The 57,671-nt window shown below is 52.2% G+C and carries 50 protein-coding genes and 3 riboswitches (2 of these 53 cut by a window edge); of the genes, 26 read left to right on the top strand and 24 right to left on the bottom strand.

From position 1 onward, the window contains the following. The 12 genes from QU597_RS01785 to QU597_RS01840 all read left to right on the top strand — a co-directional run. A protein-coding gene (locus QU597_RS01785; protein WP_206102898.1) for a TerD family protein crosses the window boundary here: on the top strand, positions 1-383 show its 3' portion. 199 nt of this gene lie to the left of the window's left edge; 383 of the gene's 582 nt are visible here — the last part of the coding sequence; its start codon lies off the left edge, out of view; the stop codon is at positions 381-383. Positions 384-476: 93 nt separating this feature from the next. Then, positions 477-1,772 carry a TerD family protein gene (locus QU597_RS01790; RefSeq protein ID WP_310831101.1) on the top strand — a complete coding sequence of 432 codons (1,296 nt, stop codon included), beginning with the start codon at positions 477-479 and terminating at the stop codon, positions 1,770-1,772. Between the two features lie 27 nt (positions 1,773-1,799). Continuing rightward, a complete protein-coding gene (locus tag QU597_RS01795; RefSeq protein ID WP_310831102.1) occupies positions 1,800-2,543 on the top strand; it encodes a TerC family protein in 744 nt (247 codons plus the stop codon). 211 nt (positions 2,544-2,754) lie between these two features. Next, positions 2,755-3,945 carry an HpcH/HpaI aldolase/citrate lyase family protein gene (locus tag QU597_RS01800; RefSeq protein ID WP_310831103.1) on the top strand — a complete coding sequence of 397 codons (1,191 nt, stop codon included), beginning with the start codon at positions 2,755-2,757 and terminating at the stop codon, positions 3,943-3,945. Between the two features lie 76 nt (positions 3,946-4,021). After that, the gene (locus tag QU597_RS01805) at positions 4,022-5,326 is read left to right on the top strand and encodes a phosphoribosyltransferase family protein (protein ID WP_310833205.1); all 1,305 of its coding nucleotides are present in this window, start codon (positions 4,022-4,024) and stop codon (positions 5,324-5,326) included. Continuing rightward, complete coding sequence (locus QU597_RS01810; RefSeq protein WP_310831104.1) at positions 5,310-6,470, top strand: cysteine protease StiP family protein; 1,161 nt, start codon at positions 5,310-5,312, stop codon at positions 6,468-6,470. The genes QU597_RS01805 and QU597_RS01810 overlap by 17 nt, the downstream gene beginning before the upstream one ends. After that, the gene (locus QU597_RS01815; RefSeq protein ID WP_310831105.1) at positions 6,467-7,300 is read left to right on the top strand and encodes an HAD family hydrolase; all 834 of its coding nucleotides are present in this window, start codon (positions 6,467-6,469) and stop codon (positions 7,298-7,300) included. The genes QU597_RS01810 and QU597_RS01815 overlap by 4 nt, the downstream gene beginning before the upstream one ends. Continuing rightward, complete coding sequence (locus QU597_RS01820; RefSeq protein ID WP_310831106.1) at positions 7,297-8,352, top strand: ATP-grasp domain-containing protein; 1,056 nt, start codon at positions 7,297-7,299, stop codon at positions 8,350-8,352. Before QU597_RS01815 ends, QU597_RS01820 begins: the two co-directional genes overlap by 4 nt. Before the next feature lie 34 nt (positions 8,353-8,386). Beyond that, positions 8,387-9,097 (top strand): hypothetical protein, encoded by a 711-nt coding sequence (locus tag QU597_RS01825; RefSeq protein ID WP_310831107.1) that lies wholly within the window; start codon positions 8,387-8,389, stop codon positions 9,095-9,097. A gap of 11 nt (positions 9,098-9,108) precedes the next feature. Then, complete coding sequence (locus tag QU597_RS01830; RefSeq protein WP_206102906.1) at positions 9,109-10,209, top strand: toxic anion resistance protein; 1,101 nt, start codon at positions 9,109-9,111, stop codon at positions 10,207-10,209. 224 nt (positions 10,210-10,433) lie between these two features. Further along, positions 10,434-12,980, top strand: a complete 2,547-nt coding sequence (locus tag QU597_RS01835; RefSeq protein ID WP_310831108.1) for an S-layer homology domain-containing protein — start codon at positions 10,434-10,436, stop codon at positions 12,978-12,980. 345 nt (positions 12,981-13,325) lie between these two features. Further along, complete coding sequence (locus QU597_RS01840) at positions 13,326-14,123, top strand: formate/nitrite transporter family protein (protein WP_206102908.1); 798 nt, start codon at positions 13,326-13,328, stop codon at positions 14,121-14,123. A 70-nt stretch (positions 14,124-14,193) separates the two neighbouring features. Here the strand turns inward: QU597_RS01840 and QU597_RS01845 are convergent, their stop codons facing one another. Then, positions 14,194-14,643 (bottom strand): rhodanese-like domain-containing protein, encoded by a 450-nt coding sequence (locus tag QU597_RS01845; RefSeq protein ID WP_310831109.1) that lies wholly within the window; start codon positions 14,641-14,643, stop codon positions 14,194-14,196. Positions 14,644-14,758: 115 nt separating this feature from the next. On the opposite strand from QU597_RS01845, the gene QU597_RS01850 reads away from it, so the two are divergent. Further along, positions 14,759-15,631 carry a LysR family transcriptional regulator gene (locus tag QU597_RS01850; RefSeq protein WP_310831110.1) on the top strand — a complete coding sequence of 291 codons (873 nt, stop codon included), beginning with the start codon at positions 14,759-14,761 and terminating at the stop codon, positions 15,629-15,631. An 82-nt stretch (positions 15,632-15,713) separates the two neighbouring features. Here QU597_RS01850 and QU597_RS01855 read toward each other — a convergent pair whose 3' ends face one another. Continuing rightward, positions 15,714-18,032, bottom strand: a complete 2,319-nt coding sequence (locus tag QU597_RS01855) for a TPM domain-containing protein (protein WP_310831111.1) — start codon at positions 18,030-18,032, stop codon at positions 15,714-15,716. A 167-nt stretch (positions 18,033-18,199) separates the two neighbouring features. Further along, the gene (locus QU597_RS01860; protein ID WP_167347639.1) at positions 18,200-18,343 is read right to left on the bottom strand and encodes a hypothetical protein; all 144 of its coding nucleotides are present in this window, start codon (positions 18,341-18,343) and stop codon (positions 18,200-18,202) included. A gap of 288 nt (positions 18,344-18,631) precedes the next feature. On the opposite strand from QU597_RS01860, the gene QU597_RS01865 reads away from it, so the two are divergent. After that, positions 18,632-21,748: an EAL domain-containing protein gene (locus QU597_RS01865; RefSeq protein WP_310831112.1), complete on the top strand. Its 3,117-nt coding sequence runs from the start codon at positions 18,632-18,634 to the stop codon at positions 21,746-21,748. 77 nt (positions 21,749-21,825) lie between these two features. Here the strand turns inward: QU597_RS01865 and QU597_RS01870 are convergent, their stop codons facing one another. Then, positions 21,826-22,920, bottom strand: a complete 1,095-nt coding sequence (locus tag QU597_RS01870; protein WP_310831113.1) for a GGDEF domain-containing protein — start codon at positions 22,918-22,920, stop codon at positions 21,826-21,828. Positions 22,921-23,134: 214 nt separating this feature from the next. Continuing rightward, positions 23,135-23,234, top strand: a riboswitch (purine riboswitch). Between the two features lie 130 nt (positions 23,235-23,364). Between QU597_RS01870 and QU597_RS01875 the strand changes: the two genes are divergently transcribed. Next, positions 23,365-24,807 carry an NAD(P)/FAD-dependent oxidoreductase gene (locus QU597_RS01875; RefSeq protein WP_310831114.1) on the top strand — a complete coding sequence of 481 codons (1,443 nt, stop codon included), beginning with the start codon at positions 23,365-23,367 and terminating at the stop codon, positions 24,805-24,807. Between the two features lie 218 nt (positions 24,808-25,025). Next, a complete protein-coding gene (locus QU597_RS01880) occupies positions 25,026-26,543 on the top strand; it encodes a methyl-accepting chemotaxis protein (RefSeq protein ID WP_310831115.1) in 1,518 nt (505 codons plus the stop codon). Here QU597_RS01880 and QU597_RS01885 read toward each other — a convergent pair. The 3 genes from QU597_RS01885 to QU597_RS01895 all read right to left on the bottom strand — a co-directional run bounded on the left by QU597_RS01885 (position 26,488) and on the right by QU597_RS01895 (position 31,531). After that, complete coding sequence (locus tag QU597_RS01885; protein ID WP_310831116.1) at positions 26,488-27,099, bottom strand: nucleotidyltransferase family protein; 612 nt, start codon at positions 27,097-27,099, stop codon at positions 26,488-26,490. The genes QU597_RS01880 and QU597_RS01885 overlap by 56 nt on opposite strands. 195 nt (positions 27,100-27,294) lie before the next feature. Then, positions 27,295-28,608, bottom strand: a complete 1,314-nt coding sequence (gene odhB / locus QU597_RS01890) for a 2-oxoglutarate dehydrogenase complex dihydrolipoyllysine-residue succinyltransferase (protein ID WP_310831117.1) — start codon at positions 28,606-28,608, stop codon at positions 27,295-27,297. Between the two features lie 55 nt (positions 28,609-28,663). Then, entirely contained in the window at positions 28,664-31,531 is a 2,868-nt protein-coding gene (locus tag QU597_RS01895) for a 2-oxoglutarate dehydrogenase E1 component (RefSeq protein ID WP_310831118.1), read from the bottom strand. 461 nt (positions 31,532-31,992) lie between these two features. Next, positions 31,993-32,078, top strand: a riboswitch (cyclic di-GMP riboswitch). Positions 32,079-32,111: 33 nt separating this feature from the next. On the opposite strand from QU597_RS01895, the gene QU597_RS01900 reads away from it, so the two are divergent. Continuing rightward, complete coding sequence (locus QU597_RS01900; protein WP_082452084.1) at positions 32,112-32,258, top strand: anti-repressor SinI family protein; 147 nt, start codon at positions 32,112-32,114, stop codon at positions 32,256-32,258. A 90-nt stretch (positions 32,259-32,348) separates the two neighbouring features. Here the strand turns inward: QU597_RS01900 and QU597_RS01905 are convergent, their stop codons facing one another. The 11 genes from QU597_RS01905 to QU597_RS01955 all read right to left on the bottom strand — a co-directional run bounded on the left by QU597_RS01905 (position 32,349) and on the right by QU597_RS01955 (position 42,742). Further along, the gene (locus tag QU597_RS01905) at positions 32,349-32,678 is read right to left on the bottom strand and encodes a helix-turn-helix domain-containing protein (protein ID WP_054943240.1); all 330 of its coding nucleotides are present in this window, start codon (positions 32,676-32,678) and stop codon (positions 32,349-32,351) included. A 175-nt stretch (positions 32,679-32,853) separates the two neighbouring features. Continuing rightward, positions 32,854-33,444 carry a TasA family protein gene (locus QU597_RS01910; RefSeq protein ID WP_310831119.1) on the bottom strand — a complete coding sequence of 197 codons (591 nt, stop codon included), beginning with the start codon at positions 33,442-33,444 and terminating at the stop codon, positions 32,854-32,856. A gap of 47 nt (positions 33,445-33,491) precedes the next feature. Continuing rightward, a complete protein-coding gene (locus tag QU597_RS01915) occupies positions 33,492-34,088 on the bottom strand; it encodes a TasA family protein (protein WP_310831120.1) in 597 nt (198 codons plus the stop codon). A 91-nt stretch (positions 34,089-34,179) separates the two neighbouring features. Beyond that, positions 34,180-34,767, bottom strand: a complete 588-nt coding sequence (gene sipW, locus QU597_RS01920; RefSeq protein ID WP_310831121.1) for a signal peptidase I SipW — start codon at positions 34,765-34,767, stop codon at positions 34,180-34,182. Then, entirely contained in the window at positions 34,767-36,035 is a 1,269-nt protein-coding gene (locus tag QU597_RS01925) for a prolipoprotein diacylglyceryl transferase (RefSeq protein ID WP_310831122.1), read from the bottom strand. The genes sipW and QU597_RS01925 overlap by 1 nt, the downstream gene beginning before the upstream one ends. A 354-nt stretch (positions 36,036-36,389) precedes the next feature. Next, positions 36,390-37,367, bottom strand: coding sequence for an aldo/keto reductase (locus QU597_RS01930; RefSeq protein WP_370656227.1), 978 nt, complete (start codon positions 37,365-37,367; stop codon positions 36,390-36,392). Positions 37,368-37,420: 53 nt separating this feature from the next. Beyond that, positions 37,421-37,651: a YczO family protein gene (locus tag QU597_RS01935; protein WP_310831123.1), complete on the bottom strand. Its 231-nt coding sequence runs from the start codon at positions 37,649-37,651 to the stop codon at positions 37,421-37,423. Positions 37,652-37,752: 101 nt separating this feature from the next. Then, entirely contained in the window at positions 37,753-38,313 is a 561-nt protein-coding gene (locus QU597_RS01940) for a PadR family transcriptional regulator (RefSeq protein WP_310831124.1), read from the bottom strand. A gap of 6 nt (positions 38,314-38,319) precedes the next feature. Next, positions 38,320-39,840: an MDR family MFS transporter gene (locus QU597_RS01945; protein ID WP_310831125.1), complete on the bottom strand. Its 1,521-nt coding sequence runs from the start codon at positions 39,838-39,840 to the stop codon at positions 38,320-38,322. A gap of 201 nt (positions 39,841-40,041) precedes the next feature. Continuing rightward, positions 40,042-41,880, bottom strand: a complete 1,839-nt coding sequence (locus QU597_RS01950; RefSeq protein ID WP_310831126.1) for a bifunctional diguanylate cyclase/phosphohydrolase — start codon at positions 41,878-41,880, stop codon at positions 40,042-40,044. A gap of 274 nt (positions 41,881-42,154) precedes the next feature. Next, positions 42,155-42,742 (bottom strand): DUF5317 domain-containing protein, encoded by a 588-nt coding sequence (locus QU597_RS01955; protein WP_310831127.1) that lies wholly within the window; start codon positions 42,740-42,742, stop codon positions 42,155-42,157. 178 nt (positions 42,743-42,920) lie between these two features. On the opposite strand from QU597_RS01955, the gene QU597_RS01960 reads away from it, so the two are divergent. The 8 genes from QU597_RS01960 to QU597_RS01995 all read left to right on the top strand — a co-directional run bounded on the left by QU597_RS01960 (position 42,921) and on the right by QU597_RS01995 (position 50,655). Next, positions 42,921-43,262, top strand: a complete 342-nt coding sequence (locus QU597_RS01960; RefSeq protein ID WP_310831128.1) for a metal-sensitive transcriptional regulator — start codon at positions 42,921-42,923, stop codon at positions 43,260-43,262. A 48-nt stretch (positions 43,263-43,310) separates the two neighbouring features. Further along, positions 43,311-43,511 carry a copper ion binding protein gene (locus QU597_RS01965; protein WP_310831129.1) on the top strand — a complete coding sequence of 67 codons (201 nt, stop codon included), beginning with the start codon at positions 43,311-43,313 and terminating at the stop codon, positions 43,509-43,511. Between the two features lie 116 nt (positions 43,512-43,627). Next, positions 43,628-46,081, top strand: a complete 2,454-nt coding sequence (locus tag QU597_RS01970; protein WP_310831130.1) for a heavy metal translocating P-type ATPase — start codon at positions 43,628-43,630, stop codon at positions 46,079-46,081. Between the two features lie 29 nt (positions 46,082-46,110). After that, on the top strand, positions 46,111-46,890 hold the full coding sequence (nfsA, locus tag QU597_RS01975) for an oxygen-insensitive NADPH nitroreductase (protein ID WP_310831131.1): 780 nt from the start codon (positions 46,111-46,113) through the stop codon (positions 46,888-46,890). A 353-nt stretch (positions 46,891-47,243) separates the two neighbouring features. Then, positions 47,244-48,155, top strand: a complete 912-nt coding sequence (locus QU597_RS01980; RefSeq protein WP_310831132.1) for an ABC transporter ATP-binding protein — start codon at positions 47,244-47,246, stop codon at positions 48,153-48,155. A gap of 2 nt (positions 48,156-48,157) precedes the next feature. Continuing rightward, entirely contained in the window at positions 48,158-48,895 is a 738-nt protein-coding gene (locus QU597_RS01985) for an ABC transporter permease (RefSeq protein ID WP_310833207.1), read from the top strand. Positions 48,896-48,901: 6 nt separating this feature from the next. Further along, a complete protein-coding gene (locus QU597_RS01990; protein ID WP_310831133.1) occupies positions 48,902-50,056 on the top strand; it encodes a sensor histidine kinase in 1,155 nt (384 codons plus the stop codon). Next, positions 50,053-50,655, top strand: a complete 603-nt coding sequence (locus QU597_RS01995; RefSeq protein WP_310831134.1) for a response regulator transcription factor — start codon at positions 50,053-50,055, stop codon at positions 50,653-50,655. The genes QU597_RS01990 and QU597_RS01995 overlap by 4 nt, the downstream gene beginning before the upstream one ends. Positions 50,656-50,791: 136 nt before the next feature. Here QU597_RS01995 and QU597_RS02000 read toward each other — a convergent pair whose 3' ends face one another. The 6 genes from QU597_RS02000 to QU597_RS02025 form a co-directional block, all read right to left on the bottom strand. Continuing rightward, positions 50,792-51,658 carry an ABC transporter ATP-binding protein gene (locus QU597_RS02000; protein WP_310831136.1) on the bottom strand — a complete coding sequence of 289 codons (867 nt, stop codon included), beginning with the start codon at positions 51,656-51,658 and terminating at the stop codon, positions 50,792-50,794. Between the two features lie 367 nt (positions 51,659-52,025). Then, complete coding sequence (locus QU597_RS02005) at positions 52,026-52,787, bottom strand: ABC transporter permease (protein WP_310831137.1); 762 nt, start codon at positions 52,785-52,787, stop codon at positions 52,026-52,028. After that, on the bottom strand, positions 52,784-53,074 hold the full coding sequence (locus QU597_RS02010) for a thiamine-binding protein (protein ID WP_310831138.1): 291 nt from the start codon (positions 53,072-53,074) through the stop codon (positions 52,784-52,786). Before QU597_RS02010 ends, QU597_RS02005 begins: the two co-directional genes overlap by 4 nt. A 35-nt stretch (positions 53,075-53,109) precedes the next feature. Beyond that, on the bottom strand, positions 53,110-54,168 hold the full coding sequence (locus QU597_RS02015; RefSeq protein WP_310831139.1) for an ABC transporter substrate-binding protein: 1,059 nt from the start codon (positions 54,166-54,168) through the stop codon (positions 53,110-53,112). Between the two features lie 136 nt (positions 54,169-54,304). After that, positions 54,305-54,415, bottom strand: a riboswitch (TPP riboswitch). 71 nt (positions 54,416-54,486) lie between these two features. Next, complete coding sequence (locus tag QU597_RS02020) at positions 54,487-55,947, bottom strand: hypothetical protein (protein ID WP_310831140.1); 1,461 nt, start codon at positions 55,945-55,947, stop codon at positions 54,487-54,489. A 41-nt stretch (positions 55,948-55,988) separates the two neighbouring features. Continuing rightward, positions 55,989-57,170: an MFS transporter gene (locus tag QU597_RS02025; RefSeq protein WP_310831141.1), complete on the bottom strand. Its 1,182-nt coding sequence runs from the start codon at positions 57,168-57,170 to the stop codon at positions 55,989-55,991. A gap of 173 nt (positions 57,171-57,343) precedes the next feature. Here QU597_RS02025 and QU597_RS02030 point away from each other — a divergent pair, with 173 nt between their 5' ends. After that, positions 57,344-57,671: the 5' portion of a pyridoxamine 5'-phosphate oxidase family protein gene (locus QU597_RS02030; protein WP_310831142.1), read on the top strand. The gene runs 110 nt beyond the window's last position; only the first 328 of its 438 coding nucleotides appear in the window; the start codon lies at positions 57,344-57,346; its stop codon lies beyond the right edge, outside the window.

A 57,671-nucleotide genomic window follows, 5' to 3' on the forward strand; every position in this document is an offset into this window, starting at 1 on the left:
CGAACGGTGGCGCAGGCTCCGTAACGCATTCTGGCGATAACCGTACAGGTGCAGGCGATGGGGATGACGAGCAGGTGCTTATTGATTTCAGCAAAGTGCCTGCACATATCCAGCGTATTGGGGTTACGGTAACCATTTATGACTATGAAGCACGCGGCCAGAATTTCGGACAGGTATCCAATGCGTTCGTGCGTGTAGTCGATGCCGGTAATGACCGCGAAATTCTGCGTTATGATCTCGGCGAGGATTTTTCAACCGAGACGGCAGTAGTATTCTGCGAGTTTTACCGTCATGGTGCGGACTGGAAATTCCAGGCGGTGGGCAGCGGCTTTACCGGCGGTCTCAGCGCATTATGCAGAAACTACGGGCTGGATGCGCAATAGCAGCATTAGTCGGCTTCAAAGGCGGGATCCTCGGTGATCCTGCCCTTTTTATACATGAAAGCTATTAGTTAAAGGTCAAAGGTGGCTTAACCAATGAGCGTAGAAGCAGTGAAAGGTCAGAAGGTCGATCTGACCCGCGGAAACCCCGGACTTAAATCTCTGATCGTAGAGATCGGCTGGCGTGCTCCGGCATCAATGGAAATTGATGCTTCTGCTTTTTTACTGGGAGCACAGGCAAAAGTAAGCAGCGACGAGGATCTGATCTTCTATAATAATCCTGTTACACCTTATATCAGCTATAAGGATATACCGGTTGCCGAATCAAGCGGCCTAAAGCACTTCGAAATCGAACTGGACAAGGTCCCCACTGAAACAATGAGGATCGCATTTGCAATTACACTTTATAACGGTGAGAGCCGAAATCAGATGTTCGGGCAAATGGGAGATGCTCATTGCCGGATTCTGAACCGGGCAACCGGGGAAGAAATCATGCGATGTAATCTTGGAAATCATTTCTCTGTGGAAACGGCTGTTGTAGTAGGAGAATTATATAGATATAACAGTGATTGGAAATTCAGCGCTATTGTAGCTGGTTTTGATGGCGGGCTTAAGGCGTTATGCGGTAACTATGGCATTGAGGTGGAGGACGAGCCTGCTTCCCCTGAACCGAAGGGTCCGGGAACATCTCCTGAGCTGAAGCCGGCCTCTAGGGCTGGGACTGCTCCGCCATCTCCGTCAGTACCCGTACCGCCGGCCCTGGCAGACAGTGCTCCCGCGCCAGCGCTGAATCTCAATCTGAAGAAGATTGAACTGAAGAAAAAAGGCGATTCGATTAATCTGAAGAAATCTGCCGCCGGTCTTGGGGAAGTGCTTATTAATCTGAACTGGAACCAGCGGCAAGGCGGAGGATTGTTCGGCCGCAAGGGCGGCATAGATTTAGACCTCGCTTGCCTGTATGAATTGAAGGATGGAAGAAAAGGTGTTGTTCAGGCACTGGGCAATGCTTTTGGCAATCTTCAGCAGCCGCCTTATGTGATGCTGGATGGCGATGACCGCACCGGTTCCGTGAAATCAGGCGAGAATCTGCGGATCAACGGCAGTAGGGTTGCCGAGATCAGACGGGTCCTGATCTTTGCTTTTATCTATCAGGGAGTGACCCATTGGTCTGAAGCAGATGGTGTTGTTACGATTCATCAAGGCGATGGACCGGATATTATCGTGAATCTGGACGAGCATAACAACCGCAAAGGGATGTGTGCGATTGCGCTTATACAGAACGTCGGTGATGAAACATTCAGTATTGAGCGGCTCGTGCAGTATTTCAGCGGCCATAAGGATATGGATCAGGCCTATGGATGGGGATTGCGCTGGGTAGCGGGCAGCAAATAATTTTATTTTCCGGAGGCGCAAAGCGAGATGGATTGGTTTAGTGATTTTTTTAGAAGCATCAGTGATAATTATGGACATTTCTTTTCTTGGAGTGATATAGCCGGAACGCTTTCTGACCCGGTGAGCTGGGGAATTATCGGCAGTCTGGTCCTGCTGGAAGGGCTGCTCTCCGCCGATAACGCACTTGTGCTTGCGGTCATGGTCCGGCATTTGCCGAAGGAACAGCAGAAGAAGGCGTTGTTTTACGGGATTCTGGGAGCTTATTTGTTCAGATTCCTGGCCATTGGCCTGGGGACGTATTTAATTGAATTTACACTCGTCAAAGTTCTGGGTGCCCTGTACCTCTTTTACATTGCTTATAAAGGATTATTTAAAGGCGGCGGAGAAGAAGGGCATACGGAGAACAAAGGCACCTCTTTCTGGAAGACGGTACTCCTTGTTGAATTAATGGATATTGCTTTCAGTATTGACAGTGTTATTGCAGCCTTCGGTCTAAGCAGTGAAGTATGGGTGCTCTTCCTGGGCGGTATTCTCGGCGTACTCATGATGCGTGGCGTAGCCCAGGTGTTCCTGAAGCTGATTGCCAGATTCCCGGAATTGGAGCAGGCCGCATTCCTGCTCATTGCCATTATTGCCGCTAAGATGCTTGCCGGAGCCTTTGGATTTGAAATGCCGCATGTGGTGTTCTTTACCATTCTGATTGCGGTCTTTGTGGGTACCATTCTGTACAGTTCCGCGAAGAAAAAGAAGGAAATCGACAAAGAAGCCTAATAGTCACAGCAGTTTTGTAGGGAGGGAAACCTCCACAGGGAAGGTGGAGTACTCCTCCCGGGTAATCGTATATGTAGTAGCTTGGCCTTTGCTTGTATTGGAGAAAGCCGGAAGCCGTCCCCGATAGGACGGCTTAACCGGTTCTGCAGCTCTCTATAAGGAGAGGCTATTCTTTTTTTGAAATAGAAGGATGATTTAGGGGGAACGGCCTTTGAAATATTTCGATTACCTGACTCAGGAACAAGAAACGTCATTATTCTACTCTCCGCCTGTTGCATTCAATCATAGAACCAGCAAGGAACTGCTTGCCTATGCCGTTGGCGCAGCCCTCTATATGCCTGCTACCCGTGCCAGCGTTGCCGAAGATATTCTGAAGCTCAGAGGGGCGGGTCTGGTCACGGTAATCATCGATTTGGAGGATGCCATTGGCGATGGAGAGGTCTGTTTCGCTGAAGAGTCGGTGTTTAGGCATCTTTCTTTTCTGTCCGCCTATACCGAGAATGAGCCTGAACCTGAGAACGGCCTTCCGCTGATTTTTATCCGTGTCCGAAGCCCCGAACAGCTGCAGCAGCTGATTTTCCGGTTGGGTTCCCTGATTACGATGCTGACCGGCTTCGTCTTCCCCAAATTCTCGGCAGAGAACGGTGTGGATTTTTTTGAAGCCATTGCCGATTATAACAGCTCGCGCAGCTATTCTGCACCCGTGCTGTACGGCATGCCGATTCTGGAGAGTGCCCCGATTATTTACCGGGAGAGCCGGATTGACAACCTGCTGGCGATCCGCAATCTGCTCGGTGATTACCGCGACTATGTGCTGAATGTCCGAATCGGGGCAACCGATTTCTCCAGCCTGTTCGGATTGCGCCGCAGCCCGGATATCAGTATCTATGACCTTACCCCCATCCGTGACTGCATGTCGGATATCATCAATGTATTCGGACGGGTGGAAGAGGGCTATGTCATTTCAGGCCCCGTGTGGGAATATTTCGGGAACAAGGGACAAAGGGGACTCCGTCCGCAGAGCCAGCAGATATCATTTGAGGATGCCTACGGCAGGCTGAATTATTTCTCCAGACCGATGGAGGGCCTGATCCGTGAAGTAACTTTGGATAAAGAGAACGGCATCATAGGCAAAACGATCATTCATCCTTCCCAGCTTAGACCCGTCCAGGCCTTGTACACAGTTCAGCATGAGGAGTACGTGGATGCGTTAAGTATTGTGGAGAGCAATGATGGCAGCCGTGGTGTATTTAAAAGTGAATATTTTAACAAAATGAATGAAATTAAGCCGCATCTGAACTGGGCGAAACGTATTTTACTACGATCTCAAGTATACGGGGTGTTACATGAACAACAGCATTTTACCTTCTTACTACCCGCGAACGAATATTCACACGTTTAATATTGTTGAAAATCTGCAGGTTACAGTAACCGAAACATCCAACCCCTTTCATATGCCGGTTGAATCGTTATTTTCAATGGCTGCCCGGATTAATAAAAAACGTTCGTTCCTCTTTGTCAGCAAAGTGCTCGGCAAGCATATTCCGGTGAACCCCTATACTCCGCTGCTTAGCGGAGCTGCACTGGGACTGCTGCTGTACCGCGAAATGGGCGGTGAGGCGGGCGGTGATACGATGGACGAGCTGCTGGACCAGGCGGTTCACGGCCTGATTCATCCGCTCTATGCGGAAGAGGCTTACCGGAAACTGCTGGCAGCACGCCTTACGCTTCCGCGTCCCGTTGTCTTTATTGGTTTTGCTGAGACGGCTACCGCTCTGGGCCATAGTATGTACAACATGTTTGCCGGCGGAGCGTCATATATTCATACTACCCGTGAGGATATTCCGGAGATGGAATCGGTCGTTAGCTTTGAAGAAGAGCATTCCCACGCGGTTGACCATCTCTGCTATGCGCTGAATGCTGGCCTGCTGTCAGGGGAAGAGCCGGTTATCCTGGTGGATGATGAGATTACGACCGGGAATACAGCCATTAACACCATTCGTGATATCCAGTCTAAATTCCCGCGCAGGGAATATGTAGTGGCCTCGCTGCTGGACTGGAGAAGTGATGCTAATATTCAAGCTTACCGGGACCTGGAGCAGGAGCTGGGCGTTAAGATCAGAGCCTTATCGCTGCTGCAGGGAACGATTGATGTAAAAGGTGTGCCTCTCTTAGAGGCGGACGGACGCAAAGGCCGGGTGGATGCCGACACGGGAGTGCCAGTAGTGATTACTTACGTAAGAGACAGGCTGGAGCGGCTGAAGGTCAGCTCCACTGATTCCTGCGGGGAGATCAATCGCTCGCCTTACCTGAAGCTAAGCGGACGTTTCGGCCTCGAATCGGCCGATAATGCGGCAATAGATCAGGAGGTTGCGCGGGTGGCGGAACAGCTGCGCAACCTGCGCGAAGGAAGCCGCACACTGGTGATGGGCGTAGGAGAATTCATGTATCTGCCGATGCGGATTGCTGCGGAGATGGGGGAGGGAGTATCCTACCAGTCCTCTACCCGCAGCCCGATTCATCCCGAGCGCAGGCCGGACTACGGGGTGCACAGCGCGTACGCCTATCCGTCAGCCGGTGATCCTGCAATCACAAACTACATTTATAATGTGGATCACGGCCAGTATGATGATATTTTTGTCCTCCTTGAACGTGAGGTGCCGGCTCAGCGCATTAAGCTGATGACAGATATTCTAAAGGGACTGGCGGGCAGCAAAGTGCATCTGATCGTACTGGCTCCTGAACAGGAAGGGGAGGCCGCGGCAGATGAAGGGGACAGATAGTCAGGAGCGTGTGATGCGCCACAGAATAACACCTCCGGTTCCTATGGGCAGCTACCCCCCGGCAGACGTTACTTTTCTGCTGAAGGATCTCAGCGATATTTCACTGGAGCTGGGGACGGCGGAGCGGGAGAAGGCAATCCAGTCTGGAGTGAGTTATTCCGAGATGCTGCCGGTGGAATATCAGCCAACGGAGCAGTATATTGAGTTGTTCCAGGAGACGCTGCGGGAATCTGCAGCGAAGGTGGCCCTGGCGGTTGCGGTAGTCTCCGAGCGGATTGTGGCTCAGCGGGGAACGGAGGGTACCGTGCTTGTCTCCCTGGCCCGGGCCGGAACGCCGGTAGGCGTGCTGATCAAACGCTACATCGCCGAAACCTATGGTGCTGAACTGCCGCACTACAGCGTCTCGATTATCCGCGGCAAAGGCCTGGATGAAAACGCCATTCTCTACATTCTGCAGCAGCATGGGGCAGGGGCCAAGCTGCAGTTCGTGGATGGCTGGACAGGCAAGGGCGCGATTACCCGTGTTCTTATGGAATCCTGCGCCGGATTTCATAAGAAGTATGGGATTGCCTTGAACGATGATCTCGCTGTGCTGGCTGATCCCGGACATTGTTCCGGGACCTATGGAACCAGAGAAGATTATCTAATTCCCAGCGCTTGCCTCAACTCGACGGTATCAGGCCTGCTGAGCCGTACGGTACAGCGGAATGATCTTATTGGCCCGGGAGACTTTCATGGAGCCAAATTCTACAGAGAATGGCTGGATAACGACTATTCTAATGTATTCATCGGGGCAATTACTCCTTATTTTGCTTCTGTGAGGAAGCAGGCTGTTGCCGTTGCTGAGGAGATGCAGGCCTCTCCGCCGGAGGTATCCTGGCGGGGAATGCGTGATATACAGACCCTTCAGGCGAAGTTCGGGATGGACAATATCAATCTGATCAAACCAGGTGTAGGTGAAACAACCCGGGTATTGCTGCGCAGAGTGCCGTGGAAGATTATTGTCGATACTAAGAACAATCCGAATCTGCGCCATATTCTGCTGCTTGCAGAAGAGCGTGGGGTCCCGGTAGAAGAATACCCTGGGCTGGCCTATTCCTGCTGCGGCATTATCAAGCCGCTCACGGGAGGGGAAGCCGAATGATCTATGCCAGCGATTTGGACCGGACGCTAATTTATTCGCTTGGCGCGCTCTGCGTCCCCGAGGATACCCCGGGGCTTGTGCCTGCCGAGATTATTAAAGGGAAGACAACCGCGTATATTTCCCGTAAGGCTCTGGAGCTGCTTCAGGAGCTTACGGCGAACGTTATTTTCATGCCGGTAACTACTCGCACCATAGCGGAATACAAGCGGATTAACCTGTTCCAGGAGACACTTATCCCGGATTATGCGGTCACGAGCAACGGCGGCAATATCCTTGTGGGCGGAGTGGTAGATCAAGAGTGGCGGAGTCATATCGGCAGGCTGGTGGAGCAGAATTCTGCTGCGGCAGCAGAAGTGAGGGAAATTGTCCGGTCTGTAGTGCGTACAGATTGGATTATCAGCGAGCGTTACTGTGATGAGCTGTTCTTTACGTATATGGTATATCGCGATCTTCTGCCGTTGGATGAGATTAATCATATGTCCGAGCGTTTGCACGGACTGGGCTGGAGAGTTTCTCTACAGGGCCGCAAGCTGTACATAGTGCCGGAGGCTGTGAATAAAAGCGATGCCATTATCCATGTGCGGCGTACCGTCCGTTCGGAGCCCATGGTAGCTTCGGGCGATTCGCTGCTGGATAAGAGTCTGCTGGAAAGTGCCGACTATGCCATAGCTCCCTGCCACGGAGAAATATTTGCCGAGCAGCAGGTGACTCAAGTAAAATTAAACTATCCGTTTACGCAGCAGAGAGGTGTTTTTGCCGGGGATGAGATCATGTTATATGTAAGGGAGATTTATAACAATCTATCGACATTGGGAGTTGGGCCGAAGTGAAGAAGGTAAATATTTATTTCAACCGCTGGTTTTCCGTGGCTTATCATTATATGAATCTCATCCGCAATAACGAGGATGGTGTTCCTGTACAAATCTTTGCTACCCACCCCGATATCAGGCATATGTCGCTGCAAGGCGCCGATGTCGCCGGTACCGAACCGGCTGTTACAGGCATTGAATACGTCCAGTTCTGTATCGATTTTTGCCGCCGTAATGAGATTGATATTTTCATTCCCCGCCTGCATATGATGGATATCGCCCTGCATGCGGCGCAGTTTGATGCGATCGGTACGAAGGTGCTGGTATGCCGTGATCTGGACCTGCTGGAAATGATGCTGGACAAAGGCAAGTTCTATGAAAAGGTTAAGGAAAGCGGAATTATGGAAATTCCTGAATACCATGTAGTCAATACTGCGGAACAGTTCAAGAGGGCATATGAGGATCTTGTAGCCAAGGGACTCCGGGTCTGCTTCAAGCCGACCGAAACCGAAGGGGGATTAGGTTTCCGGATTATCAACAATAGCCGCAGTCCTCTGCAGGAGCTGTTCGGCTATGTGACGCAGCATATTTCCTTCGATGAAGCCTACCGCGTTCTATCCGGCGCAGAAACCTTCCCCGACCTGATGGTAATGGAGCTGCTCGAAGGGTATGAGTACAGTATAGATTGTCTGGCCGATGAGAATGGCAGGCTGCTGGCGGCAGTGCCACGCCGCAAGGATACCGGACGCCTGCGGGTGATGGAGCATATTCCTGAGCTGGAGCTTATCGCAGAACGGGTAGCTGAAACGTACCGGATTCCGTTCAATTTTAATATTCAGATGAAGTATGGCGGTTCCATTCCTAAGCTGCTGGAGATCAACCCCCGCATGTCGGGAGGTCTGCATGTCTCCTGTCTGTCAGGCATTAACTTTCCATACCTGGCGGTCAAAAGCGCGCTCGGCGGTGAGGTCCAGCCTGTAAGCTTCGGTGAGAATGTCCTGGCAAGCCATGTGGAACAGCCGATGATTATGAAAATATTTGCTGAATCTACCATTCAAGACGCTGTGAATTAAGCAAACTGCAGGAAGCCTGCAAGAGGTGAGAATAATGAATTCAAAATCAAAAGTACTACTGTACGCGGCTGCCGGATATGTAGTGGCGGTATTAACCAGCGGTTTCCTGCCGGAGCTGCTGTCCCTGCTGCTGCCGGTAGCTGGAGCTGCGGCCGGCCTTTGGGGCGGCAAGCGCACACATGTTAACCTCCCTGCGGAGGTTCTTCCGGCCGGACAGGCTCCGGCAGCGGTCGCGCCGGCACCTGCGGCCAGCCGCGCTGTAACGCGGGAAGCGGCAGCCGGAGGTGCAGATACAGCTGGACAAGCTGATGCAGCCGGCAGAGGGCACGCCGAGATTAAGATCGGAGCAGAGTTTGCTCCGGTTGTAGAGTATCTGGTCATTCTGGAGGATATGATTATTTCGGAAGGCCAGAAGGACACCCTGGATAATGAGATCGTCGAGAAATCACTGGCGCTCTTCGCAAGAATCCAGCGTGTTCTTCCGCTGCTGCAAGAGCTGGGCAACGGTGAGATTAACCATACCGTCCGCAGACTGGTTCTGAAGGATCTGAACGGCGTGATCAATCCGTTCCTGCGGCTGGGCGGCGAAGCGAAGACGAAAAACCGGAGAATGCTGCTGAACGGTCTGCGGGATGTCGATTCCAAAATATCGGATATCGCCTCAACGATCGAACATAAAGACCTGATGGAACTTCAGACCAAGGCGGAACTGATTCATCAGCGCTACAGCAGTTCCGAATTATAGGAGGGAACCCCATGTCCACGCAGTTGATGCAGCTCAAGAAAGAAGATGAGCAGAAGGTAGTCGAGGAAGCCTCGCAATTAATTGAAAAGGTAGCAAAAACGGATACTGTAGCTCTCGATTCCTTAATGGACGATATCGGCAAGCTGGGGGTAAAGACTCAGGAAAAGGCTGGCCAAACCCTGAAGCTGCTGGATCGCCCGGTGAATGACCTGATGTCCGGCAAACGCGTCGAAGTGCCCAATATGATTATGAAGCTGCGCAATGAATGCGAAACGCTGCAGCAGAGCAAGAATGTAAGCTTCTTTGGCAAAGTGCTCCGCAAAAGCCCGCTAAAGAATTACGTCTACAAATATCAGTCCGTCCGCACGAATATTGACGCCATTGTTACCGGTCTGCGTGACGGCCGCGACACGCTCGAAGAGAGTATCGTCAATATGCGGCAGCTGAAGCGCACCTCCATGGAGGAGATATACAATCTGCAGACCAAAATCGCCTTCGGTAACAAGCTGAAGGAATTGTTCGAGGTTGAAATCGCCAAACCGGAGAATGAGTTCCGCAAAGCCTATCTGGAGCGCGGCCTGCGCAAGGTCATGGTCCGGATCCAGTCGATGACCGAGATGATCCTGCTCTACAATCAGGCGATTGCCGCTACAGATATCATCAACGACAATAATGACAAACTCATCGATTCCGTTAACAACGCGATTGATAAAACCTCCAACCTGATCACCGTGTCGGCGATGATTGCCATGTCTCTGGCGGATCAGGAGAATGTCATTTCCGCTGTGGAAGCGACGAACAAAACGATTGAGGACCAGTTCAAGGAGAATGCGCGTCTGCTGCGCACTACAACCGAGAAGACTACAGAGCTGCTGTCCAAGCCTTCGATGTCTCTTGAAGCAGTGAATCAGGCTATCGGCGATCTGCTCAGTGCCCTAGATACGTCTGAGCAGTCCAACCGCCGGATTATCGAGAGCTGCCAGGATTATACGTCCAAGATGACGACAATCAATACGCAGCTGAACAACCGGCTCGGACTGAACGAAGGTTCCCAGCCGCAGGCGCTGAAGCAAGCGGGTACAGATAGCGAGCTTAGCAGCTTTTTGAACTAACGGAGCTAGCAGCTTTGATTTGAGGTTAAGTCCGCCGGACCATCCGGCGGGCTTATTTCGTTTATAATCTGTTATTATTTTGAGAATATATCTAATTTACTAATATTTTCATATAGGATATTATGGTAATGCTTTATCTGCATTTGATTGTGAGACAGGTATAGTTGGAAAGGTATTACACTTAAGGCTGTTACAAGGTGAGCAGCATACAGGAGGCTGTATTAATGGGCGGGAAGTTTCGGGGAATAATGACGGGGTTACTTGGAGTCAGTATGCTTCTAGGATCCATGGGAGCAGCAGGGGCGCAAAGCGACAGCAAAGATTATGAAGGCCACTGGGCGCAGAAAACGATTGAAACTTGGCTGGAGAAGGGTGATCTGAAAGGATTTCAGGATGGATCGGTGAAGCCCAATCAGAGTATCACCAGAGCAGAGTTCATGACGCTAGTCAATCGTTCATTCGCTTTCACTGCGGAAAGCAAGATCAGCTTTACCGATGTGGCTTCAACCAATTGGGCTTACAGTGAAGTTGCGAAAGCGGTTGCAGCCGGGTACATACAAGGCTATAACAATGACATACGTCCCGGTGATCCCATTAACCGCCAAGAGGCGGCGGTAGTCGTAGGCAAGCTCCTGAAGCTTGCAGGCGGAAATATAAATGATCTGAAGATGTTCAGCGATGCGGGGCAAATTGCCGAGTGGGGCAAATCCAGTGTGGCAGCAGCGGTTGCAGCTGGAATTCTTAAAGGTTACCCGAACGGCACGTTTGCGCCTCAGCAGGCACTGACCCGGGCAGAATCCCTGACGCTGATTGATAGTGCAGCTGCTCAATACACTGCCGTTCAGCCAACGGCAACTCCGGCGGCATCGGCTACGCCGTCTGCAAGTCCGACGCCAACCGCAACTGCGGCAGCAGCGGTTGGCGGTGGTGGAGGCGGAGGCGGAGGTGGTGGTTCAGTTACAGCAACGCCAACTCCAACAGCAACGCCAGCAGTGTCGCCAGCGACTTCGCCAACAGTAACGCCAGCAGTGTCGCCAGCGACTTCGCCAACAGCAACGCCAGTAGTGACTCCGGAGCCGACGCTGCCGGTCAGCGATATTCCACTGCTTGATATTCATGTTGCTTCGGTTACGAATGCTTCGGTCACTAATGGTGTCTACTTGGAGTTAGACTATAGTGCCTTGCCAGCATCAATGTTTGGAAACGGAACTTATGCTACTTATTATGTAACTACAACCCCGATAAATTCCAGAGACCTGAAATGGGTGCTGCAGAACAGACGGGCGCTTACTACTTCTCCTACGTATTCATATCCGAATAATTCACATGTCAAGGTTGATGTGCCTAGCGTATTTGTACCGGCAGCAGGTGATTATTATGTATCGGTTATATTAAATGCGCATGACCAAACACTAGGCTACTATTCGCAAAAGGTTAATCTGCAGCCAGCGTTTGTCTCCGTTTCAAAGAATTTTGTAAAGCTGGAGACCGGTGTAACGATTAAGCAGGAGAAGGTAGTTGTTGAATCGAATCCGAGCAGTATGGGCGGAACTTACTATTCCGATGTCGTGGATGTCACCTATGCTCTGAGGGATCAGCCCGGCAATGCTGTATATTACACGATCTCCCCCAAGTATTATATGAATAATAATTTTCAGCTTGAAGTCGATGCTCTCGTCAGAGGTTCACATAATTTGTACACGGACAAGGTTATCCGGTTGACAGAATCGACTTCCTTAATAAGTGGTGGAGGAACTACAGGAGGTACAGGCGATATTCCGCTGGTACTTGCAACCTATGGCAACGATAAAACCTATAATGAGCAAGAGTATACAATCATTTTCTATAACAAGGATTTGCAGGCGCTCAGTTATTACCAGGGCAAAGTAACGCAGAGTGATGAACTGGCGGTTGAAACCGCAGAGAAAAAGATTGATGAAATATGGGGTAAACCCGTGCTGGAAGAAGAGAGTGTCATTATGAGAGCTTCACGGGCGTATTCGCTGCTGAATGATTCCCTCAAAGCTCAGATCAGCGAGAGCCGGAAAACAAAGCTGGAGAATGCCTTAAGTCAGCTTGAAATTAAGAGAAGCTCAGGTCCGCTGGGCAGCAGCCTGCCTTTGGCATCGACCAAACTCACCCCACAGCGCACTACGTTCAATGGTTTAATACTAACCGCTTATACTGTGGATACAATTAGTGAAGCCGAGAGTATTTCTTTATATATCACGGACAGTCCAATCACTGCCGCAGACCTGGCTGTTCCAAGTGTGTACGGCAAGCAGAAATTCCGCGGTTATGATTCTCTTTCTGTAACAGGTGTGCAAGGAAATCATTATGCAACGGTTGTGCTATACGATAAGAACGGCCAGCCTTTACGATACGCGACGCAGCTCATTGAATTCACTGTTACCGCTCCAGTATGGGACGGATCAGCGGTTCAGATTCAGGATGGAGTAAGTTTGGAACGGGATTATAGCAATGGCAGCCGCGCAGACTACGTCATTTTTGAGGATTATAAAAAAGCCCATCCTGAGGCGGTATATGCTACAACGACATCCAGATCAGAGCTTGGGACAGTCCAGGATTTCAGCCCGGAAAATGTAGTAAAGCATTTAAATGCGTACAGCTTTACAAGCAGCTATCCATTTATCCGATTATCCTATGAGACCGAAGAAGCTTTAACTGGATTAACCGAGGATTACATTATCATTTTCTATGATCAGAATTTCAAAGCCATTAGCTATTACATTGGTACGCTGGCTGACTAACAGCTATCACCGCAAACAAACACCACTCATAATCCCCTGCCCCAAGGCATAAGTTGACTACTAAGCCGACATATGAAGGAAGTGAGGGTGCAGCGGATGATTCTGGGATGCCTGATACTTGTGCTCATCGTCGTAGCCAGCAGCGAAAAGGCAGAGGCGATTGCCAAGCTGAATGACCCGGCAGATGACACCTAACGAAAGAGTGTGGGTTCTCTCCAAATAGAAAGTAATTTTATTGCGCTTCCGTGGTTCAAGTAAATTCCAGCGGTTTATTGGGTATAATAACCCGAAGGCTGCAGTGCAGCCCCAACTATTGCTGAAAATACGGACGTAAGCGGAGGTCACATGGAGAACGAGGCACTGCTGCAGGTTGAAAAACTGGCACTCAAGAAACAGAAAATTTATCGGCAAAGTGTTTTACGCTATATCGCCAGGGCGATGCTGGCCAGTATGTTCATCGGATTCGGTGTCATTGTAGCGTTTAAAACAGGAAACTTCTTCTACATGGAGCAATCGCCGATGACGTACCCGATGGCTGCGATCACATTCGGGGCAGCGATCATCCTGATCTCCTATGGTGGAGGGGATCTGTTCACAGGGGACACCTTCTATTACACGTACGCGGCATTAAGGCGCAAAATGCAGTGGACAGAGGTTGTCCGGATGTGGGTAATCAGCTATATCGGGAATATCCTCGGGGCTACGGCGTTCGCGCTGCTGATTTTTTTGACCGGGCTGTTCTATGATTCCAGCGTAAACGGATTTCTGCTGAATGTCGTAGCCCATAAGATGGAGGCTCCGGCGCTTCAGCTGTTTTTCCGGGCCATTCTTTGTAACTGGCTGGTTTGTCTGGCGTTTTTTGTTCCGATGTCCATGAAAAGCGACGGAGCTAAAATGTTCGCTATGGTTCTGTTTGTCTTCTGCTTCTTTATCTCCGGATATGAACACAGCATTGCCAATATGTGTACATTCGCTATAGCGCTCGTGCTGGATCATCCCGGTACGATCTCATGGGGCGGTGTAGTGCATAATCTGGTTCCGGTTACCCTCGGAAATCTGATCGGCGGCGGTGTTCTGATGGGCGTCATGTACTATTATGTGAACAAGCCGTTTCTGGACGAGGAGCATGGGGACCCTCATTAAAACTGCAACATTGTGTATAGAAAAAGACTTTGCTCCTACTGGAGCAAAGTCTTTTTGCGGTGTCCAGGATCTACATGGGCGGCATAGTGTAGTAAAGAGGAGCTTCTTCACGCAGACTGCCCTCCAGAGTTCCGCCTTCCTTCCGCCAATACTCGATCCCTCCGAGCATCTCCTTAACCTGGTAGCCTTGGCTGGCAAGTCTGGCAGCCGCTTTGCTGGCCCCATTGCAGGCAGGGCCCCAGCAGTAGAGCACCAGCACCTCCTCGCGGGAAAAGGGAGGAGGGGTATTACTGTTTATCCGGCCGGAGGGCAGGGAAACGGCGCCCGGCAGATGGGCAGCTTCATAAGAGAGAGAATCGCGGACATCAACCATCGTAAAGCCGGTTATGCCTTCACGCAGATCGTAAGCGACATCCGCTACATCGGTTTCAAATAAGCCTTTGGCAGAGAAATAATTCGCCGCCTCAGCGGGTGCGGCTGCCGGAGTGGACAGAACCTGTGATTTTGCTTGGATATTCATTAAACATCCTCCTTTGGTTAGCTATGCTTTGCTTTATTGTATTACGGATTTATAATTGTAGTTATCTATAGTTAATCATAATAATTATCGAAAATATTGATAGTTGGGGGATGGCATGGAACTTACCTATTTGCGGACCTTTTGCGAAGTAGTGTCCTGTGGAAGCTATACCCGGGCTGCTGAAAAGCTGGGATATGCCCAATCCAGTGTGACGGCCCAGATTAGCAAGCTCGAAGAGCTTTACGGAGCAGTCCTGCTGGAACGCTCTGGCCGGGGGATGATCCCCACCTTTGCCGGGAACAGCCTGCTTCCCTATGCGAGGCAGATGCTGGAGCTGAGCGGGGAGGCAAAAGGGGCTGTCTCCAGCGGAAACAGCGGCATGCTGAATATTGGTGCGATTGAGACGCTGGCCGCCTATTATCTGCCGCACCGTTTGCACCGCTACAGGGAGCAGCATCCCAGGGTACAGCTGCGTGTTCAACCCGGTTCCGAGGTTCAGATTATTGCGGATGTCAAAGAGAAGGCTGTTGATTTCGGGCTGATTTTTGATATCCCTTATGAATCCGAAGAGATTGTCTCGCTGCCGCTGCGTCAGGAGCAGCTGTTCGTGGTTGTCCATCCGGAGCACCCGCTGGCATCTGAACCGGCAATTGCTCCGTCAGCCTTGTCCGGAGAACCGCTGGTGCTGACAGAGGATACCTGCACGTACCGCAGGCAGCTGCTGCAGGAGCTGCGGCATTCCGGTATTACGCCGAGAATTGATATGGAATTCGGGAATCTGGAGGGCATTAAGCAGGCGGTGAAACACCGCTGGGGAACGGCCTTTTTACCCCGGTATGCCGCCCAGGAGGAGCTTGACTCCGGGGCATTAATTGGAATTCCTCTAGCCGGGGAGCAGGAGAAGTTCTACATTCAGCTGATCTACCGTAAGGAACGGGGGCTGTCTGCGGCTTTTGGTGATTTCATTGCGGCGATGCAGCAGCAATAGACGCTTAACGCGAAGGGCCCTCCTGCCAACATTTTGGCGGGAGGGCTCTTCGGCTAAGTGAGGCTTAAATTCCTGCGGTGTGTTACCACTTGGAGCCGCCGGAATGCCGGCCTGATTTGCCGCCGCCCCAGGAGGAACCGCCGGATGAGCGTCCGCCGCCGCCCCAGGAGGAGCCGCCGGAAGAACGCCCTCCACCGAATCCGCCGGAGGAGGGCGGACCGGACGACATCCGTTTGCGTGCCTGCTCTCTCAGCTGGCGCTCGCGCATCATGGCCAGCTGGGCCTGGCGCTCGGCTTCTTCCTTTTGCCGCACGAGCCGGTTGGCCTCTTCGGTAAACGATGAGATCTGCGCAGCATAGGAGCGTCCAAGCGCTTCTAAATCATCGAGATTGTATGGACGGGCGGCCAGCCGTGACTCAAGCTGACCATATTCCGGCAGCAGGCTCACCTCGAAACGGCTCCGGCCGGCTAATCCCCGGCTCTCCAGCAGCCGCTGCGCCGAATCTGCCTGTCCTTGGCCCTCGAGGAAGATCCGCTTTACGGCCTCCAGCCGTTCATTCAGTTCATCGAGGCTTTGCGAGACACTGTTAAACTGGCGGGAGGTTTCCTCCTGCAGGGTGAGCAGACGGTCCAGCCCGCTGCGGGCATTGTCATATTCGCCGCGCTCATCGCTGGTCCAGGTTTCGATCTGCGGAACTTCACCCGCTCCTTGCCGCAGGCGGGCGCCGGTTGTATCCAGCACCTCAGCCAGACTGCTGAGATGCTGCTCTGCGAACCGGGATCTTGCTTCAGCCAGCCGGCTCTGCAGTTCGTTGCGCCGCTGGCTCAGCCCATCCCAGCTGCTGCGGACCGTCTCCAGATCACGCCGGTTATTCTGGCGGATCAGTGCCTGCCGTTCCGTCATGGCGATAGCCTCGGCAAGCAGGGTGTCCATGTTAGCGGCAATGCTGCGAACCTGATCCATGTCTCCAAGACGCAGCGGCGCTTCCAGCGTCTCTGCTGCCCTCCGTGCCTGCTCCAGGCTGTCGTAAGGCTTGACCTTCATATTGTGCAGGGAGTTCTGTTCAATCAATCCGTCAAGCTTCGTGCGTGCAGCAGCCAGAACGGAGGGGAAGCCCTGCAGTTTGTCGTCGTAGAGGTCAACATCACGTAGATCCTGCTCGATTTTCTCCTGATGCTCCTGTGCCTCTTCTGTAATGTCCTGTGCGGCAATCGGGTCGAAGAGCTCAAGCTGATCCGCTCTGGCTGTTGCTTCGGCAAGCTCTTTCAGATCCTCGGTAATTTCCTGCAATTCATAACCGGTTTCTTTAACCGCGTCCTGCAGCTGGCTATCAAGCTCGGGAGCATCCTTTTTGAGTTCGGTAATCTGCTGCTTAACATTACGGTCGGCATCACTAATAACGGCAATTTGCCGTTCTTCTTCGGCAAGCGAGCTGTGCAGCGTGTTTGCTGTCTGCTCAGCCTGGGCAATCGCTGTCTTAAGCGCAGCCAGCTGGTAAAATGCCGGCTGTGAAGAACCGGTGTTCTGCAGCGCGGAAATGTTCACGAGCTGGGCATCCAGGCGTTTGGAGATGCCGTCAACCATTTCTCCGGTTTTGCCTTGAACGATACCCTGGAACGGCTGCAGTGACTCCATGGCGCGGTTGGTCTGCACGAGCAAATCAGCCAGCTGATCCTGCTGGGCTGCAAGCTGCTTACGGCGGCGCAGTCCGGTAAAGAGCACGAACAATACGAATGCCAGCAGGGCGGCGCCTGCAACAATTGCGGCGATTGTCAACAGTGGAAGACCGCCGCTCTGGCCATTATTACCGGCTGCAGTCCCGTTGTCCGTGCCAGGGCCAGATCCGGCAGTTCCTCCGGCGCTGCCGCTGGAGGTTCCGCCCGTACTTCCGGCTGCAGCGCCTCCATTACCTGCCGCGCTGCCCAGAGACTGCAGCTCGGTGATTAGAGCGCGGATCCCTTCTGCAAAGTCGCCTGCTCTGGCGGAAGGGATGAAATATGAGTCGATTACACTGGTAATCGCCGAACTTCCGGTGCCCCCGCCCTGGCTCATTGACCAGCTGTCCAGCGCATTCTGCAGCCCGGGATTAATGAAATTCAGCTCCACCTGCTGGTCTCCCGAGGAGATCAGCAGCAGAATATCCCGGCTGGTTAGTGACCAGGCATCGTAGACATCACTGGCATAACGGGTAGAATCAGCCCCCTCCAAAGAATCGATGGTCAAGATGTGGAAGGTGTAAGGCTCTCCGGCAGCAGTATTGGCAATTGCAGCCGCTTCCTGCGCAGTAAGCAATCCGGCTTCATCGGTAACCAGCCCCTGATGTGCAGGAAGGGCAGCGGCTTGGACTCCGTTCATCCACAGCATGCTGAATATCAGGAACAAGGCGATATATTTTTTCAAATAGGGCACTCTCCGTTCTAGAGGACTATGGTTCAGCTGATTAAGCTGATTATATATTATTACACATCCGAAGTCCCGCCGATGCAGAGGGCGGAGAACCGTTTGATAAGCGAGCAATAAAAAAGCCGCATCCCCGAAACACGGGGATGCGGCAATCTGCATGTCAGCTATCTGGTTTGCAGGCAGAGTATATATTGAAGTCTCGATTTAATTTCCTTTTGCCATTTCAAATCTCCAACTTTTACTGCAAGATTGAGCAGATCCAAATAATCGTCAACCTGTAATGTCGTCCGGGTAGTGGCTGCGTTCATGGGTGTTCAGTCTCCTTTAACTCAATATAGTGAAGTGGATTAAATGTCGGGATACAATAATGATAATCATTATCAACTGTTATTGCTATTATCCACATTTTATCGGTAAAAAGCAATATAAAATTATAGGTTCTTACTTTATTTCTGTTATACCAGCTTCAGGACAGCGGGATGTTTGCACATTTTATCACAATCAAAGAGAGGGGAAGCAGGAATGCTACCATTTTTTGTCGAATACAGGATGTTATAAAGGCTGTTAGCTGATTTTTTGGAAAAAGGAGAATTGCGATGAAGCGGTGTAAACTCTTGCTTCTAATTAGCATTGTGTTCATGCTTGCACCCCCTGCTGCCGCTCACGCTGAAAGACAGGACATAAGATACCAGGCAGAATTAGATTATCCGCCTTATAAGTACATAGAGAATGGATATCTGACCGGCTTTGATATCGACTTGACGGGCATGATTTTTGAAAAGCATAATTATCTGATTCATTACAATACGGGTGATTGGGAGAATACCTACAAGCTGCTCAGGAACGGAAGGATCCACACAACCGGACTTATGGCTGTGACGGAGCAAAGGAAAAAGGACATATTATTCTCTACTCCTGTATTTAAGAGCTATGTCTCCGTGTACTCACGGTCAGCGCTTAAAGAAAAGGTCACCCTAAGCACCCTGGGAAAATATAAGGTCGGCGTAGGCAAAGACCAATACCCGGAAACAGTCCTGCAGAGCAAAGCACATGTTTCGCAATACATAGAATACGCAACCGTACCGGATGCGCTGAATGCTCTACAGAATGGCGAAATTGATCTCCTGTTTGAGAACCAGGGGGTAGTCGACTATTTAATTGTTGAACGGGGATTGACGGGTAAAATTATCCGCAAAATGAGCAATTTATACCCTGTAGAAGTTGCTTATGGCGTGAGTAAATCAATGCCCGGGCTTGTCCCGTATATCAATGCGAGGCTTGAGCGGCTCCGGCGTTCCGGGGCTTTTGAAGAACTGTATCAGCAATATTTCTTTGCTCATTCCGACAGCTACACCGCAATGATATATGGCCGGATTATTTCCGGTATTGTTATTGGTGCGTCTGTACTTTTATTTGGGGTTATTTGCATCAGGATATATATCCGGCGGCTCCGGCGGAAGATTCATTCGGAGCAGGAATTTTTTGAAGATGTCATCGAACATACCGGTATGATGGTGTGGGCAGTGCTAGGCGATAAGAGGATTGTGCGCTTTAATCAATATGCCGAAAAAATGACCGGGCTAAAAGAGAAGGAAGTGCTGGGTAAAAGGCTTGATGAGCTCCCTGATCTTAAAGGCGGAGTTGCTCTGCTTGGGGATTTGCTGACCAGGGCGGTCAACCGGGATTACGTGAATAATGTGGAATTGAAGCTGCCTGATCATTCACCGGAAGCGCGTTTTTTCTCTATACGGACTACATTAATCAAGGGCATGGACGAGCAGGATGAGGATATCTATCTTCTCGTGGGGCTGGATATCGATGAATGCAAACAGAGCGGGCTTAAGCTGCAGCTCAGCTATGAGGAACTGGAATCCACCTACGAGGAGCTGTCGGCAACAGAGGCTGAACTGCATGAACAGCTGCATAAGCTGAGTGTAAGCGAACGCCGCTTCCGCCTGACTTCGGAAGGCTCCGGGGCCTATATATGGGAGCTGGACTCCAATACCGGGAGCTATAAGCTGTCAGACCGCTGGTATGAGGTTATGGGCTATACAGAGGAAGAGATTAACTCGTTCGATAATGGGGTTCTCAGTATTATTCACCCTAATGACCAGCAGGCTGCGAACAAAGCCAGGCAGGATCATCTTAACGGACTGACCCCGATCTACGAAACCGAATACCGCATGCGCACCAAGGACAATAATTATATCTGGTTTGAAGTCAGAGGCAAAGCTATGACTAACCCTGCAGACGGGGTGGTGCTGTTCCATGGCTCCCTGATCGATATAAGCAGACGTAAGCAGGCGGAGCTCAATCTGAATAACAGCTACCAGGAGCTGGAAGCGACCTATGAACAGCTCACGGCGACACAGCAGGAGCTTGTAGAGCAATACGACATGCTGCTTGAGAATCAAAAGAACATCCACCGCCTGGCCTATATGGATTCGCTCAGTAATCTGCCGAACCGTATCTCCCTGCTGGAGACGATGGAGAAATACTTCCGGCGGCCGGGCAGCACAGCTGCGCTATTGTTCGTGGACACAGATAATTTTAAATATATTAACGATACGCTGGGTCATAAATCAGGGGATATTCTGATCCGTAAGGCCAGTGAGAGATTAGAGTCGCTTGTCCAGAATGAGGCGATGCTCTCCAGGCTCGGAGGCGACGAATTCGTGATATTTATCGAAGATGCGGTCGACCGTGATAAAGTGCTTAGCTTAGCAGATAATATTCTGCGCGCCTTCCGTAAATCTTTTCTTATCGGAGAGAGTAATCTGTATGTATCCGTCAGCATCGGCATTTCGTTCTACCCGGAAGACGGAGAAACTACAGAGGAGATTCTTAAGAATGCCGACGTGGCGATGTACCGGGCCAAAGAGGAAGGAAAGGGCACCTACGTCGTCTATGACAAATCGATGCATACCCCGTTCAACGAACGGATGAATATTGAGAAGCATCTGCGCAGTGCAATGAACAACAATGAATTTGAGCTGCACTATCAGCCTCAAGTGGATATTAAGACAGGTTTGATCTCCGGTTTTGAAGCTTTGATCCGCTGGAATAGTCCGGTGCTCGGATTTGTGTCTCCGCTCTCTTTCATTAAAATTGCTGAAGATTCCAGGCTGATTATCTATATCGGAGAATGGGTGCTGAGAGAAGCCTGCAGTTTTATGAAAAGCATCCATGACCGCACCGGCCTGCTCCACAAAATATCCGTGAACATCTCGATTATCCAGCTGCTGCAGGATGATTTCGTGGAAATGGTCTTGGAAAGCCTGGAGGAAAGCGGTCTTGAACCAAGCTGTCTGGAGCTTGAGATTACGGAATCCATCTTCATGGAATCCTTCGAAAATACGGTCAGCAAGCTGGAGTTCCTCAAGTCACGCGGAATCCGCATTGCCCTGGATGATTTCGGAACCGGTTATTCTTCCTTGAGTTATTTGCAGCACCTCCCGATTTCTACGCTCAAAATGGATAAGATCTTTATCGATTCCCTGGCCGATGACTCGTACAGCCAAACATTCGTTCACACCATTATTGTGCTTGGCCATAGAATGGGGCTTGAGGTTGTAGCCGAAGGAGTAGAGGATGTCAGTCAGCTGGCATTCCTGAACGAATCTGACTGTGACAAGGTTCAAGGCTATCTGGTAAGTAAGCCTGTGCCTCAGCGGGGCGTGTGGGAACTGCTTGAACATCAGAATTTTTATTGATTGTATTAAAAAACGGATCTGCGAATGTACGCAGATCCATTTTTTTTCGTGATCAGAAATCTAGGGGGGCGGCTTACTTACAGCAAAACAATTTTATTTTTACCGGTTTTTTTTGCTTCGTAGAGGGCATCATCCGCCTGCTGGAAGGTGAAGCTTTTCGAGTCGGTGGCTGAAAACTCATGCATTCCGATGCTTACGGTTACGGAGCTGCCCTCCATTTCCGCGACCGGCATGCCTGCGATGCCGGTCAGGATCCGCTCCATTATTTCATTGGCCTCATTCAGGGGCTTAGCGGTCAGGATAACTACGAATTCCTCTCCCCCGTACCTGGCGGCAAAATCATCAGTGCCGATATGTTTCAGCACCATAGCAGCTACTTGCTTAAGAACTATATCTCCTACCCAGTGCCCGTACTGGTCATTCACTTTTTTGAAATTGTCGATATCCAGGACCGCCAGCTGCATCGGAAAGGGATTGCTCTGCTGATGCTCGATGAGCCAGCCCAGATATTCATGAAAGGTCTTATGGTTATACAAGTCGGTCAAAGGGTCAATTTTGGAGAGCCGGTCCATGATGATATTCTGGATCCGCAGGTCCTGCTCCGACTTCACAGAGTCTTCCAGCGAACGCATAAGGTCTTTGCCCCGGCAAATAACTCCAAATCCGGCCAGCGCAGTAGCGGCGAAGATCAGAGCGATAATAACATGCTGGATCCGCAGCGTATATTCGTAGGACGGTGTACTAATAAACAGCATAACGGTGTAAATCAGACAAATGGCTGAGGATAATTTCATGTAACTGCTTTTCAGATAAATCATTGATACAAGCAGAGGCGCAAGCATGATAAGCGGCTTCACCGGATAATCTATACTAAGATTTGTAATGATTAGGATAGCATAGATATGACTTGCAAAAACAATTGAGAGTTCTGAATACTCAGGCTTCCATTTGCGGATCGATTCCAGGATGAGAATAAGGACAAGGATGATGGAATCGGGAATGAACACATGGGTAACGAAATATTGACGGTCCGTAAATTCAGGTCTAAGGCCCCACATAGATAGTGATATAAACAGCTGGCTTGCCAAATACACAAGCAGAACCAGCCAGAATGTATTCAGAAGTACCCGGTTCCAGTGATTTTGGCGAGGAGTTGGGGGTGGGATATGCATGAACAGTTCCTCATTTCCAGTGGCAAGATATCTATATATTCGACAAATGTTTCTGTTATCCTTCCAAGGGCTGTAAGTGTTATAATGTTCGGGTTTGGGTGATATATTAGAATAATAAGGTGATGTTAGTTCATTATTTAGGATATAAACACGAATTATCTATTGTATATGTCCTTGACACATTCGTCTGTTTTCTGTAAAATCGCAATTGGCTCATAAAATAATTGAAGCTGTTCGTATATCCCCGAAGATAGGGTTTGGGGGTTTCTACAGGGAACCGTAAATTCCTGGCTACGAATAGGGTGCATTTTGCATACCTATGAAGGGGCCGGGATTTTTTGTGTTGCGTTTACAGAAATCTATAGATATCGCGGAAACGAGACACCTTGCCCGCTTAATATAGGCAGGGGACAGCCGTTTCTTCCTGGGAGGAACTGAGAACAGATGAGTAAATATGATGTGATTGTCGTGGGTGCCGGTCCGGCTGGAATATTCGCTTGTTATGAATTGACGCGTAAAGCGCCCGAGTTGAAGGTACTGCTTGTGGACAAGGGGCATGATATATACCGCCGCAGCTGCCCGATCCTGGAGGAGAAAATCAAGCTGTGTCCGCCCGCCTCGGGACGTAAAGAATTCGCAGGCTGTCTGCCTGCCTGTTCGATCACAGCCGGTTTCGGGGGAGCGGGAGCTTACAGTGACGGCAAATTTAACATTACAACAGAGTTCGGCGGCTGGATGACCGATTATCTGGCGCCATCGAAGGTGCTGGAGCTGATCGAATACGTGGATGCCATCAATCTTGAGCATGGAGCGACACCGGTAATTACCGACCCGACCACGGACAGCATCCGTAATATTGAGCAGCGCGGATACGCCGCCGGACTCAAGCTCTTGCGGGCGCAGGTGCGGCATCTCGGCACGGAGCAGAACCTGGAGATTCTTAAATCGATCTATGAATATTTGAAAACACGCATTGATATGTTATTCAAGACCGAGGTTCAGGATATTGTTACTGTTAAGGAGGACGGCTCCCACCGGATTACGGGAATTATACTCAAAAACGGTGATAGCTACGAGGCGGATCACGTGATGATTGCCCCCGGCCGTGACGGCTCTGCCTGGATGACCGAGGTGCTGAAGAAGCGCCGGCTGAAAATGTACAATAATCAGGTCGATGTAGGCGTAAGGGTTGAGACGTCTGATGTGGTAATGCGTGAGATTAATGAACACCTGTATGAAGGCAAATTTATTTTCAATACGTCGGTAGGTACCCGTGTCCGCACGTTCTGCAGCAACCCTTCCGGTCATGTTGTTGTAGAAAATCACAGCGGGGTGATGGCGGCGAACGGCCACTCGTATAAAGATCCGAAGCTTGGCTCAAAAAATACGAACTTTGCCCTGCTGGTGTCACATACCTTTACAGAGCCTTTTGATAAGCCGAATGAATACGCCCGGGAAATTTGCAAACGGGCCAATGATTTGTCCAGCGGCGGCGTAATTGTACAGAAATATGGCGACATCCTGCGCGGACGCCGTTCTACAGAGACGCGGATCAAGGAAGGGTTCCTCGAGCCTACGCTGAAAGAGGCGGTACCAGGCGATCTGGGCCTGGTCCTGCCGTACATCACCATGAAGAGCCTGATTGAAATGGTAGAGGCACTGGAAAAGGTAACGCCGGGCATCGCGTCGGAACACACGCTGTTCTACGGCGTGGAAGCGAAGTTCTATTCCGCCCGGCCGAAGCTGACAGACAGGCTGGAGACGGAAATCTCCGGGCTCTACTGCGGCGGGGACGGAGCAGGTGTAACCCGGGGACTGGCTCAGGCGGGTGCAGCCGGAGTCTGGATCGCGCGGGGGATCCTGGAGCGGGCAGCCGTTACTGCCTAAAATATAGATACAATAAAGCGGGCTGTCTCTTAGTGCAAAGTGTTTGCACTAGGAGATGGCTCTTTTTCGTGAAGGGATCTAATCATTGCTGATTAAAGTGACAGCGGTTTATTGTATGGGACTTAAGGCATAAGACTTTATCAATGAAAGTATTTCCTTTATTTAACTCTGTTGATATAATGTTAGAATACATAACATGATTGGAGTGGAAGTCGGAAATGTCAGTTCGCCGGAGTAAGAATGTCCTAGTCACACTGTTGCTGCTGCTGGTTGGTCTGTATGGGTTATGGATTGATATGCTTTGGGTCCATAAGCTGGTGTTCCTGGTGTTGATGGCGGCACTCGGCGGGTTCGCATGGAATGCTTACCGTAGGGGACTACAGAGGGAGGAGTTTCTGAAGCAAACCCGGGACCAAGTCGAAAGTCTCAGCAATGAAATTGTCGTTACCTCGGACAGGCTGCACGGGGCGCTTGAGGAAATCAGCCGCCATACGGAAGGGCTGCAGCAGACAGCCGATTATTCACATGCCTATGAAGTAGACCTGCAGACCCGCAGCACTGAGGCTAAGGCTAATATCGAAGGCGCCTTTGCGACAATGGGCGGAGTGGCGGATGTAACCGCACATATTAAGGAACTGACCGAACGGCTGGGGGCAAATATGCTGGATGCCCGTCAAGAGATGACGGGCATGCTCGGCTCCCTCCGGAACACGGATGCGGTGATGGCGGAATTACAGGAGCAGAGCGCGGATATGCTGAACAAGTTCACCGCACTGAGCGGTCATCTTGCCCTGGTAGAGGAGATTAATTCCCTGATTGTCGGGATTGTGAATGAGACCTCGCTGCTGGCGTTGAATGCCTCGATTGAAGCGGCACGGGCCGGGGAGCAGGGACGGGGATTTGCCGTGGTTGCCGGCCGCATCAGGCAGCTGGCTGATCAGAGCCGAAGCTCGGTGGAACGGTCTTCAGCTGTGCTGTCGGATATCAATAACGGGGTCCGGCAGGTGCTGGAGTCAGTAACTAAAGAGCAGAATGCTGTCTCCCATGGGGTGAATGAAGTAGCGGCTGTGAAGCTGCGGCTGTCCGATATGTCGGCAAGAATCGAAGAGGTAGGGACCGCCGTTGCCGATACCGTTACCGCCGCCTCGCGGCAGAGCGGGCTGATCGGAATAGTGACAGGGGAGCTGAGCGGTGCGGTGGCCATTGTGAATGAGACCATTGCCGGTGTAGACCTGACGCTGGAGCAGGTAACACGGCAGCGTTCGCAAATTGGACAGCTGAATGAGATCAGCGCCAGTCTGCTTGGCGAGTCGCAGGCTTTGCAGCAGTCGGTGAACCAGATAGCCGGACGGGAGGCTGTTGAAATGAGCCAGTACGCTGCCCGGCTGCAGGAAATGCAGAGCCTGCTGCAGGAAATTTCAGCGAAGCAGGAGCTGTGTGCACCGGATGCTGTCAGCCATGGCAATGTACTCACTGCCTGCATGAAAAGGGTGCCAGATGTCCAGGCGATCTGGTCCAACCGCACGGACGGCACTTTTATCTACTCCGAGCCGGCGGCCGGACTGATGAACGCCAAACGCCGCGACTGGTGGAACGGGGCGATGAGCGAAGGTGAATATGTCTCCCGGCCGTATGTATCGGCGATTACCAAACGCTCCTGTATCACTTTGTCCCGGGCCATTAAGAACGGGCAGGGGGAGACAGTGGGTGTAGTGGGAATTGACCTGGCAGTATAACCTGCAGCTGATTCCAGACTCCCTGCCAGTTCTTTTTGGCTATCCGTTCTTCGTAGACAGGATGAAGCCGGGGGTTGGCGTTGAACAGTGGGGAGGGTCTCACGATCAGGTCAAGTACATCTCTGACCCCGTGTGGCGCAGATAAGATAACCTCGCCCTGTCCGGTAAGTGCAAGACCCAGGGCAGTCGCCGTTTCAGGAAATTTTGACATGCCGTCTGTGGCCGATGTATAGGGCTCCAGATCGTTAACAACATGCATTCTCGCCTGGTTTTTGACCGACCAGGGGACCGATGGATCGGCCTCCCGCAGCCGGGCTTCCCAGGCTTTCTCTATTTCCTCCCGAATATCGGCAGGGTCGTAATATATTACATCCACATCCCCCAAAGGTGTTCTGCTGGTAAAGTCATGCTGGACATCCCACACTTTAGAGCGCACAAATCCGGCGCAGACCCAGCAATCCGGCAACCCCAGATCCCTGGCAGCTGCCAGAATATCCATCATCCAGCGGTCTTCGGCAACTAGACGCAGCAGCTCTTCTTCATCATGTATCCGCAACCGGATGCACCTCCGTAACATTAAAAGGGCTCTCTGAAAGCTCCAAGTTCATTTTAAGGGAACAATGGGCAGATTGCTAATGAGCTCAAAGTCATGAAGCCTAAAAAAGAGGGATACGAGGACGATGCTGCTGTCTTCGTATCCCTCTTAATATATCATTGGACTGGTGATGGGTAGCGGACTCCTGAAGCGGGGTTACCCCTCCAGCAGCAGCGCTTCCGGATCTTCCAGCAATTCCTTAACCTTGACGAGGAAGCTTACCGCCTCTGAACCGTCCACGATCCGGTGATCGTAGGATAGGGCGATATACATCATCGGCCGGTTGACGGTTCTTTCCTCATCCAGCGCGATCGGACGCAGCTGGATCTTGTGCATGCCGAGAATGCCGACCTGCGGGGTATTCAGGATCGGTGTAGAGAGCAGGGAGCCGAATACGCCGCCGTTTGTAATCGTAAAGGTACCGCCCTGCAATTCCGGAAGACTGAGCGTGTTAGCGCGGGCCTTGGCGGCCAGTTCGCCGATCTGCCGCTCGATTTCCGGGAAGCTGAGCCGGTCCGCATCACGGACAACCGGCACAACCAGTCCTTCCTTGGCGGATACAGCGATGCCGATATCATAGAATTTCTTAATCAGCAGCTCCTCGCCGTCAATCTCTGCATTCAGCAGCGGATAGGCTTTGAGCGCACCGATGACAGCCTTGGTGAAGAAGGACATGAAGCCGAGTCCGACATCATGCTTCTCTTTGAAGGCATCCTTGCGCCGTTTGCGGATGTCGAGGATGGCGGTCATGTCCACCTCGTTGAAGGTGGTCAGCATGGCCGCGGTCTGCTGCGCTTCAACCAGGCGGCTGGCAATCGTCAGCCGTCTGCGCGACATGCGCTTGCGCTCCACGGCCTTGCCGTCCTGCTGCGGCGCTGCATTAGCCGCAGCGGGCTTCGCTGCCGCAGGTGCAGCCTGCGGCGCCGGAGCGGACGGCGCAGCGGCCCCCTGGCCGGCTGCGCCATGGCCGTTCACATCGGCCTGGCCAATCCGGCCGATGGGGTCGCGGGCACTGACCTCGCCGAGGTCGATGCCCCGCTCCCGGGCCAGCTTGCGCGCCCCCGGCGAAGCCAGGGCCGCAGTGCCGGCAGCCGCGCCTTCGGGAGCGGCTGGTGCCTGGGCAGCGGCGGCCGGAGCCTCCGCTGCCGCTGGCGCAGCAGCGGGACTTGCGCTGCTGGCTGCAGGCGCCGCCTCGGGCTGGCTGCCCCCGGCGGCCTGCGGTGCAGCGGCTTCGCCGGCGCTGCCGATCACGCCGATCGCCTCGCCTACGGCGACGTTCTCGCCAGCCTGGCGGAGGATGGCGGAGATGACGCCATCCTCCTCGGCACTGATCTCAAGATTGACCTTGTCAGTTTCAAGCTCGGCCAGCACATCGCCCTGACCGACGGTGTCGCCTTCCTTTACCAGCCATTTGTAGATCGTTCCTTCGGAAATCGATTCGCCCAGATCGGGTACTTTAATTTCGGACACAGGCCGATACCTCCCCAAACTTAATAGTTTTCATTATCGTGACACCGTCCCCGGATTAGGAGGACGGCACAGGCGCTTGTACTTGCGAGTTCGATTTTAGGGCTTCCGTAACGATGCGACGCTGTTCGAAGCTGTGAACATCGGCATAACCGCTGGCCGGACTGGAGCGTTCCGGACGGCCGATATACTGTACCGAGACATTCTGAGGGGCGATATTCCGCAGCCGTGGCTCGGTATAACTCCAGGCACCCATGTTCTTCGGCTCTTCCTGTACCCAGATAATCTCCTGCAGCGAGCGGAAGGAGTTCAGGTGGGCCGCCAGCTCCCGTTCCGGGAACGGGTAGAGCTGCTCCAGCCGGAGGATATGGAGCCAGGACCAATCCCGGTCTCCCGCGGCTTCAAGCTCAGTTTGCAGATCAATGGCTACCTTGCCGCTGCAGACCACCAGGCGTTTCACCTCGGCGGGCTTACTGCCCAGCAGCGGCTCCGGCAATACAGCCTGGAAGCCTCCGGAGGCAAGCTCGGATCCGGGAGAGGTGCTGCGTGTGTTGCGGATCAGACTCTTCGGTGCCATGATTACCAGCGGCTTGGCGTCAGGCTGCCCGCACAGAGCCGCTTGGCGGCGCAGCAGATGGAAATACTGCGCAGCAGTGGTCAAGTTCGCTACGGTCCAGTTCTCTTCGGCAGAGAGCTGCAAAAACCGTTCCAGACGGCCGCTGGAATGCTCCGGCCCCTGTCCTTCATAGCCATGAGGGAGCAGGATAGCCAGATTGCTGCGCTGTGTCCATTTGGCCCGTCCGGCGGAGATGAACTGATCAATAATGACCTGCGCGGCATTGGCGAAATCACCGTACTGGGCTTCCCAGAGTACGAAGGTCTCCGGGGCGAACACATTATAGCCATACTCATAGCCCAGCACCGATGCTTCCGAGAGCGGGCTGTTGTATACCCCGAAGGAAGCGGAAGAGGATGTGAGCTGATGCAGCGGAGAGAAGAGGGCCCCTGTCTCGCTGTCATGCAGTACAAGGTGGCGGTGGGCAAATGTGCCGCGCTGTGAATCCTGTCCGCTGAGGCGGATCGGGGTACCGTCCTTCAGGATGGTCGCGAAAGCCAGCGTTTCGGCCAACGCCCAATCTACCCGCTCTCCATCCTTGAGGGCATCCTTGCGCCGCTGGAGAATCCGCTCCAGCTTCGGATATACCTTGAAGCCGCGGGGTGCAGTCAACAGCTCCTGGTTGATCTCCTGCAGGCTGCTGAGCGGAACTGCTGTAGTGCGCGGAGCCTTGGATTCCACATCAAGCGCCACTGCCGTTTTGGACTCTGCATTTTTGTGCTTGCCTTCTTTCATAGACTCAAAGGCTGCCTGCAGTACGCTTTCTGCCTCAGCATTCATCCGCTGCACATCTTCCGCCGAAATAATTTTCTCGCTCTGCAGCCGTTCGGCGTACACTTTGTAGACCGTCGGGTGATTCCGGACTTTACTGTAGACAATCGGCTGAGTGGTATCAGGGTCGTCCATCTCATTATGGCCATGACGGCGGTAGCCGATCAGGTCAATTACGAAATCCTTTTTGAACAGATTGCGGTAGCTACTTGCCAGACGGACGGCTGAGATACAGGCTTCCGGATCATCGGCGTTGACATGCACAATCGGAATTTCATAGCCCTTAGCCAGGTCGCTGGCATAGTGGGTAGATCTGGAATCCTCGCTTTCCGTCGTAAAGCCAATCCGGTTATTGACGATAATATGCAGGGTGCCGCCATTCTGATAACCTTTCAATTTGCCGATATTAAGTGTTTCCGCAACGATACCCTCACCCGGGAAAGCGGCATCCCCGTGCATAAGAACAGCCATAGCTTTACTCGTGTCCAGCTTCGGCAATCCCGGTGTGCTCCGGTCCTCCTGGGCAGCACGGGTGAAGCCTTCAACCACGGGATTCACGAATTCCAAATGGCTCGGGTTGTTGGCCAGCGTGATCCGCGTACGCACGGTTTCTCCCTGTCTTACTGCACGGTCTGCACCAAGATGGTACTTCACATCGCCGGTCCAGCCGTAGTTGATGCCCATGGAACCTTCGGATGGAAACAGCTCTTTATTCGGGGAGTGATGGAACTCTGAGAAAATAATATCATACGGTTTGCCCAGAATGTGAGCCAATACATTCAGGCGTCCGCGGTGAGCCATCCCCATCAGGATATGCTCTGCACCGTCATGGGCGGCCGCACGCACGACTTCATCCAGCATCGGTACCAGGGCGTCATTGCCTTCCAGGCTGAAGCGTTTCTGGCCGACAAAGGTTTTGTGCAGGAAGGTCTCGAACTGTTCCACCTGAATCAGCCGGTTCAGCAGCTCCTTACGTTCACTGTTGTTCAGGGGAGCAGGGGAGCTTGTGGATTCCGCCTGACTGTTCAGCCAGCGCAGCTCCTTCTCGTCATGCACATGCCCGAATTCATAGGCGATAGTCCGGGTATAGGCCTGAAGCATGCGCTGAACGGCATCCCATGCGGTCTTGACATCTCCCGGAGCGTTCTCCCAGATCAGCGAAGCAGGCAACGCCATCAGATCTTCACGGGTCAAATCATAGGTTTTATAATCCAGCCACTGGGCCATAGGGTTCTCCCCCCGGTCCAGCGGATCAATGTTGGCGGCCCGATGGCCATGTATGCGAATATTAGCGATCAGCTTCGAGGCTCTTACAGCCTTTTTCAGCCACTCTGCATCTCCTGATACGGAAGGCTGCGGTACCTGGGTCGTATCCGGATCCAGTGGAGGAGGGCCGGAGGTGGTAAAAAGATCGCGGTAGTTAGGTTCTACTGAAGATGGATCATTAACGAACTGCTCATATTTCTCTTGAATATAACCCAAATTCGGTCCGTAATAATTGCTCCAAACGGATTCATTATAAGGTCCTTTGGCTGCCATGAATACATCCTCCTAACGGATGAACCCCACATGCGCCCAAACAGCACCGGCGTTAGGTGGAGCTACGATGTTTGCGGTTTCATTCCTTATCCTATTGTGCTACTTTAGGGGCGGCTAATCAATTCATACTTTGATCTATTCCGTTCGCAAAACGGCATGATTCAGCCTACAATTGATGCGGAACGATCATATGTTTTTTTAGTGTTTAAAATTCTAAAAAATGGGTATATGGTTTAATAAATATCTAGGAAAATAGTTTCATATCCGTTTAGGTCCTAAGGGGTAGAATGGAGTGAATGCCTATTTGAGTTACACAAATTATTACAAATTCAAGCTGCTTTTTTCAAATTCTTTTCATTTAAAATTTCCACAAAGCGACACATTTTTTGAGCAAGGCATTATATAATGTTATTGCGGATAACGGTTTCATGAATTCTAGCCAGATCCTTTCATGTGAAGGATCCAGTAAAGGGTAAACCTCGCCGAAAGGCAGGGACACAAAGTCTCGGGTCTAATGTAGAAATACTACGACGGCCGGACTGCCTGGGGACGCAAAATCTTAGGAGGAGATTTCTTGGATATGTCCAACCAGGGGAATGATGGGGAACTGCAGGCAGTTGATCTGGATTTAGAATGGGTATATTTGATGATGTCGGCTAAGAAGGCCGGCCTCAAGGTGGATGAGATCCGCCAGTTTTTAAGTGAAAAAACGTTGCAGGTAATGTGAGATGGGGCTGACCGGACGATACATACAGAAAAGGGCACAGCGAAAGAGATGCTGTGCCCTTTTCTGTATGGCCGGGAAGGGGAGCGTCACTTAATCCTTCTGCTCCAGCCGCCATTTCTGATAATCCAGAAATTCCTTGAATTCCCGTTTACTTATCCCTGAAGCCATAGCTTCCTGTACGAGCCGGAACCATTCTCCGTCGAGTGAAGCCTCCTGTGATTCCAGGGGTTCGCCATACAGCAGTGCATGAATAGATACCTGAAGCGCATCGGCGATCTTTTCGATGAATTGGATAGAGGGGTTGGATTGAATATTTCTTTCCACATTGCTTAGGTATGATTTCGCCACGTCAGCCTTGTCCGCCAGCTCAGATAAAGACAAACCCTTTTCCAAACGGAGATGGTGGATACGACTTCCCATATTATCTGGCACGATTAAAACGCCCCTCCGTTACTTTTTGTTATCAGTATAGCAAATTTTCTCATAGCGGACAAAAATCATTGTTTGATCGTCATCAGCTGAGGTCCCGTCTATAAAAAAGGCATATCCAGCCCGGGTTAGGGAAGGATATGCCTTTTTGGTAAGCTTACCTCGACTATTTAAGTTCTCCTAAACCTTGTTTAGCATTGAAGGTCCAGGTAAGGTCCAGTTTATCTCCCTGGAATACGTTCTGATCCTGACCGTTGTCTACAAAGACGAAGGCTACCTTGAAGACCTTGGATTGTCCGGCTGTGATACCGCCAGGCAGAGCGCCGGTGCTGATCAAATCATAGTTAGCCGTATTTTTCAGATCCTTCAGGGAGATTTCCCCGATGACAAAATTGGTGATGTCGCCGCTGACATAAGTATCCTTGAGAAGTTTGACTTTGAAATGGTCACCCAGATCCTGTCCCGCGTTATTCGTACCGGCATCGGTTACCGTGTAAGCGCTAGCCAGTTTCAGCTCCTTGATATCGAGTGAGCCGCTGTTTTGCAGAGTGAAGTTACGGACGGCGATGTCACCAGGCTTGAGGTTGCTGAGGTTAACGATTTCCGACGGGCTGGTATTCAGATCCAGTGTTCCTGCTGCGAAGGTAGCTGTGCTCTGCGCAGTATCGCTGAAGTAAGCGAACGTTCCTCCTCCGATTAAAGACAATCCCAGTGCCGCCGATGCAATACCCAGACCCAGTGTTTTTTTGATACCCATAATATAAATTCCTCCTCGGTTATGTTTTTATTATTGAATAGCAGGGTTTACTTGAATTCGCCGGCTCCCTGGCTGGCTTCGAAGTTCCAGGTAAGCTTCAGCTTATCGCCTTGGTAATAGTTTTGCGGCTGGAAGTTTTCTTTGAAGGCAAATTGAACGGTGAGCTTATCCTCGGTACCCGCTTTAATGCCTGATTTTTCCCCTCCAAGCAGCGTACCCAGTATTTTTCTGGCTACGAGATCCGGGCTCTGGCTCTCCAGATCGGCGAGCGAAATGATAAGAACCTCCGGCTGTTTTTTGTCGTTGTTATTCAGGAAAGTAACGATAATATCATCCTTCAGATTATGGCTGCCGTTGTTGTTGTTCGTGTCCGTCACTGCGGATGAAGTCTTCAGCAAGACCTTGGGAATGTCGAGGGAGCCGTCATTTTTCAGTTTGAAATCTCTGGTGATCAGATCGCCAGGCTTCAGATTGCTGAGATCAACAATGACAGCAGGGTCAGAGGTGAGGCTAAGAGTTCCGTTGTTAAATGCAGCTGTGCTCTGGGCGGAATCGCTAAAGTAAGCGAAAGTGCCTCCGCCGACAAGTGTCAGGCCAAGCGCTGCGGAAGCAACGCCGAGACCCAGTGTTTTTTTAATATTCATTTGTTCATCCCTCTCTCATAGATCTTTTTGGCAACAGGTGTACCTTTAATTATTGTGACTCCGCGTTTCGTAAACGGGAGATAACAATCAGTTATTGAAGCGGCATGGTTTCGGGGCCTGCCGGCGCGGCTGCGGCGCTTTTCTTTTCAAGTGCGGAAACGGCCTTCCAGGAGGTATAGAGTGCATAGAGCAGCAGCAGGAGACCCGGTATGATCATCAGCATGACACTGCCTGCCTTCGAAACCGCGAAATTCATCGCGTACCCCACATAAGGAACCGTTACTCCGGTATATTGCCCTACGACATTCGTTGAGCTGACCGCAGCCGAATCCGCAGCATCATTGTTATCGCCTTTGGTTGTGTAGGTGGCCTCACCCGTGGCAGTGTTTACAGTGGCGTCGATAACCCGGTGGGTGATCAGAATATTCTCAGGATTCATAAATGTGATGACGTCGCCCTTTTGGAAGCGGGTCATATCGCCGCCAGGCTTGATAGCAACGATGGAGCCGGTATGGATGCCGGGTTCCATGGAGCCGGATAAGACGGTTTTGATCTGATAGCCGAAGAAAGCCGGTTCGCCGCCGGAAGCTTTGGAGATCACTACGGCAACCACCACAAGCAGGAAAACAAGGGACATCAGCAGGGTCAGTGCTGTACTGACTATTTTTTTAATACGCATTATTCATCGCCGCCTTTACTGGGTTCTGTGACCGGAACGGGAGAAGCTGCGGGAAGTTCCGGTACGGTATTGTCATTTTCGGTTATGTCCTGAACAGGCACTGCTGCCGGTGTTGGAGATGGATCGGGTGTATCCGCGCCGGAAGCAGGGGCGTCTGGGGCGGCAGTGTCTGGGATGGCCGCGTCTGGAGCGGCGCTGTTGTCCGGCGCCGGCTTATCCTCTACAGGCTTATCTTCTGCCGGCTTGCCGTTGTCCGGCACCGCAGGGACGGTTATCTCTGGGTGTCCTTCTCCCGCTTCAACAACCGGGGTCTTGTCATCAGCAGGATCTTTATCGTCCTGCTTGCCGTCGTCAGCTTTTTCCGCCAATGCTTCTTCCTGAAGCTTTGCCTTGGCATCTGTGATTTCCAGCTGCTGATTGTGCAGACTGCTTACTGCCGAGGACAGGCTGCTCCGGGTAGAGGTCAGATCAGCATTCAGCTGCTCATAGGCCGCCTGCAATTCGGCAGAAACATCAGGCTGTGCTTCATATGCTTTGGCCACGAAGTCAAGCAGCCCGCTGCCGCCGGAAAAGCGGGAGTGTTCCTGCCCGAGGAATCCGCGGTCAGGATTGCCTGGCGGCAGCGCACTGCCGGCTGTATGAATGGAGTTCAGATAGTCCATAATTTGGTTGTAAGTATCCTTGAGCGGTTCGGACAATACTCCGCTTTGGGCTGAATCCTGTTGCATTTGCCCGAAGATCTGTGCATCACGGATTTCCAGACAATTGGGTTCAAGTTGGAGCATATAACCCCAGGCCTGATGCAGAATAGCTGCCGCATTGCTGGCCTCCTGCAAAATCTGCTGCCAGATCCCGAAGTTGGTGTTGAGCTGTGCATCTATTGCCGCAATGGCGGAATTGGCAGAGGAAATCTGTGCTGCTACAAGCTCTTCAGCCTGATCCAGCTCATCCTGAGACAGTGCTGAGAGGTCCGCGGGACCTGTGAACTCTCCGGCCGTGCTGTGGCTGGCAAGAGAAGACTTAAGCTCGATGATTCTGTGGATGTGCCCGGACAGCTCCGAGAGCAGCTGTTCAATCTGTCCCGGGAAGACGGAACAGAGCTCTATGCTGCTGGTTTGCTGCAGCGAGGTATTGTACTCTCCGTAGGTGCTGCCGATCTGACCGGAGGTGTACAGGACAAGAACGGATACAGCCACACCGGATTGCAGAATACGAAGCCCGGTTTTACTTGGTTTTTTTTTACGCCGTCTGGCGGATCTGGGGTACAAAGGCTAGCCCCCTCTCATGGCTTTACAATCATTCATTCGTTATATTCGTTCTTTATTAAGAACAATTTGATAAGGAAATCATACACCGTCTTCCGGGCAAAAGAAAAATGTGAATTAAGCTTAAAAGTTCTTAATAACGTACAATAATGAAGTGTTATCTTTGTATTACTGCTAGTATCGCTGTTTTACGCAAAATATTCTTTATAAAGAACAATGATTCGCACCTCGCAGATCGCCAATAACGCAAAGCAGCGGTCCTCCAATACCTGGAGAACCGCTGCTTTGTTTCGATAGATTATTCTATATGTCCGGATTTGTTTCAAGCGTAGGAGAGTTGTGTGTTCGGCCGGCCGGTTAGGGAAGCTTTTCTCCGCGTGAGCTTACATACAGGTCATACCATTCCTTGCGGGTCAGCTCCAGCTTGTCCGCACCTGCGCAGGCGGCAATCCGCTGCGGATTCACCGTTCCGATGACTGGCTGAATGGCCGCCGGATGGGTCATCAGCCAGGACAGGACGATGGCCTCAGGCGTTGTATTCTTCTGCCGGGCGAGCTCCTTGACCAGCGCGGCCGTATTCACGACATTCTCCGGCTGGCCTTCGAGTGAACGCCCGCTGAAGCCTCCTTGCGCCAGCGGCCCCCAGGCCTGCAGCTGGATGTTCTCCATGCGGCAGTATTCTATGGTTCCCTCCGGAAAGGTAATATCCTTCCAAGGCTCGCGGTTCACGCTGACCATGGCATCAAGCCAGCTGATCTTGGCCAGACTCATATGCAGCTGGTTGACGATAAAGGGTTCGTCACAGTAATGCTGGAGCAGCCTGATCTGAGCAGCGCTCATATTGGAGACCCCGAAGTGGCGCACTTTTCCTGCAGCTTTGAGCTGATGCAAAGCTTCGGCTACTTCTTCGGGGTCCATCAGCGGATCAGGACGGTGCAGCAGCAGGATATCAATATAGTCTGTCCCGAGGCGGGATAAGGTTCCGTCGACACTCTTTAGAATATGCTCTCTGGAAATATCGAACGTATTAGTGGTCTCCCCCGGTTCAATCAGCTTGATGCCGCATTTGGATTGTATAATGATCTCCTCACGCAGTCCCGGCCGGTCTTTAAAAATCTGCCCGAATACCTTCTCCGCCTTACCGCGGGTATAAATATCGGCATGATCAAAAAAATTGATGCCGATCGACAGAGCAGCTTCAACGGCTTCATGTCCCTGTTTGATATTCTCAGCTGTAATTGGTTCATGGTCCCAGCCTCCGCCCAGCCCCATACATCCTAAGGCTATGCGGCTGGCAGGAATCCCGCGTTTGTTAAGTGGCAGCGTTCTCAGCAAGAAGTATCCCTCCGTCACAATGGAATTGAAGAATCAGGGAATATTGTACACCTTTAGAAGCCGGTGTGGTATTTTTTGTCGCTGGAGGAACGGTGCTTTGTGCCCTCTTTATCCTTCTCCTCCTGCTTTTCCAGCGTTAAATCCTCTATCGGAATCGGATCGACGTTCTGCTCGCTTTCATGCATGTCGAACAGGCTGGGCTTGTCTGTCGGGTATTGCTCCGGATGGTTGCGCTTGTCTCCCTGCAGCTTTTTTTCCTCGTGCGGCTGCTTGTTTTCGTTCATGCTTGTTCCCTCGCTCTCATTTTGCAGTTTTGTTCGTTAATACACGTAATAGGCTGCTGTTAAACAGCAAAGAGGCCCTGAGGGCCTCTTCTATTCCTTGCCTATAACGACAGCGGGGTTCCGAAGTCGTTCAATTTGCGTGCCGCAACATCCTGGTAGAGACGTTTCAGCCAATTCAGTTCAGTAAGACTGTGCTCATATCTGCCGTACATCAGATGAAGCGCCGAACGGGGGACGACAGAAATATGGTCTTCGTACACCTGGTAGGCATAGTTGACCTGATGTTCAATCTCCCGGATCCGTTCCTCCAGTACCTTCTCGACTTTATCCTGATTGATATAGCGTGAGAGGGCCAGGGCCATATAGAGGGGATGAAAGACCAGATCGACTTTCTTAATCTGCTGCAGAATAAGCTGCTCGAACAAGGCCTTACCCTTATCGGTAATCCGGTAAATCGTCTTGTCCGGCCGGTCATTGCTGCGGATCGTCTCTACAGCTTCAATATAATCATCTGCAGCCAGCTTGTCGACAGCATAGTAGAGGGAGCCCATCTGCAGCTTCATCATCTGATCATACATCCGTTCCTTCATAATGAGTGTGATCTCATAAGGATGCATATCCTTCTCCTGAAGCAGACCGAGGATCACCAGTTTCATGGACATGGCCCGTTACCCGCGTTCAGTGGAGGGCTGAGCAGCCTTGGGCTGAACTGTAAGGCGGTCTTTCGGCATCAGGAATACAAAGACTACTCCCAGCACCGCAGGAATCAGCGCCCACATAAAGGTATGAGAGATGGAATCGGATAGTGCCCCTGTAATCTTATCCAGTACGGCAGCCGGAATGTTGGCTCTTGCCTCCGGCGTCAGAGCTGCGCGCGAATCGCCAAACGAAGCGGCCTCTGCGCTGCCGCCAAAGGCATCACTAAGACTGTTCGTAAAGCCGTTGCGCTGGATAATTCCGAAGATCGTAATTCCAAGCGTCATGCCGAGCGAGCGCATGAAGGTGCTGGTGGAAGTAGCTGATCCGCGCTGGCGCATATCAAAATGATGAATGGAGGACATGCTGAGCACGGAGAAGGAGAAGCCCACACCAAATCCGGTCAGCGCCATGAAGATATTTAGCATCAGCCTGGAAGTGTCAGGTGACAGGGTGCTTAAGCAGAAGACGCCTGCCAGGAAGCAGACTGCCGACAGAATCATAATATTGCGGAAGCTGGTTTTGGTGGTGAGCAGTCCTCCGGTTTGGCTTCCGAGGACGGTCCCGATCATCATCGGCATCAGAATCAGCCCTGAATTGGTAGCCGAACCGCCGTATACACCCTGTACAAAGATAGGGATATATACAGTTGCCACGATAAAGGTCGAGCCGTAGAACAAGCCGATTACACTGCTCGTTGCGAAAAGGCGTTTACCGAACATGGCGAAGGAGATGACCGGTTCGGAAGCGTATCGCTCGATGAAGATGAAAGCAATCAGCAGGACCGCAAAGCCGGCAAATAAGCCGAGGATAGCCGCGGAATCCCAGGCATATTGATTGCCGCCCAGCTCCAGTGCGAACATCAGGCAGATAATGGAGCCGACTAGCGTAAAGGCTCCGCCCCAGTCAATGCGCTGTTTGGCATGAGAGACGGATTCTTTATAGAACATTGTAATCAGAACAAAGGCCACAATGCCGATGGGCAGGTTGATATAGAATACCCACTGCCAGCTTAAGTAGTCGGTGATATACGCACCGAGAAGCGGGCCGATGACGCTCGAAATACCGAAGACGGCGCCGAAGAGACCGGTCAGCTTGCCTCTTTTTTGCGGCGGATAGATATCGAAGACAATGGTGAAGGCAATCGGCATCAGTGCCCCGCCGCCTATGCCCTGGATGGCCCGGTAGATGCTGAGCTGTGTAATGCTGGTTGCCGTTCCGCACAGGGCGGAACCCGCCAGGAAGACAATAAGGCCAAAAATGAAGAACCGTTTGCGTCCGTACATATCGGACAGTTTACCGAAGATTGGTGTCCCGGCCATAACCATGACCATATAAGCGGAGGTGACCCAAACGATTTTGTCGAGTCCGCCAAGCTCGGATACAATGGTGCCCATAGCTGAAGCTACAATGGTATTGTCCATAGCGGACATTAGAATACCAAGCAGCAGGCCGACAACTACGAGTTTAAGATTGCTTTCTTTAGTATGCATGCGTAGCAGGCTCCTTTTCCGTTGTTTCTCGAAACAGTTTTTATTATATTCAAATTTGAATAGGGTAGCAATCATTATTTTTAAGGTATTTTAGTAGTGAGTATAGGCTTAATCCCTAGGTTGTATGCGGAAGGGAACTGGAAAGAGAAAGAGTGGATCGGGCCGGGGCAAAAAAAGAGCACCGCCGGAGTCGGCGATGCTTTATACTGCAGTATCTCCGGTGCGGTGCTCCCGGGTTTCGATGTATTCAATGAAAAATTCGGTGAGCTCCGGATCAAACTGGCTTCCAGCACAGGCCCGCAGCTCAATAATCGCTTCTTCAAAGGACTTGGTCGGCTGGTATGGCCTTTCGGTAGTCATCGCATCAAAGGAGTCGATAATGGTCAGCATCCGGCAGAGACGGGGGATTTCTTCGCCCTTGAAGCCGTAGGGATACCCTTTGCCGTCGTAACGTTCATGATGGAGCTCGATATAGGGAGCGAGTTCCTTGAATTTATCATTGGTAAGCGCCATTTTTTTGCCCCAGGTGACATGCCATTTGACCATTTCCCATTCCTCAGGTGCAAGCTTGTCTTTCTTGTTAAGGATGTTCCAGGGGATCTCTAGCTTGCCGATATCATGGATAAGCGCACCCAGGGTGAAATTCCTTTTGGAAATGGAGTCGATGTCCAGCAGTTCGCTGATATCCATAGCATAACGGAAGACGCGTTTGGAATGGCGGAAGGTCTCCATGTCCTTATACATGAACAAATTCAGCTGCTGCTCGATATCGCGCACATCCTGGCTGAAATCAAGCTCCTGCTCCAGCGGTGAATGCATCCCGTAGGTATGCACAGTATTTTTCCCTTGGCGTTTGGAATAATAGAGGGCCTGATCGGCTTGATCGACAAGCTGTGATTTATCATGGATGTCGAGGCTGCAGGCCGCAATGCCGGCTGAAAATGCGAGACAGCCGAGCGGGAAAATTTCAACGCCGTCGAAGCTGCTGTTGTTGAGTTTTTTGCGCAGCTGGTCAATATAATCCCGGGCTTGCAGGCTGTCATATCCGGGCATCAGCAGGGTGAACTCTTCGCCTCCGTATCGTGCGGCAACAGTTCCTGATTTCTGGGACTCGGTTTTGAGCATTTCTCCGACGAAGGAGATCAGCTTGTCCCCTTGAAGATGGCCGAAATGATCGTTATATTTCTTGAAGTCGTCAAGGTCAATCATCGCAAGCGACAACGGCGCACCGGAGGACCTTGATTTCTGAATTTCCTGCTCCAATACTTCCTCAAAGTAGCTGTGATTATATAGTCCGGTTCGCTGGTCCGTATTAGCCCGGTCTTCAATGCTGCGGTACATGGCGAACAGTTTCTTGAAAGATTGGGAGAGCAGCACAGAAAGGCACATAAAGAGCATCAAGCCGAGGATCTGATTATGATAGACCAGCACGGTCAATACCAGGGAAAGCGCTAAAGTGCACAGAAAGACAAACACTGAATCCTTGATAATATCTTTGATCGTCTCGAAAAGAGTACCTCTGTATAAAATATAATAGTACAAGCCGACCAGCAGGGTATTAGCAGCGAAATAAACTGTCAATACAATGAGATAGGTGAATAACTTAGTGTTAACCAGTGCACCAGGATTTCCTCCGAGGTATTGGAACAAAGCGGCTGATACAGTAATCATAATGCAGTATATGGAGAAGTTGGTAAGATGCTTCCACCAGCTCGTATTGCGGTCAATGATGGCAAAGAACAAACAATTCATTAGTAGTACGGTCAGTGAAAAGCCTGTCCCAAATGTGAAAATGCAGGCTAAATATACCGAAGAGTCCATCGATAGCTCGTTGCCTTCCGGCGGGAGCTGTATCATGAAAAAGTTGAGAATAAGGCAGGCGCCAGTCATTGCATAGATCCATACCCAGGTAGATGTTTCGTAATGGATAAACTCAAAACGGTTGGTATAAGAAAAGAGACTCATACCAATCAGGCATATGGACAGTGCATACATGTGGCCTGAATCCAATGTTGCAGCAAGAGATTTGAGTTTAGACATGATGACCCCTCTTTACATTTATCAGAATATTCCTTTTTACATAATAAAGCTTTTAGGAATAAATGAATAGCTGTATTGTAATGTAAAGAAAAGAAATAGGCGGGATGCCCGCCTATTTTGATGTGTAGAATATTAGTTTCCGCCGATCTTGAAACCTGATGTAAGAGCGATAATTACGGAAGCTACGATAATAGCATTGATCGCAAGACGGGAATATTTGATGCCTTCCAGTTTCTTTTTCATGGGAGTCCCTCCTTTTTATTTAGTTAGCGGCTTATCCCTGCACTTTGGGCTGCGATTTCAGGTCAACTGCGGCAGGTGTCATAATATTCAGGAGGTATAGAAAAATCCCGAGATTCATTACAACATCGCCAATACTGATGGCCTGCGTCCGCGGATAAGGGCTGGATAGGGGGATGATGTCGCCCAGAAAAGGCAAACGGGTTGAAGCATCAAGCAGAAAGTGCTTGGTGACAGCATCGCCGCTTTTTAACATCTGCAGGTAAACCGGATCCAGTACAGACGCTGCCTCATAAGATACCGGCATTCTCCCCCCGTTGACAAGCATAACCAGAAAATTGAGGAATACGCCCGTCAAGATCAGCCAGAATCCTTTGTTGTGCCGGTTTAACCATAAAAAAATCAGCCCCACCACATACACAGCGATATAAATATACCCGCTGGCTGCGGCTACAGTGGACGACCGCTCCTGAATATCATACATCAAAAATTGGAATACCAGCAGCAGGGGGAAGATCCAGCCTGCTTTGAGCCGGATGTTGCTGAACTGAACGAGGCCGTGTCTTAATCCGCCCCGGAAGAACCCTACTATCAGTCCGAAGATGATGCCATCGTACACCATTACACTTACCCGCCTCTGTTCAAGATTTAAAAATATGTAAATAATGGTTGCTCTTATGAACCTTGATTCGCTGTTCTTCGCTATAAATCCTTTTTTTGTGCAGACAAAATTTTCTTGACATACCCCTTGGGGGTATATTAAGATAAATTTGCAGCCAGGATATGAGGAGGTAATTATAATGGCACCGAACGAAGATAAGCAATCTCCTGAATCATGCGACAGCGGCTGTCATACTCCCGGTGAACGGAAGAGTCATCATTCGGCGGAATTTAAGAATGGACTTGCTACCCGTCTGAACCGGATAGAGGGTCAGATTCGCGGTATTAAAGGCATGATCGAACGGGATACTTATTGTGATGATGTACTGAATCAGCTTGCGGCAGTACAGGCTGCGCTCGGCGGAGTCGGAAAGCTGCTGCTGGAAGGGCATATGAGAAGCTGCATCATCGAGCGGATTGAAGCCGGAGAGCATGAGGTTATCGACGAGCTGCTGATTACGGTCAACAAGCTCATGAAATAGGGCAATAGAGGTTAACAGCCACCACTACATTTTATAGGAGGGTTTACCATGTCAAATGCAATATTAACTGTAGAAGGAATGTCCTGCGGACACTGTGTCAGTGCTGTAGAGAAAGCCGTAAGCGGCCTGGGTGCTGCTGCTAAAGTTGACCTGCAGGCCAAGAAGGTAGCGGTCGAGTACGATGAGAACAACGTAAGCCTGAACGATATTAAAGCTGCTATTGAAGATCAGGGATACGACGTAGTGTAAGCCGGTGTCCGGCATTAAAGGCTTGGAGCCGGGATCTTTATGTGATCCGGTGGCGTCCACGCCTTTTCTTTTTCACATTATTATACCCCTTGGGGGTACCTGGAGGTGCTAAGACTATGGAAAAGACGTCAGAATCCGGCCAGCAGCAGGCGACCCTGCAGATTACAGGCATGACCTGCTCCGCTTGCGCGGCCCGGATTGAGAAAGGGCTGTCGCGCATGGAGGGGGTATCGCGGGCCAATGTAAATCTTGCACTGGAGCAGGCGACGGTGGGCTTTGACCCTTCGGTTGCAGGTCTGCCGCAAATTGAAGAGAAAATCCGCTCACTTGGCTATGATACGCTTAAGGAATCGGCGGATTTTGATATCACAGGCATGACTTGTGCGGCCTGCTCGGCCCGGATCGAGAAAGTGCTCGGACGGATGCCCGGCATTGCGGCGGTGAACGTGAATCTGGCGCTGGAGACAGCTCATGTGGAGTATACTCCCGGCAATATCAGCACCGCAGATATTATGGAGAAGGTCAGCAGCATCGGCTACAAGGCATCATTGAAACAGGACCGCAAAGAGACAGCCGACCAGCGGGGCCAGGAAATTGTACGCAAGCGCAATAAGTGGATTATCTCGGCTGTTCTGTCCTTTCCGCTGCTATGGGCAATGGTCGGCCATTTCTCCTTCACTTCTTGGATTCCGGCGCCGGAGCTGCTGATGTATCCCTGGTTTCAGCTTGCACTTGCTACTCCGGTGCAGTTCATTATCGGCTGGCAGTTCTATGTGAGCGCCTATAAAGCGCTGAAGAACGGCAGTGCCAACATGGACGTGCTGGTGGTGCTGGGAACCTCGGCGGCGTATTTTTACAGCTTGTACTTAACGATAGACTCTCTCCGGATGAGCGGGATGAGCCATACGGTAGATATGTATTATGAGACCAGCGCGATTCTGATTACACTGATTCTGGTAGGCAAATGGTTCGAGGCCTTGGCGAAGGGACGTTCCTCTGATGCAATCAGAAGCTTAATGGGTCTGCAGGCCAAGACTGCACTTGTTGTCCGGGGCGGGGCTGAGATGAGCATCTCTGTAGAAGAGGTGATCCCCGGGGATATTGTGCTGGTGAAGCCGGGAACCAAGATCCCAGTCGACGGTGAGGTTATAGAGGGACTCTCCTCGGTTGATGAATCTATGCTGACAGGCGAGAGTATTCCCGTGGAGAAAAAGCCGGGGGATACGGTGATCGGGGCCACTGTGAACAAGAACGGCATGCTGAAGATTGAGGCCCACAAGGTAGGGCGTGATACCGCACTGGCCCAGATTATCCGGGTAGTGGAGGAAGCACAGGGCTCCAAAGCACCGATTCAGCGAATTGCCGATGTCATCTCGGGTATTTTTGTGCCGATTGTTGTCGTCATTGCGGTGCTGACGTTTGTCATCTGGTATATATGGGGAGCGCCAGGCCAATTCTCTGATGCGCTGGAAAAGGCTATTGCAGTGCTCGTTATCGCTTGCCCTTGTGCTTTGGGACTGGCGACCCCGACTTCAATTATGGCAGGGTCCGGCCGCGCAGCCGAATTCGGGATTCTGTTCAAAGGCGGCGAGCATCTGGAAGCTGCGCAGGGTATCCAAACCGTCGTGCTGGATAAGACAGGAACCGTGACCAGCGGCAAACCGGTGCTCACAGATATTATTACCACCACCGGAATCCCGGCGCACGGCAAAGTGCTGGCTGAGAACCGCCTGCTCTCCATTACGGCGGCAGCCGAGAAGCTGTCGGAGCATCCGCTGGCGGATGCCATCGTAGCCGGTGCTGCCGGGCGGAGCCTTGACCTGCCGGCAGCTGAGCAGTTTCAGGCCGTGCCTGGCAGAGGAATCTCTGCGGTGGTTGGCGGGATGGCGGTGCAGGTCGGAACGCGCCGGATGATGGAGGACAGCGGTATGGAGACCGAACAATGGACACCTCTAATGAAGCTGCTGGAGCAGGAGGGAAAAACCGCGATGCTGGTATCGGTGGATGGAGACATCGCGGGAATCGTGGCGGTGGCCGATACGATCAAGGAGACCTCGAAGGCGGCTGTCGCAAGACTGCATGAAATGGGTATTGAAGTGGTGATGATCACCGGGGACAACAAACTGACCGCCGAAGCGATTGCCAAGCAGGCGGGTATACGCACCGTGCTGGCTGAGGTGCTGCCCGAAGGCAAGGCAGCTGAAATCCGCCGCCTGCAGAGCGGCGGCCGCAAGGTGGCGATGGTCGGTGACGGCATCAATGATGCGCCGGCGCTGGCCACGGCGGATACCGGGATGGCTATCGGCACCGGAACCGATGTGGCCATGGAAGCGGCGGATATTACCCTGATGCGTGGGGATCTGATGAGCATTCCCGATGCGATTCTGATGAGCCGCAGAACCATGGCCAATATTAAGCAGAATTTGTTCTGGGCACTGGCTTACAATACAATTGGGATACCGATTGCTGCGCTGGGCTTTCTGGCTCCATGGCTTGCCGGGGCTGCGATGGCATTCAGCTCCGTATCGGTAGTACTCAACGCGCTGCGGCTGCAGCGGGTAAAGCTGTAGCCAGAGGCCGTACTTAAGGAGCGATAATCATGAGTGAAGAGCAACAATTCACCGGGGGGAGTGTCAGTAATGACACACTCTCTCTATTAATGAAGCATGCATCCGTCCGCCAGTTCCTGGACACACCCGTAAGCGAGGAACAACTGGCTGCTATTATCGGAGCGGCACAGATGGCTTCCACCTCAAGCAATGTTCAGGCCTATAGCGTCATTGCGGTTACCAATCCCGGCCTAAAGGCTAAGCTCTCCGGTTATTCCGGCAACCAGGCTTATATTGAGCAGTGTCCGGTGTTTCTGGTCTGGTGCGCCGATCTGTATCGGCTGCACGAAACAGCGGGGCCCCATCTGGGAGATACCCCTTCTTACGAGGACACCACGGAGAATCTGATCGTGGCCACTGTTGACGTTGCCCTTGCCGCACAGAACGCGGCCATTGCTGCTGAATCACTGGGCCTCGGGATTGTCTATATCGGCGGTATCCGCAATAACAGCGCAGCAGTGTCCGAGCTGCTGGGCCTCCCGGAGCTGGTCTATCCTGTATTCGGCATGTGCCTGGGAACTCCCGCCGGAGCGTCCGGCCTGCGTCCTCGGCTGCCGCTGGCGGCTGTGCTGCACCATAACGGCTATGACAAGGAGCAGACCAAGGAACAGGTCAAGCTGTATGACAAGGTATCCAGCCAGTATATGCTGGCGCGGACCGGCGGGCAGAGTGATATCCCCTGGTCGGCGATGATGGCGAAGCGGCTGGCCGAGCCTGCCCGGCTGCATATGAAGGAATTTCTGCAGGATAAGGGATTTATGAAGCGGTAAGTAGTCTCCGGGAAATCCTTATTGGAAGAGCATATATTAGAGGGAATTATAAACAGCACAGGCAAGCATGGCATATCCGGAACCGGAAGCCATGCTTTTTTGTGCTGTATGGTGGCCAATCCCCGGGAAACGCCCGATTTCCGCGGGAACAAAGGTAAAAATCCCGTAGATTCCGGATAAGCACCCGATTTCCGCGGGAACAGAGGTAAAAATCCCGTTGATTCCCGGGAAACGCCTTTTTCCTACCGGAGGTGACAACTGTCAGTTTGAAGAAATGACAGTCCTTACTAATGTCAGATCGCCGCTCCATATATCATTGGGGTATGAAGATTAAGGACACGGGGGGATCGGATATGGAATATGTAATTGAGATGGAGCAGGTCAGTAAAGTATTTCACGGCAAAAGAGCAGTGGACGGCATCAGCTTCACCATCGGCAAGGGCTCGGTTACGGCAATTCTTGGGCCCAATGGGGCGGGTAAAACCACGATGCTGTCGATGCTGCTGGGTTTGACCGAACCTACGGAGGGACGGGTCCGTGTATTCGGCTTACCGCCCAAACATGGCGCGGTCCGGGAGAGAAGCGGAGCGATGCTGCAGGAGGTAAGCGTCATGGACCGGCTCAAGGTACATGAGATTATTTCGCTGATCCGCAGCTACTATCCGCAGCCGCTGGCGGAGGAAGCGCTGTATGCAGCCACAGGGCTCGAAGCGGCTGATCTGAAACGGTATGCCGAGAAGCTGTCAGGCGGGCAGAAGCGCAGCCTTGGCTTTGCCTTGGCACTAGCAGGAAATCCTGATCTGCTGTTTCTGGATGAGCCGACGGTAGGGCTGGACACGACGGCACGGCGGCGGTTCTGGGAGACGGTGCGCGGACTGGCCGCGCAAGGTAAGACCATTCTGTTCACCACGCACTATCTGCAGGAGGCTGAGGATATTGCCGACCGGATTCTGCTGTTCAGCAGGGGGGCGCTGGTCGCAGACGGAAGCCCCGAGGAGATTAAATCGCGGCTGGTGCAGCGCTCGTTGTCTTTTCTGCCGGCGGGAGATGCCGGCGAGCTGAGAAGACAGCTTGAGCAACTGGCGGTGATTAAGGGAATCAGCGATCGGGACGGCCGGATTCATGTGACAACTGACAATACGGATGAAGCGCTCAGAGTTATTTTTACCGGCGGATTTGCTGTGAAGGATGTGCGGATAGATCAGGGAAGGCTCGATGCAGCTTTTGAACAATTAACCTTGGAACCGGAGGCGGTACAGCCATGAAGATGAAATTACTGATGAACCAATGTAAGGCGGAGCTGCTGCGGATTCTGCGCAATCCCTATTATGTGTTCTGGTCCCTGATCATGCCGATTATGTTCTACTTTATCTTCACCAAAGTGGTGAATACAGGAGCAGAGGATGCCGGGCAGTGGCAGGCGCACTACCTGATGTCCATGTCGGCGTTCAGCGTGATGGGTTCATCCATTATGACACTCGGCATCCGGCTGGTTCAGGAACGCACCCAGGGCTGGAATACCTTCATCCGGATCACACCGCTGCCGTCCTCTGTTTATTTCTTCGGCAAAATGTTCGGGCAGACGATCATGCACCTCTTTTCGGTTCTTTGTATTTTTGCGGCAGGTTACTTGATGAATGGAGTGTCGCTAAGTCCGGCGGAGTGGCTGCTTAGCGGCCTTTGGATTGTAGCCGGTGCACTGCCGTTTATGGCTTTGGGGACGTTGATCGGATTCATGAAGCGGGTCGATACAGCCAGCGGTGTCAGCAATGTCTTATATATGGCGCTAGCGCTGTTAGGCGGGATGTGGATGCCGCTGGATATTCTGCCGCAGGCGGTTCAGCGGATCGGCAGATGGCTGCCCTCCTACAACTACGGGGACGGGGCGTGGAGAGTGGTGCAGGGAGGCCATCCGCAGTGGAGCGGGGTGCTGATTTTGCTCGGCTATCTGGCAATGTTTATGCTACTATCTGGATATATCCGAAAAAAACAGGAAGCGGTGTAATCCACGATGGCACGAAAACAGTTTCATATGTTTCCCCAACGATTCGGTTTTTTCCCGTATGTATGGCTGCTCTATCTGCTGATGCCGGCGTTTAACCTGCAGACGGAGCACGGAGTGAAGCTGCTGCTCGGGGTTCTCATGCTGGTCCTCTTCGCCGTTACTTACCGCCAGTTGTACTGGGCAGGCAGCGGGAGAGCCTTTCATCTATGGCTGGGGCTTCAATTGTTGCTCGTCGTCGTGCTGAGCGTATTCTACACCCCTTATAATTTTTATCTCGGCTTTTATGCCGCGAACTTTATCGGCTGGTATACAGATAAGACATTATTCAGGCGTGCCTACACCGTGTTCGCCCTGTCTGTTCTGTTACCGCTGCTCCTCTCTATGCGGAGCATGGAGCTGAGCAGTCTGGTGTTTCTGTTCCCGTTTCTGCTGATTATGCTGGTCTTTCCCTTCGGCGCCCGTTCTCTGACCAGCAACCGGCTGCTGGAACGAAAGCTGGACCAGGCGAACGAGGTGATCAAGGAAATGGTAAAACGCGAGGAACGGATGCGGATTGCCCGTGATCTGCATGATACGATGGGCCATACCCTGTCACTGATTACGCTGAAGAGCCAGCTCGTCGAAAAGCTGGCTGCGAAGGACCCTGAACGTGCGCAGGCGGAGGCGCGGGAAATTCAGCGTACCTCCCGCGCCGCGCTGCGCCAGGTGCGGGAGCTGGTGTCTGAGATGCGTGCCGTATCTGTAGCGGAAGAGCTGGCGGAAGCCGGGGAGATGCTGCGTTCGGCAGAAATTGCTCTTGAAGTAGAAGGCGATGTATCACTGGAGGGGATATCTGACCTGACGCAGAATATTCTGAGCCTCTGTATCAAGGAAGCGGTGACGAATATTGTGAAACACAGCGGAGCCGACCGGTGCAGGATCATTATTGGAATTACAGAAGGCAACGTAAGGATTACCATTGAAGACAATGGGATCGGCCTGCGTCAGACCGGTGAAGCTGGCGGAGCCTACCTCGCGGGCAACGGACTAAAAGGGATGGCAGAGCGGCTGTCGCTGATTGACGGTTCTTTGACGCTTAGCCCAGGCGGCACCAGAGGTACCTCGTTGTCCGTGGTAATCCCGAGAATCGTGAAAGAAGGAAAGGAAGGGGTAACTGCATGATACGGATCGTTATTGCCGAGGATCAGCGCCTCCTTCGCGGCGCAATGGCCTCGCTCTTGGAGCTGGAGGATGATATTGAAGTTGCGGGCGAGGCTGGCGACGGCGCTGAGGCGCTTGCCTTAATCGAAAAAATCCAGCCCGAAGTCTGTCTCATGGATATTGAAATGCCGCTAATGAGCGGACTTGAGGTAGCGGAGCTTCTGCGGGAAAGAGGAATTCCCACCAAAATTATTATTTTGACCACCTTTGCGCGGCCGGGGTATTTCGAGCGGGGCGTGAAGGCCGGGATTCAGGGGTATCTGCTGAAGGATGAGCCGGTAGACAAGCTGGCTGACGCGATCCGCCGGGTTATGCAGGGGCATCGCGAAGTTTCACCTGAGCTGGTCTTCGGCAGCCTGCGGGAGGAGAACCCGCTGTCGGAGCGGGAACGCGAAATTCTGAAGCTCGCGGGCAAAGGCCAGTCTGCGGGCGACATTGCCAGCGGGCTGCATCTTTCCTATGGCACTGTGCGCAACTACATCTCGGAGATTCTCAGCAAGCTGGAGGTCAAAAGCCGGATCGAAGCGGTGAGGCTGGCGGAGGAGAAGGGCTGGATCTAATAGTTATTTGGCCATTCCAGGGACAGATTGATTTACATAAAAAAGCACTGCCGTCAGGTTAAATTGGACGGCAGTGCTTTTGTGCATAAGGGCTATTGCGGCGGGATGATCATGCAGGCTGTGTGCAGCCGGACTACTACCTGTCCTTTGCCTGCTCCTCCCGCATCCACTGCGCCAGCTGGCGCTTCAGCTGCAGGAATTCCGGTGAATCGGTAATCTCCTCGCGCCGCGGCCGCGGAAAGGGGATATCCACGGTATGCAGTACCGAGCCGGGACGCCCGGAGAACACGTAGATGCGGCTGGAGAGCAGCAGTGCTTCTTCGATGTTGTGGGTGATGAACAGCACAGAGCGGCGGTTCTCCTCCCACAGCTCCAGCAGCCAGCGCTGCATGTCGCTGCGCGTCAGCGCATCCAGTGCGCTGAACGGCTCGTCGAGCAGCATCAGCTCCTGCGGTGCGAGCAGCGCCCGCAGGAAGGCGGCCCGCTGCTGCATGCCGCCTGACAGCATGTGCGGGTAGGCCTTCTCGAAGCCGCTGAGGCCAACCTTGGCCAGCCAGCGGCGGGCGTTGTCCCGCGCTGCAGCCTGCGGCTCGCCCTTCAGTTCCCCGGCGAGCAGGACGTTGTCCAGGGTGCTGCGCCAAGGGAACAGTGCGGGCTGCTGCGGCATGTAGCTGATCTCGCCGCGCTGTCCAGTCACGCTGCGGCCGTTCATGCTGACGGTTCCGGCATCCGGCGACTCAAGACCGCCGATAATGTGGAACAGGGTGCTTTTGCCGCAGCCGGATGGTCCAAGGATGGAGACGAATTCCTGCGGCTCCACCGTCAGGGACACATTGTCCAGCACCCGGGTCCTGCTGCGGCCCCGGGTGAACGTCTTGGAGATGCCGCTGACCTCAAGGGCGGGCGGCAGCTTCTGGACGGCAGTGCGGTCTGCCGGACTTGCGGGATCCGAGGGACTTGCGGCCCCTGCCTTTGTTATTCCGGCATCTATTCGGTGAGACATGTGGTATGCCTCCTTTCCGGGTAAATTCTGTAGTGTACAGGCTGTGCTTATGGACTGCGGCGGGTTTTATTACTATGTACCGTAAGTAGCTTTCGGCTTTAAACTAATGGGAAATTCTCCTGCTAATTACCTCGGTTTCTTATAACATTTTGAAATAGGCGGAAAACCTCCAGCTAAATCCCCGGAAAATACCGATTTGGACCCATACGGAGCGAATTAACAGGAGGAAATCCCACTAAGGTTCGTCCCCACGCGACCTTAAGGAACTTAGATGGACAAAATCCTACTAATCCACTTCAATTCCGGATAATTGGAAGCTAGTGGTAAGTCCCAAGCTGGCGGTGTGCTGAATGAGCGATCCCTTTATTCAGGGGGTCTTACGCGGCTTCCAGCGCACGAGCCATTTCTCCAGCAGGGCGATGATAGCGAACAATACAAGACTTAACAGTACAATAATAGCAATAGCAACAAACACATTGTCCGTATGATAGGCTGACTTCTGGAGCAGCATGTAGTAACCAAGTCCCTTGTCCGCGCCGATCCACTCGGCGACGACTGCGCCCATTACGGCGTAGGTGGCGGAGATTTTGACGCCTGAAAACAAGGCAGGCAGGGAGCCGGGCAGCTCCAGCTTGGTGAAGATCTGCCACTTACTTGCCCCGGCCATCTTCATATAGTTCATCATTGTCCGGTCGCTCTGCGCCAGGCCGCCCATAGCGGCGACTGCAACCGGGAAGAAGCAGACGAGTGTGATTAACACAATCTTCGGCAGCAGTCCGAAGCCGAACCAGATTACCAGCAGCGGTGCCAGGGCAATCGAAGGCACATTCTGGCTGAGGATCAGCAGCGGATAGAGGGCACGCTTCAGCCAAGGCAGAAGATGCAGCAGCAAGGCTACGATCAGGCCGACGCCAGTACCGATCGGGAAGCCGATCAGGGTAAGCCGCAGGGTTGCTGCGGTGTGCGACCAGATGCTGGCAGCATTATCCGCGGAAGCGCGGAATATCGCGTCCGGGCCCGGCAGGAAATAGGCTTCGACCTGAAATATAGATACGGCCATCTGCCAGATCCCCAAAAACAAGACGACCGCCACTAAGGGCGGCCAAATCTGTCTGAAGTACGATCTCACCGGTATTTCTCCGTCAGCTTATCCATGCTGATGCCATTCGGGTTATGGGCGATTTTGATCTGTGAAATGATGCTGGGGCTTCCGGCTTCAACAAGCGCTTCATGCATTTGGCGGACAACTTCCAGGAGCTCAGTGATCTCGCCTTCCATCGTAGTATCCAGCGCGTTCACCTGATGCTTCACGCCGGACTTTTGAATAACTTCGATCGCTCTGTCCACGTAAGGAATGGAATCCTCGCCATTTGGCGTTTTTGGAATAACCTGAATGCTAAGCAGTGTGTTTGCCACAATAATCAACCCTCTCAGTGTATTGGAATATCCAATTAATTCTCCGGCAAAAATTCATTGGTAAACGTGCTGTCTACATCCAGCTGCTGATCCAGCAGCTTCAGGCCGTACATCCAGTCGGCATAGTTCTGCCAGACCTCGGCCTTCTGCTCACCCCAGCGGGCAGCGTCATCCTTATATTTCGGGCTGAGCCATTTCTGGCTGGCCAGGACAAGCTTCGGATCCAGATCCGGTACAGCTTTGGTCAGGATGGCTGCCGCTTCTTCCGGCTTATCGATGGCGTATTGGTAACCTTTCGACGTCGCCTTGAGGAAAGCCTTCACCAGTTCAGGCTGCTCGGCGATTTCCTTCTCACTTGTGGTCAGCACCGGCGTGTAGTAATCAAGCTGAGGCGCATAATCCTTGAGGTACAGCATATCCAGCGGCTCTCCGCGCAGCTCGGCTTCAATACCGGTCCAGGCATAGAAGATCCAGGCGAAATCAATATCGCGTTTCACGGCGGTGAAATAATCGGCTTCCCCGATATTCACCAGCTTGACCTTCTTTACATCGCCGCCTTCGGGATCCATGATCGCCTTCATCGCAGCTTCTTCAGCAGGTGAACCCCAGCCTCCGTAGGTTTTCCCTTCGAAATCCTTCGGCGAAGTAATCTTACGGTCCTTCGGTGCTGCGAAACCTGATGTATTATGCTGAATGATTGCGGCAATAGATACGATCGGAACATTCTGCAGACGGGCCAGTGTCAGGGCTTCCTGGGCGCTGATGCCAAAAGCGGCTTCACCCGAGGTCACCATGGTATCGGCACCGGCTGCGCCGGGCTGCACGATCTCCACATCGAGCCCCTCTTCCTCATAATAGCCCAGCTCCTTGGCCGCATACAGGCCGGTGTGGTTCGTGTTCGGCGTCCAGTCGAGGGCGACCTTGATTTTGGTCAGCTCCTTCGGTGCATCGGTTGCCGCCCCCGCAGTTGCTTCAGGCGATGCCGCAGTACTTGCAGCGTTCCCCCCATTGTTACCATTGTTGCTGCCGCATCCGGCAATGGACAGACTCAGGATGCAGGTAAGGCAGAGCATTAAGCTTTTTTTGACTCCCATTGTTCTTCTCGACTCCTTCCAGCAATCCCTAGTCTTCCAGTTTCTGAAAAAATCCATTCTGATATGCCAAAAAAAGCGCCCCGAAGATCGGGACGCCAGGTATTTGCGCAAGGTTGCAGGCTCCGGCCGCAGGGGACCGGGAAGCATTTAAGATTCCTACGCTGGCATTATCCAGATCAGGTGTAAGGGTCAGTATCTTGCGGGATACAATCTCAGCCGGCCAATTCCAGCACCCCTGATTCTATGAAGTTTGCGGGTATTGCTTGTTCTACGCTGTATTATAGCGGCCTGCCCCGGGGTTGTCCAGTAGCGTTCCCTTCAATCCTTGGAAAAGAACCGCTTCCTGCGGCGGCTGCGGAACCCGTTCCACAGCTCTCTAAGGGTCAGGAAGATGCTGACGGCAATCCCTGTAAAAGTGACGAACAGCGCCAAATATTCAAAGGGGGAGTAACCCAGCATTTTGCCCCAGTCGATCCGGCCCTTTAAATCCTCGATCACCTGATTCATCCCGTAGATGCCGCTTACGACCGTGAATACAGTAAGGATCATCAGCAGCGTATCCCGGCGTTTGGCCTGGAATTTATCCTGGTATTGGAACAGATCATTTAAGGTCATCTTCACTTCCTCGAACAATGCGTCATTGCCGTAGACCTTGCGCAGCTGGAAGAAAATCTCCCGGCCCTGCGACTGCGAAATCAGCTCCAGGAAATAGAATTTGGCCGAAAATTTGTTGATCAGAAAGATCAGATTCTCAATTTCATCATAATCGTGGTTGATACGCAGACGGGAGTGCAGGTTAGCCAGCTTGAGCAGAACGATTTTATGAAAAATGCTCAGCAACAGCCCGTAATAATATTGGCCGTACATCTGGTTGATGAGCTGGGTAGCAATCTCAGGCTCCGCCCTGCTTAGGCAGCAGAAGGTCTGTTCATTGGTCATGTAGTAGGTGTCCGGGCCCCAGCGGTTATACGAATGTTCCCGGACATAGTTCTCGATATACTCCGGATCGCTGGCGCTAATGTAAGGATTGCCGCTCAGATCCAGCCCGTCCAGCTGGGATGCACGGTAGCGTATCTCCACACTGAGCTCATCCTGGCTGTCCTGGCGGCTGAAGCCGTAAAAGGCTTGAACCAGCATCCGCTCATCGACAAAAAAAGGCAAGGTTTCGAAATAAGCGCCATCGATTTCCGTTTGATCCAGAAACGGCTCCAGTCCGGGCGTCAGATTCTTGAACACAAAATCCTCTACCTGCTCGAAGGATCTGCTTTCACAGTGAATATAAGTTTGTTTGTCCTGAAAGGAGGAATCCTCCAGTGTGCGGAACCGGTCGGCGAATTCCAGCGCCGTGCTGAACGGCAGCGTCTCTTCTTCAATGCGGACCCGCACGGTTAAGAATCCAAGCTGGAACGGGCAGATGAATACATCCGTCGACAGCACCCGGAAATGGACGGATTGCTGGGGCATTTCCAGCCGGCAGGGCAGGTCATTGACCTTCGAGAACCGGCGGAAGGAATCCTCATCCTTCTCGCGCGGGAACAGTACGTGGGCTGCGAACGGCAGGTAGCTGCGCTCCATTTTTTCATGGGAAACGCAGTAGCCTTCTCCGTAATAAGCATCCTCGAGATCTTTGTTATCCAGAAAAAATCGTGTAAAGCCATCCTGCAGAAGCTGCCCGGCCAGCGAGCTATCCTCCCCGTCCTTAATGGAGAAGGGAAAGATAAACTGCAGCAGTGCGGTATGTAATGCCGGTTCGGCAGACACGGTCAAAAGCTTAGTCATGAAGGTTCCACCTTGTACACAGGATATCGGTATGTTCTATATTACCCTAATTTCCAAGCAGCCAAGCTTAGCACAAACAGTACTCCCGCAAAAACAGCTAAGAGGCTGGAGGTCTGCGCGACCTGCAGATGATCCATTGACCATCCTGTCAGAAGCGGGAGCACCGCGCCCCCGACGCCGCCGGAGGCAATCATGATGCTCGGCGTCGCTTCCTCTGCGCCAGGCAGCAGCTTGCTGGAGAAGACGAGCGAGATCGAGAAAATGCCGGACATGAACAGTCCGATCAGAATCAGCACGGCGAAAGCAGCTGCCGGGTGTGCAGTAAACGGAAATATGAGCAGCAGCAGCATGGCCGAGAAGCAGCTGATCAGCACATAGATGCGGTAAGAGATCTTCTCGGCAATGACACCCGCATACAGCCTGCCTGCAGCCATAGCCAGCCAGAAGAAGGTTACGGTCAATGCCGCCGATGCTTCACTCATGCCCAGCTTGGCGATGAAGATCGCCGGCATGAAATTGACCAGGCTCATCTCTGTACCCACGTAGAGGAAGAAGAACAAGATGAACAGGGCCAGCAGCACCCATTGTCTGCCTTTATACGGCAGGCGTTCTTTCCAGGGACGTGCAGTGTGCTCTGCACCTGGAGTACGGCGCGGGGCGCGCTCATCCAGCATACTCTGCAGCGGGCCGAAATGTCCCCTGCCCCAGAAGAGCAGGGAGATTAGGGTGAAGGCAGCGACAATCAGAAACGCAAGCCGCCAGTAGCCTGCAGCTATAAGCGGGCTTGCGGCCAGCGGCATAAGCAGTGCACCGACACCGAACAGCACCTCCAGCCGGCTCATGGCGATGGCGGTTCCTTCCGTGATAGCCGCGATGATAATGGTGCCGATGACCGCTTCAATCATTCCGAAGCCGAAGCCGGCAACCACGGCGATCACATACATCCAGCCCCAGGGCGGGAGAAAAGCATAGGCCACTTCAGCACAGAACAGCAGGCTGGTGGCAATCAGAATGCCGCCGCGTTTGCCGAAGCGGCGGTTCAGCAGCGGTGAGACGAGCACGCCAGCCAGGAATCCGGCGAATTGGCTGAAGATCAGCTCGCCGCCGGCACTGTAATTGCGGTCATAATGCTGGAGCAGAACGGGCAGAATAGAGCCCAGCACCACATGTGCGAGCCCAATGACAAAGTAAGAAAGACAGCCGATCCAGATTAGTTTTTTCACGTAGGTGTAACTCCTTCTGAGAGTGAGTTGATGAATTTGCCCGGATTCAATACGAATGGAGCGGGTACACTATAGTAAGCACAAGTAAGCACAATTTTTATCATAAATCCAAACTGCGGATGTGGATATATAAACTTATATCTGCATGATTTTTGAAAGGAGCTGTTTCGTCAATGGATAACAAAGAGCTGGAGCAGACAATCATCAAGGTGCTGGATGACAATAGGTTCGGTTCCTTCGGTACGATCGAAGCCGGCAACAAGCCTAAAGTACGTTATATGGCGGTATTTCATGACGGATTAAATATTTATCTGGCTACTAACCGCAAAACGCATAAAGTAGAGGAGCTGAAGGATAATCCAAATGCTTTTCTGCTGCTTGGTTATGAAAAGGGCGGCGGCAAGGATGTGCTGGAGATTGAGGCAAGAGTTGCTGTCACGAAGGACGACAGTCTGCGCTCGAAGGTCTGGAATAAATCACTGGAAGAATGGTTTAAGGGAC

The organism is Paenibacillus pedocola, assembly GCF_031599675.1.
Taxonomy (GTDB): Bacteria; Bacillota; Bacilli; order Paenibacillales; family Paenibacillaceae; genus Paenibacillus_AQ; species Paenibacillus_AQ pedocola.

Coding starts and splice junctions, on each gene's coding strand:
- QU597_RS01940 (WP_310831124.1), bottom strand. CDS start 38,313: ATGTCCATGAAACTGGTGATCCTCGGTCTGCTTCAGGAGAAGGATATG.
- QU597_RS01795 (WP_310831102.1), top strand. CDS start 1,800: ATGGATTGGTTTAGTGATTTTTTTAGAAGCATCAGTGATAATTATGGA.
- QU597_RS01995 (WP_310831134.1), top strand. CDS start 50,053: ATGATACGGATCGTTATTGCCGAGGATCAGCGCCTCCTTCGCGGCGCA.
- QU597_RS01825 (WP_310831107.1), top strand. CDS start 8,387: ATGAATTCAAAATCAAAAGTACTACTGTACGCGGCTGCCGGATATGTA.
- QU597_RS01805 (WP_310833205.1), top strand. CDS start 4,022: ATGGCTGCCCGGATTAATAAAAAACGTTCGTTCCTCTTTGTCAGCAAA.
- QU597_RS01980 (WP_310831132.1), top strand. CDS start 47,244: ATGGAATATGTAATTGAGATGGAGCAGGTCAGTAAAGTATTTCACGGC.
- QU597_RS01945 (WP_310831125.1), bottom strand. CDS start 39,840: ATGCATACTAAAGAAAGCAATCTTAAACTCGTAGTTGTCGGCCTGCTG.
- QU597_RS01970 (WP_310831130.1), top strand. CDS start 43,628: ATGGAAAAGACGTCAGAATCCGGCCAGCAGCAGGCGACCCTGCAGATT.
- QU597_RS02020 (WP_310831140.1), bottom strand. CDS start 55,947: ATGACTAAGCTTTTGACCGTGTCTGCCGAACCGGCATTACATACCGCA.
- QU597_RS01880 (WP_310831115.1), top strand. CDS start 25,026: ATGTCAGTTCGCCGGAGTAAGAATGTCCTAGTCACACTGTTGCTGCTG.
- QU597_RS01985 (WP_310833207.1), top strand. CDS start 48,158: ATGAAATTACTGATGAACCAATGTAAGGCGGAGCTGCTGCGGATTCTG.
- sipW (WP_310831121.1), bottom strand. CDS start 34,767: ATGCGTATTAAAAAAATAGTCAGTACAGCACTGACCCTGCTGATGTCC.
- QU597_RS01870 (WP_310831113.1), bottom strand. CDS start 22,920: ATGCATATCCCACCCCCAACTCCTCGCCAAAATCACTGGAACCGGGTA.
- QU597_RS02015 (WP_310831139.1), bottom strand. CDS start 54,168: ATGGGAGTCAAAAAAAGCTTAATGCTCTGCCTTACCTGCATCCTGAGT.
- QU597_RS01845 (WP_310831109.1), bottom strand. CDS start 14,643: ATGAATATCCAAGCAAAATCACAGGTTCTGTCCACTCCGGCAGCCGCA.
- QU597_RS01965 (WP_310831129.1), top strand. CDS start 43,311: ATGTCAAATGCAATATTAACTGTAGAAGGAATGTCCTGCGGACACTGT.
- QU597_RS01830 (WP_206102906.1), top strand. CDS start 9,109: ATGTCCACGCAGTTGATGCAGCTCAAGAAAGAAGATGAGCAGAAGGTA.
- QU597_RS01790 (WP_310831101.1), top strand. CDS start 477: ATGAGCGTAGAAGCAGTGAAAGGTCAGAAGGTCGATCTGACCCGCGGA.
- QU597_RS01910 (WP_310831119.1), bottom strand. CDS start 33,444: ATGGGTATCAAAAAAACACTGGGTCTGGGTATTGCATCGGCGGCACTG.
- QU597_RS01900 (WP_082452084.1), top strand. CDS start 32,112: ATGTCCAACCAGGGGAATGATGGGGAACTGCAGGCAGTTGATCTGGAT.
- QU597_RS01860 (WP_167347639.1), bottom strand. CDS start 18,343: ATGAACGCAGCCACTACCCGGACGACATTACAGGTTGACGATTATTTG.
- QU597_RS01865 (WP_310831112.1), top strand. CDS start 18,632: ATGAAGCGGTGTAAACTCTTGCTTCTAATTAGCATTGTGTTCATGCTT.
- QU597_RS01950 (WP_310831126.1), bottom strand. CDS start 41,880: ATGTCTAAACTCAAATCTCTTGCTGCAACATTGGATTCAGGCCACATG.
- QU597_RS01835 (WP_310831108.1), top strand. CDS start 10,434: ATGGGCGGGAAGTTTCGGGGAATAATGACGGGGTTACTTGGAGTCAGT.
- QU597_RS01815 (WP_310831105.1), top strand. CDS start 6,467: ATGATCTATGCCAGCGATTTGGACCGGACGCTAATTTATTCGCTTGGC.
- QU597_RS01905 (WP_054943240.1), bottom strand. CDS start 32,678: ATGGGAAGTCGTATCCACCATCTCCGTTTGGAAAAGGGTTTGTCTTTA.
- QU597_RS01875 (WP_310831114.1), top strand. CDS start 23,365: ATGAGTAAATATGATGTGATTGTCGTGGGTGCCGGTCCGGCTGGAATA.
- QU597_RS01850 (WP_310831110.1), top strand. CDS start 14,759: ATGGAACTTACCTATTTGCGGACCTTTTGCGAAGTAGTGTCCTGTGGA.
- QU597_RS01840 (WP_206102908.1), top strand. CDS start 13,326: ATGGAGAACGAGGCACTGCTGCAGGTTGAAAAACTGGCACTCAAGAAA.
- QU597_RS01810 (WP_310831104.1), top strand. CDS start 5,310: ATGAAGGGGACAGATAGTCAGGAGCGTGTGATGCGCCACAGAATAACA.
- QU597_RS01935 (WP_310831123.1), bottom strand. CDS start 37,651: ATGAACGAAAACAAGCAGCCGCACGAGGAAAAAAAGCTGCAGGGAGAC.
- QU597_RS01895 (WP_310831118.1), bottom strand. CDS start 31,531: ATGGCAGCCAAAGGACCTTATAATGAATCCGTTTGGAGCAATTATTAC.
- nfsA (WP_310831131.1), top strand. CDS start 46,111: ATGAGTGAAGAGCAACAATTCACCGGGGGGAGTGTCAGTAATGACACA.
- QU597_RS02000 (WP_310831136.1), bottom strand. CDS start 51,658: ATGTCTCACCGAATAGATGCCGGAATAACAAAGGCAGGGGCCGCAAGT.
- QU597_RS01960 (WP_310831128.1), top strand. CDS start 42,921: ATGGCACCGAACGAAGATAAGCAATCTCCTGAATCATGCGACAGCGGC.
- QU597_RS01955 (WP_310831127.1), bottom strand. CDS start 42,742: ATGGTGTACGATGGCATCATCTTCGGACTGATAGTAGGGTTCTTCCGG.
- QU597_RS01990 (WP_310831133.1), top strand. CDS start 48,902: ATGGCACGAAAACAGTTTCATATGTTTCCCCAACGATTCGGTTTTTTC.
- QU597_RS01915 (WP_310831120.1), bottom strand. CDS start 34,088: ATGAATATTAAAAAAACACTGGGTCTCGGCGTTGCTTCCGCAGCGCTT.